56 protein-coding genes (2 of these 56 running past the window's edge) are annotated in these 57,260 nt (G+C 62.7%); 12 read left to right on the forward strand and 44 right to left on the reverse strand.

Annotation, left to right across the window (positions count from 1 at the left end):
• The 10 genes from hflX to ndk all read right to left on the reverse strand — a co-directional run.
• Positions 1-154 carry the 5' portion of a GTPase HflX gene (gene hflX / locus AC57B6_RS13450; RefSeq protein ID WP_028199535.1) on the reverse strand. Its footprint begins 1,034 nt before the window's first position, so 154 of the gene's 1,188 nt are visible here — the first part of the coding sequence; it begins with the start codon at positions 152-154; its stop codon lies off the left edge, out of view.
• 57 nt (positions 155-211) lie between these two features.
• Positions 212-448, reverse strand: a complete 237-nt coding sequence (gene hfq, locus AC57B6_RS13455) for an RNA chaperone Hfq (protein ID WP_006051315.1) — start codon at positions 446-448, stop codon at positions 212-214.
• Between the two features lie 155 nt (positions 449-603).
• Positions 604-1,941 (reverse strand): ribosome biogenesis GTPase Der, encoded by a 1,338-nt coding sequence (gene der, locus AC57B6_RS13460; RefSeq protein ID WP_028199534.1) that lies wholly within the window; start codon positions 1,939-1,941, stop codon positions 604-606.
• A gap of 413 nt (positions 1,942-2,354) precedes the next feature.
• Positions 2,355-3,500: an outer membrane protein assembly factor BamB gene (gene bamB / locus AC57B6_RS13465; protein WP_028199533.1), complete on the reverse strand. Its 1,146-nt coding sequence runs from the start codon at positions 3,498-3,500 to the stop codon at positions 2,355-2,357.
• A gap of 75 nt (positions 3,501-3,575) precedes the next feature.
• A complete protein-coding gene (locus AC57B6_RS13470; protein ID WP_012433528.1) occupies positions 3,576-4,205 on the reverse strand; it encodes a YfgM family protein in 630 nt (209 codons plus the stop codon).
• Positions 4,206-4,270: 65 nt separating this feature from the next.
• Entirely contained in the window at positions 4,271-5,611 is a 1,341-nt protein-coding gene (gene hisS / locus AC57B6_RS13475; protein WP_406867296.1) for a histidine--tRNA ligase, read from the reverse strand.
• A gap of 20 nt (positions 5,612-5,631) precedes the next feature.
• Positions 5,632-6,963: a flavodoxin-dependent (E)-4-hydroxy-3-methylbut-2-enyl-diphosphate synthase gene (gene ispG, locus AC57B6_RS13480; RefSeq protein ID WP_028199531.1), complete on the reverse strand. Its 1,332-nt coding sequence runs from the start codon at positions 6,961-6,963 to the stop codon at positions 5,632-5,634.
• Between the two features lie 87 nt (positions 6,964-7,050).
• Positions 7,051-8,184 (reverse strand): helix-turn-helix domain-containing protein, encoded by a 1,134-nt coding sequence (locus AC57B6_RS13485; protein WP_496421517.1) that lies wholly within the window; start codon positions 8,182-8,184, stop codon positions 7,051-7,053.
• 215 nt (positions 8,185-8,399) lie between these two features.
• Positions 8,400-9,551 carry a dual-specificity RNA methyltransferase RlmN gene (rlmN, locus tag AC57B6_RS13490; protein WP_028199529.1) on the reverse strand — a complete coding sequence of 384 codons (1,152 nt, stop codon included), beginning with the start codon at positions 9,549-9,551 and terminating at the stop codon, positions 8,400-8,402.
• A gap of 174 nt (positions 9,552-9,725) precedes the next feature.
• The gene (ndk, locus tag AC57B6_RS13495; RefSeq protein ID WP_028199528.1) at positions 9,726-10,151 is read right to left on the reverse strand and encodes a nucleoside-diphosphate kinase; all 426 of its coding nucleotides are present in this window, start codon (positions 10,149-10,151) and stop codon (positions 9,726-9,728) included.
• A 299-nt stretch (positions 10,152-10,450) separates the two neighbouring features.
• On the opposite strand from ndk, the gene AC57B6_RS13500 reads away from it, so the two are divergent.
• Positions 10,451-11,149, forward strand: coding sequence for a Bax inhibitor-1/YccA family protein (locus AC57B6_RS13500; RefSeq protein WP_028199527.1), 699 nt, complete (start codon positions 10,451-10,453; stop codon positions 11,147-11,149).
• A 157-nt stretch (positions 11,150-11,306) separates the two neighbouring features.
• Here AC57B6_RS13500 and AC57B6_RS13505 read toward each other — a convergent pair whose 3' ends face one another.
• The 10 genes from AC57B6_RS13505 to AC57B6_RS13550 form a co-directional block, all read right to left on the reverse strand.
• Positions 11,307-12,080 carry an MBL fold metallo-hydrolase gene (locus AC57B6_RS13505; protein ID WP_030101790.1) on the reverse strand — a complete coding sequence of 258 codons (774 nt, stop codon included), beginning with the start codon at positions 12,078-12,080 and terminating at the stop codon, positions 11,307-11,309.
• Between the two features lie 7 nt (positions 12,081-12,087).
• Complete coding sequence (bamC, locus tag AC57B6_RS13510; protein WP_046568558.1) at positions 12,088-13,227, reverse strand: NlpB/DapX family lipoprotein; 1,140 nt, start codon at positions 13,225-13,227, stop codon at positions 12,088-12,090.
• Between the two features lie 129 nt (positions 13,228-13,356).
• Entirely contained in the window at positions 13,357-14,271 is a 915-nt protein-coding gene (gene dapA / locus AC57B6_RS13515; RefSeq protein ID WP_028199524.1) for a 4-hydroxy-tetrahydrodipicolinate synthase, read from the reverse strand.
• Between the two features lie 43 nt (positions 14,272-14,314).
• Positions 14,315-14,926 carry a class I SAM-dependent methyltransferase gene (locus AC57B6_RS13520; RefSeq protein WP_046570240.1) on the reverse strand — a complete coding sequence of 204 codons (612 nt, stop codon included), beginning with the start codon at positions 14,924-14,926 and terminating at the stop codon, positions 14,315-14,317.
• A gap of 23 nt (positions 14,927-14,949) precedes the next feature.
• Entirely contained in the window at positions 14,950-16,152 is a 1,203-nt protein-coding gene (locus AC57B6_RS13525; RefSeq protein ID WP_028199522.1) for a tryptophan--tRNA ligase, read from the reverse strand.
• Positions 16,153-16,158: 6 nt separating this feature from the next.
• Entirely contained in the window at positions 16,159-16,821 is a 663-nt protein-coding gene (locus tag AC57B6_RS13530) for a site-2 protease family protein (protein WP_028199521.1), read from the reverse strand.
• A gap of 47 nt (positions 16,822-16,868) precedes the next feature.
• Positions 16,869-17,504: an L-threonylcarbamoyladenylate synthase gene (locus tag AC57B6_RS13535; RefSeq protein WP_496421518.1), complete on the reverse strand. Its 636-nt coding sequence runs from the start codon at positions 17,502-17,504 to the stop codon at positions 16,869-16,871.
• A 97-nt stretch (positions 17,505-17,601) separates the two neighbouring features.
• Positions 17,602-18,432, reverse strand: a complete 831-nt coding sequence (locus tag AC57B6_RS13540) for a 3',5'-nucleoside bisphosphate phosphatase (RefSeq protein WP_028199519.1) — start codon at positions 18,430-18,432, stop codon at positions 17,602-17,604.
• A gap of 103 nt (positions 18,433-18,535) precedes the next feature.
• Positions 18,536-19,420 (reverse strand): alpha/beta fold hydrolase, encoded by an 885-nt coding sequence (locus AC57B6_RS13545; protein ID WP_028199518.1) that lies wholly within the window; start codon positions 19,418-19,420, stop codon positions 18,536-18,538.
• An 85-nt stretch (positions 19,421-19,505) separates the two neighbouring features.
• Positions 19,506-20,417 (reverse strand): ferritin-like domain-containing protein, encoded by a 912-nt coding sequence (locus tag AC57B6_RS13550; protein WP_496421519.1) that lies wholly within the window; start codon positions 20,415-20,417, stop codon positions 19,506-19,508.
• A 318-nt stretch (positions 20,418-20,735) separates the two neighbouring features.
• Between AC57B6_RS13550 and AC57B6_RS13555 the strand changes: the two genes are divergently transcribed.
• The 3 genes from AC57B6_RS13555 to AC57B6_RS13565 all read left to right on the forward strand — a co-directional run bounded on the left by AC57B6_RS13555 (position 20,736) and on the right by AC57B6_RS13565 (position 22,824).
• The gene (locus AC57B6_RS13555) at positions 20,736-21,260 is read left to right on the forward strand and encodes a gamma carbonic anhydrase family protein (RefSeq protein ID WP_028199516.1); all 525 of its coding nucleotides are present in this window, start codon (positions 20,736-20,738) and stop codon (positions 21,258-21,260) included.
• A 64-nt stretch (positions 21,261-21,324) separates the two neighbouring features.
• Complete coding sequence (gene hslO, locus AC57B6_RS13560) at positions 21,325-22,275, forward strand: Hsp33 family molecular chaperone HslO (protein ID WP_028199515.1); 951 nt, start codon at positions 21,325-21,327, stop codon at positions 22,273-22,275.
• Positions 22,276-22,443: 168 nt separating this feature from the next.
• A complete protein-coding gene (locus tag AC57B6_RS13565) occupies positions 22,444-22,824 on the forward strand; it encodes a hypothetical protein (RefSeq protein WP_491564027.1) in 381 nt (126 codons plus the stop codon).
• Positions 22,825-22,881: 57 nt separating this feature from the next.
• Here the strand turns inward: AC57B6_RS13565 and ftsB are convergent, their stop codons facing one another.
• The 10 genes from ftsB to AC57B6_RS13615 form a co-directional block, all read right to left on the reverse strand.
• Positions 22,882-23,316 (reverse strand): cell division protein FtsB, encoded by a 435-nt coding sequence (gene ftsB / locus AC57B6_RS13570; RefSeq protein ID WP_030101783.1) that lies wholly within the window; start codon positions 23,314-23,316, stop codon positions 22,882-22,884.
• A 107-nt stretch (positions 23,317-23,423) separates the two neighbouring features.
• Entirely contained in the window at positions 23,424-24,707 is a 1,284-nt protein-coding gene (gene eno / locus AC57B6_RS13575; RefSeq protein WP_042322785.1) for a phosphopyruvate hydratase, read from the reverse strand.
• A gap of 164 nt (positions 24,708-24,871) precedes the next feature.
• Complete coding sequence (gene kdsA / locus AC57B6_RS13580) at positions 24,872-25,726, reverse strand: 3-deoxy-8-phosphooctulonate synthase (protein WP_028199511.1); 855 nt, start codon at positions 25,724-25,726, stop codon at positions 24,872-24,874.
• The gene (gene pyrG, locus AC57B6_RS13585) at positions 25,723-27,396 is read right to left on the reverse strand and encodes a CTP synthase (protein WP_030101781.1); all 1,674 of its coding nucleotides are present in this window, start codon (positions 27,394-27,396) and stop codon (positions 25,723-25,725) included. Before pyrG ends, kdsA begins: the two co-directional genes overlap by 4 nt.
• Before the next feature lie 254 nt (positions 27,397-27,650).
• The gene (locus tag AC57B6_RS13590) at positions 27,651-28,454 is read right to left on the reverse strand and encodes an alpha/beta fold hydrolase (protein ID WP_106351635.1); all 804 of its coding nucleotides are present in this window, start codon (positions 28,452-28,454) and stop codon (positions 27,651-27,653) included.
• Between the two features lie 106 nt (positions 28,455-28,560).
• Complete coding sequence (locus tag AC57B6_RS13595) at positions 28,561-31,281, reverse strand: DNA internalization-related competence protein ComEC/Rec2 (protein WP_496421520.1); 2,721 nt, start codon at positions 31,279-31,281, stop codon at positions 28,561-28,563.
• 121 nt (positions 31,282-31,402) lie between these two features.
• On the reverse strand, positions 31,403-32,191 hold the full coding sequence (locus AC57B6_RS13600) for a TatD family hydrolase (protein WP_028199507.1): 789 nt from the start codon (positions 32,189-32,191) through the stop codon (positions 31,403-31,405).
• A gap of 49 nt (positions 32,192-32,240) precedes the next feature.
• Positions 32,241-32,984 carry a lipoprotein-releasing ABC transporter ATP-binding protein LolD gene (gene lolD, locus AC57B6_RS13605; protein ID WP_106351386.1) on the reverse strand — a complete coding sequence of 248 codons (744 nt, stop codon included), beginning with the start codon at positions 32,982-32,984 and terminating at the stop codon, positions 32,241-32,243.
• On the reverse strand, positions 32,977-34,230 hold the full coding sequence (locus AC57B6_RS13610) for a lipoprotein-releasing ABC transporter permease subunit (protein ID WP_030101776.1): 1,254 nt from the start codon (positions 34,228-34,230) through the stop codon (positions 32,977-32,979). The genes lolD and AC57B6_RS13610 overlap by 8 nt, the downstream gene beginning before the upstream one ends.
• 298 nt (positions 34,231-34,528) lie before the next feature.
• Complete coding sequence (locus AC57B6_RS13615; RefSeq protein WP_030101775.1) at positions 34,529-34,825, reverse strand: hypothetical protein; 297 nt, start codon at positions 34,823-34,825, stop codon at positions 34,529-34,531.
• A 68-nt stretch (positions 34,826-34,893) separates the two neighbouring features.
• Between AC57B6_RS13615 and AC57B6_RS13620 the strand changes: the two genes are divergently transcribed.
• From AC57B6_RS13620 to AC57B6_RS13640, 5 genes are all read left to right on the forward strand, one after another.
• Positions 34,894-36,033 (forward strand): regulator, encoded by a 1,140-nt coding sequence (locus tag AC57B6_RS13620; protein ID WP_496421521.1) that lies wholly within the window; start codon positions 34,894-34,896, stop codon positions 36,031-36,033.
• A gap of 40 nt (positions 36,034-36,073) precedes the next feature.
• Entirely contained in the window at positions 36,074-37,780 is a 1,707-nt protein-coding gene (gene recJ / locus AC57B6_RS13625; protein ID WP_496421522.1) for a single-stranded-DNA-specific exonuclease RecJ, read from the forward strand.
• Positions 37,781-37,928: 148 nt separating this feature from the next.
• A protein-coding gene (prfB, locus tag AC57B6_RS13630; protein WP_096335780.1) for a peptide chain release factor 2 occupies positions 37,929-39,033 on the forward strand; the annotation gives its coding sequence in 2 pieces (ribosomal slippage) (positions 37,929-38,009 and positions 38,011-39,033; 1,104 coding nt in all).
• Positions 39,034-39,174: 141 nt separating this feature from the next.
• Positions 39,175-40,713, forward strand: coding sequence for a lysine--tRNA ligase (lysS, locus tag AC57B6_RS13635; RefSeq protein ID WP_046570233.1), 1,539 nt, complete (start codon positions 39,175-39,177; stop codon positions 40,711-40,713).
• A 329-nt stretch (positions 40,714-41,042) separates the two neighbouring features.
• Positions 41,043-41,750 carry a glycine zipper 2TM domain-containing protein gene (locus tag AC57B6_RS13640; RefSeq protein WP_028199499.1) on the forward strand — a complete coding sequence of 236 codons (708 nt, stop codon included), beginning with the start codon at positions 41,043-41,045 and terminating at the stop codon, positions 41,748-41,750.
• A gap of 126 nt (positions 41,751-41,876) precedes the next feature.
• Here the strand turns inward: AC57B6_RS13640 and iscX are convergent, their stop codons facing one another.
• The 10 genes from iscX to AC57B6_RS13690 form a co-directional block, all read right to left on the reverse strand.
• Positions 41,877-42,074 (reverse strand): Fe-S cluster assembly protein IscX, encoded by a 198-nt coding sequence (gene iscX, locus AC57B6_RS13645; RefSeq protein WP_028199498.1) that lies wholly within the window; start codon positions 42,072-42,074, stop codon positions 41,877-41,879.
• A 15-nt stretch (positions 42,075-42,089) separates the two neighbouring features.
• Complete coding sequence (gene fdx, locus AC57B6_RS13650; protein WP_028199497.1) at positions 42,090-42,431, reverse strand: ISC system 2Fe-2S type ferredoxin; 342 nt, start codon at positions 42,429-42,431, stop codon at positions 42,090-42,092.
• A 143-nt stretch (positions 42,432-42,574) separates the two neighbouring features.
• Positions 42,575-44,446 (reverse strand): Fe-S protein assembly chaperone HscA, encoded by a 1,872-nt coding sequence (hscA, locus tag AC57B6_RS13655; RefSeq protein WP_028199496.1) that lies wholly within the window; start codon positions 44,444-44,446, stop codon positions 42,575-42,577.
• 139 nt (positions 44,447-44,585) lie between these two features.
• Positions 44,586-45,113, reverse strand: coding sequence for a Fe-S protein assembly co-chaperone HscB (gene hscB, locus AC57B6_RS13660; protein WP_028199495.1), 528 nt, complete (start codon positions 45,111-45,113; stop codon positions 44,586-44,588).
• Between the two features lie 114 nt (positions 45,114-45,227).
• Positions 45,228-45,551 carry an iron-sulfur cluster assembly protein IscA gene (gene iscA / locus AC57B6_RS13665; protein WP_028199494.1) on the reverse strand — a complete coding sequence of 108 codons (324 nt, stop codon included), beginning with the start codon at positions 45,549-45,551 and terminating at the stop codon, positions 45,228-45,230.
• A 137-nt stretch (positions 45,552-45,688) separates the two neighbouring features.
• Positions 45,689-46,102, reverse strand: a complete 414-nt coding sequence (iscU, locus tag AC57B6_RS13670; RefSeq protein ID WP_028199493.1) for a Fe-S cluster assembly scaffold IscU — start codon at positions 46,100-46,102, stop codon at positions 45,689-45,691.
• Between the two features lie 72 nt (positions 46,103-46,174).
• Complete coding sequence (locus AC57B6_RS13675) at positions 46,175-47,398, reverse strand: IscS subfamily cysteine desulfurase (protein ID WP_028199492.1); 1,224 nt, start codon at positions 47,396-47,398, stop codon at positions 46,175-46,177.
• Positions 47,399-47,471: 73 nt separating this feature from the next.
• Positions 47,472-48,002 (reverse strand): Fe-S cluster assembly transcriptional regulator IscR, encoded by a 531-nt coding sequence (gene iscR, locus AC57B6_RS13680; protein ID WP_028199491.1) that lies wholly within the window; start codon positions 48,000-48,002, stop codon positions 47,472-47,474.
• A gap of 140 nt (positions 48,003-48,142) precedes the next feature.
• Entirely contained in the window at positions 48,143-48,640 is a 498-nt protein-coding gene (locus tag AC57B6_RS13685) for a low molecular weight protein-tyrosine-phosphatase (protein ID WP_028199490.1), read from the reverse strand.
• Positions 48,641-48,752: 112 nt separating this feature from the next.
• The gene (locus tag AC57B6_RS13690; protein WP_028199489.1) at positions 48,753-48,992 is read right to left on the reverse strand and encodes a hypothetical protein; all 240 of its coding nucleotides are present in this window, start codon (positions 48,990-48,992) and stop codon (positions 48,753-48,755) included.
• 268 nt (positions 48,993-49,260) lie between these two features.
• On the opposite strand from AC57B6_RS13690, the gene AC57B6_RS13695 reads away from it, so the two are divergent.
• A complete protein-coding gene (locus AC57B6_RS13695; RefSeq protein ID WP_081833214.1) occupies positions 49,261-49,839 on the forward strand; it encodes a hypothetical protein in 579 nt (192 codons plus the stop codon).
• Positions 49,840-49,893: 54 nt separating this feature from the next.
• On the opposite strand, the gene AC57B6_RS13700 is transcribed toward AC57B6_RS13695, so the two are convergent.
• The gene (locus AC57B6_RS13700) at positions 49,894-51,309 is read right to left on the reverse strand and encodes a lactate utilization protein B (RefSeq protein ID WP_496421523.1); all 1,416 of its coding nucleotides are present in this window, start codon (positions 51,307-51,309) and stop codon (positions 49,894-49,896) included.
• A gap of 94 nt (positions 51,310-51,403) precedes the next feature.
• On the reverse strand, positions 51,404-52,126 hold the full coding sequence (locus tag AC57B6_RS13705; RefSeq protein WP_496421524.1) for a (Fe-S)-binding protein: 723 nt from the start codon (positions 52,124-52,126) through the stop codon (positions 51,404-51,406).
• A 179-nt stretch (positions 52,127-52,305) separates the two neighbouring features.
• Between AC57B6_RS13705 and AC57B6_RS13710 the strand changes: the two genes are divergently transcribed.
• Positions 52,306-53,106, forward strand: coding sequence for an IclR family transcriptional regulator (locus AC57B6_RS13710; protein ID WP_028199486.1), 801 nt, complete (start codon positions 52,306-52,308; stop codon positions 53,104-53,106).
• A gap of 106 nt (positions 53,107-53,212) precedes the next feature.
• Here the strand turns inward: AC57B6_RS13710 and pbpG are convergent, their stop codons facing one another.
• Positions 53,213-54,406: a D-alanyl-D-alanine endopeptidase gene (gene pbpG / locus AC57B6_RS13715; protein WP_144192270.1), complete on the reverse strand. Its 1,194-nt coding sequence runs from the start codon at positions 54,404-54,406 to the stop codon at positions 53,213-53,215.
• 804 nt (positions 54,407-55,210) lie between these two features.
• Here pbpG and AC57B6_RS13720 point away from each other — a divergent pair.
• Entirely contained in the window at positions 55,211-55,783 is a 573-nt protein-coding gene (locus tag AC57B6_RS13720) for a phasin family protein (RefSeq protein ID WP_028199484.1), read from the forward strand.
• Between the two features lie 329 nt (positions 55,784-56,112).
• On the opposite strand, the gene lpdA is transcribed toward AC57B6_RS13720, so the two are convergent.
• A protein-coding gene (lpdA, locus tag AC57B6_RS13725; RefSeq protein ID WP_496421525.1) for a dihydrolipoyl dehydrogenase crosses the window boundary here: on the reverse strand, positions 56,113-57,260 show its 3' portion. The gene runs 640 nt beyond the window's last position; the window shows 1,148 of its 1,788 coding nt (coding positions 641-1,788); the start codon falls outside the window, past its right edge; the stop codon is at positions 56,113-56,115.

Below are 57,260 nucleotides of genomic sequence, written 5' to 3' on the forward strand. Positions count from 1 at the left end.
CGTCGGGACTGGACCGGCGCCCAGTGAGGGTGACTATGGGATTCGCGCCCGCGCTTTGCGCGAGCAGGCTGAGTTCTTCGAGACTGGCTTCGAAATCGATCTTACCGAAGTCGATGCCGACAAGCGCTGCATTGATCAAATTGGACGGTATCAAAATGAGGCGGCCGGGAGTAATCGCCAACGGGCGACGCTACGCCGGCCGCGACGGGGGTTAGGACTGTTCGGAATCCGGGTGGAAATTCACCGGACGGGCCGGCACGACAGTCGAAATGGCGTGCTTGTAGACCATCTGGGTGACCGTATTCCGGAGCAACACGACGTACTGGTCGAACGATTCGATGTTCCCTTGAAGCTTGATGCCGTTGACCAGGTAGATCGACACCGGCACATGCTCTTTACGCAGTGCGTTCAAAAACGGGTCTTGTAACAATTGCCCTTTGTTGCTCATAGCAAACTCCGTATTTTTTTGCAGGTTGACTGAATTGGCGACGAAGGAAAAAGGGATCCGCCGCCAACCGCTACACTATAGCCGATTTTCATTTTTGCGCGAGCAGGCGGCCCTGGCGGCCAAACCCAGCACGCACGCGGGTTTCAGCCTGCATTTCAGCCTTTGTCCGCGTAAGGGTTCGTCGACGATCTGAACTCTATGCGCAATGGAGTCCCTGTCAGCTTGAAAGTTTCCCTGAAGCGGTTTTCGAGGTAGCGTTTGTACGTGTCGGTAATCGCATCGAGCGCATTTCCGTGAATCACGATGATCGGCGGATTCTGGCCGCCCTGGTGCGCATAGCGCAGCTTCGGGCGCACCGGGCCGCGGCGGCGCGGCTGCTGGAATTCCACCGCATCGATCAGCGCACGCGTCAGTTTCGGCGTCGGCAGCTTGGTCATGGCGGCCTTGTAGGCGTCGTCGACCGAGCGCATCAGCGGGCCAATGCCGGTTTTTTCCGCAGCGGAAATGAAGTGAAATTTGGCGAAGTCGAGAAATTTTAATTTGCGCTCGAGGTCTGCCTTGGTGCGGTCGCGCACATGCGGATCGAGACCGTCCCATTTGTTCACGCCCACTACCAGCGCACGGCCCTGCTCCACCACGAAGCCGGCAATGTGCGCGTCCTGCTCCGAGATGTCCTGACGTGCATCGAGCAGCAGGATCACGACGTTCGCGTCCGAAATCGCCTGCAGCGTTTTCACCACCGAGAACTTCTCGATCGCTTCGAACACCTTGCCGCGGCGGCGCAGACCGGCCGTATCGATCAGCGTATACGGCTTGCCTTGACGTTCGAAGTCGACGTAGATCGAATCGCGCGTGGTGCCCGGCATGTCGAACGCAATCACGCGCTCTTCGCCCACCAGTGCATTGATCAAGGTCGACTTGCCGACATTCGGCCGGCCGACGATCGCGATCTTTACACCGTGCGCCGGCTTTCCCTCGTCGCTCTCTTCCGGCTGCCCGGCGTACGCGACGCCGAGTGCCTCGTTGATCATTTCGGTGACGCCGTCGCCATGCGCGGCCGAGATCGCGCGCGGGTCGCCGAGACCGAGTTCGTAGAAGTCGGCGGCCACCGCGCTGTACTTCATCCCCTCGGCCTTGTTGACGACGAGGAAAATCGGCCGGCCGACCTTGCGCAGGTAGTCGGCAATCGTCTTGTCTTGCGGCGCGAGACCATTGCGGCCGTCGACGATGAACACGACGATGTCCGATTCCTCGACCGCCTGACGGGTTTGACGCGCCATCTCATGCAGGATGCCGTCTTTCGCGACAGGCTCGAAACCGCCCGTATCGACGACCAGATACGGCCGGTCGCCGGCGCGACCCTCGCCATAATGGCGATCGCGGGTGAGACCGGGCAGGTCGGCAACCAGCGCATCACGCGTACGCGTGAGACGGTTGAATAGCGTGGATTTCCCCACATTGGGGCGCCCAACCAGGGCAATAACGGGTTTCATCAGATGTTGTTCACGGTGAAACGCGGGATCGAAATCGACCGCCTGCGTAGCGACGCCATGCGGCCGCTACACGGCAGCGTTTGACGAAAATTATCACGAATTCGGCCAGCCCCGGATGTGCTGCCAATATGCGCAACCGGGCGGACGAGAGTTTGGCTGTATGGGGCGGCGCCAATGGGCCGCCGGGTTCAGTCTTTCTTGCTCAACGGCTCGCACGCCAGTTCGGTACGATTTCCTGCGATGCCGTTAAAGGTGGCGCCGCAAGCAGCCACCGAGGCCCACATGGGCCGTTTCTGATCCGACTTGCCGGACCAGCCAGTCCGGCGGAATTCTTCTAGTTAGCTCTTGCAACACAAAAACGCGTGCGGCCGGCGAAGCCGGCCTGCACGCCTGACTACCTGTTGCCTGCGCGATTAGCGCGGGCGATAGCCGTACAGGTCGCCGTCGTGCGTCTGCACAACCAGCGTTTCGCCTGCCAGCACCGGCGCCGCGGTAATCGCGCTGCCGTCGGTCTTCATACGGGCCACGAGCGTGCCGTCGTCGCGCGACAGGAAGTGCACAAAGCCCTGGTAGTCGCCCAGCACGGCGGCGTGACCCAGGATGAACGGGACGCTGAGCTCACGGTTCTTCAGCTTGTCGTTCTTCCACAGTTGCGTGCCGGTGGTGGCGTCGAACGCCGACACCACCGACCAGTCGTCGGCCGCCACCACCGCGCGATCATCCTGCGCGAGGCCGCTCGTGCTCGAGAACGCCTTTTCCCACAGCGCGCGGCCCGAGTTCGCATCGAAGCAGCCAATCTGACCCTGGAACGTCACCGCGCAGGTTTCCGAACCGACCAGCGTAGGCGGACCCGTCACGTCATTAATACGCTCGACTTCGGTCACGCCCTTCGGATACGACACTGGCGTCTGCCAGTAGTTGTCTCCGGTCTGCAGGTTGATCGCGGCGAACGCGCCACCCGGGAAGCCTGCCAGCACGGCCGCGTCGCCAGCGAACGTCATGCCCGACGAGACGCGCAGATTGAGCGGCACGGCGCGATTGCGGTAGTTCCACTTCTGTTCGCCGGTCTGCGCATTGAACGCGACAATCTGACCGTCGACCGTGCGCACCACCACAAGACCGTTGCCGACCAGCGGCGGCGAGATGATTTCGCCGGGCGCCTTGGCGGTCCACAATTGCTTGCCGTCAGCGCCGAGCACGTAGACATCGCCCTTCAAGCCGCCGACCGCGGTGAGCGTGCCATCGCTGCCGACACCTGCCGAAAGGTCGTCATGCAGTTTGACGCGCCAGATGTCCTGGCCGGTCTGCGCGTCGATCTTCGCGACCGAGCCGTTCGCGCCGGCCGCGTACACCGCGTTGCCGACCGCGACCGGCGAGAACAGGTAACGACCCGCCTTGCCCACGCTGGCCTTCCACGCCTGCTGCACGTCGAGCACAGGTTTGAACTCGGTGAGCGGCGTCGGCACGCGGCGCTCGTCTTTCGTGGATGAGCAAGCCGCCATGGTGAGCACGGTCATCGCACAGGCAACGGGCACAGCGTAACGTTTCAGCAGATTCATCGGTGGACGAAGCATTCAGGAAATTGATTAAAGGAGACCGGTTGGTCGTGTCATGCGGCGCACTGCATACGGCGATTAGCCGCCCAGCGCGTCCAGCTTGAACTGAATCAACTGGCGCGCCGAGCTGTCATTTTTCGACAGCGAATCGAGCGCGAGCTTATAGGCCGCACGTGCATCGTCACGCTTGCCTTGCGCAGCGAGCAGGTCACCGCGGCCATTCGCCACAATGCCCTTGAACGCGTCGGACTGCGGTTCGGCGAGCAGTGCGAGGCCCTGGTCGTAGGCCTTGTCGTCGAGCAGCAGCGAAGCCAGACGCAGCTTCGCGATCTGCTTGAACTCGTCGTCTTTGGCGTGATCGATGGTCCATTGCAACTGGGCCTTCGCGGCGGCTTCGTCACCTGCGGCGTACAGCGCTTTGGCAGCACCGAGCGCGGTCATTTGCGCATACGCGGTGCGACTGAACTTGTCTTCCATGTCGGTGGCGACGCGCGTGATCTTCGCTTTGTCGCCCGATGCTACGGCTTGCTGCACCTGGTCATACAGCACCGCGGCTTCCGCCGCCTGGCGCCGTTGCCAGAAATTCCAGCCGTTCCAGCCTGCTGCAGCGACCAACGCCACCAGCACGATCCACGTGGTTGCATTACCCCACTGCGTCCACCATGCCTTCAGGCTTTCAATCGATTCTTGTTCGTCGTGGTAACTCATCGCCCGGCGATTTCCTCTTTTTGATACGTGTGCGTGTCGAGCCAGCAGGCTCGACGACATCGCGATCAGTCGTCGCCGTCTTCGGCGGTTGCAACCATCGCATTGATTAGAAATTCGGTCAAGTCTTCAGCGGGCACGTTATGTTGCTCGTTTTTACCGCCGTTAGAACTTGTATCACGGAGCGGTTTGACGCCGACCGTGCCGTTGGCGATTTCATCTTCGCCAAGCACCACCGCGAAGGCCGCACCACTTGCGTCGGCGCGCTTCATCTGCGACTTGAAGCTCGCCGTCTGGCCGTCTGCGCTGCAATGCAGGATCACGTCAAGGCCCGTATCGCGCAAACGCTCGGCAATGATAAAGGCCTGCTCACGTGCCGCGTCGCCCTGATGGACCACGTAGACATCGCAACCTTCCTCTTCCGGCACGAGTTGTTCTTCTTTCAGCAACTCGAGGATACGCTCGACACCCATTGCCCAGCCGCACGCGCCCGTCGGCTTGCCGCCCAGCTGTTCGATCAGCGGATCGTAACGGCCGCCGGCTGCCACTGTACCTTGCGCGCCAAGCTTGTCGGTCACCCATTCGAACACGGTCAGATTGTAATAATCGAGACCGCGCACGAGACGCGGATTGATCGTGAACGGAATGTTGTTCGCCTTCAGAATGCGTTGCAGGCCTTCGAAGTGCGCGCGCGATTCTTCGCCGAGAAAATCGATCAGCTTCGGCGCGTTCTGCGCGACTTCCTGCATCGCCGGATTCTTCGTGTCGAGCACGCGCAGCGGGTTCGTGTACAGGCGGCGCTTCGCCTCCTCGTCGAGCACGTCCATGTGCTTTTCGAGGTACGCGATCAACTCGACGCGATGTGCCGCGCGCTCTTCTGCGAGACCCAGCGAATTGAGTTCGAGCTTGATGCCCATCAGCCCAAGGTCGTCCCACAAGCGCTGGCACATCATGATGATTTCAGCGTCGGTGTCCGGGCCCGCGAAGCCTAATGCTTCCACGCCGACCTGATGGAACTGCCGGTAGCGGCCGCGCTGCGGGCGCTCGTGACGGAACATCGGGCCGATGTACCACAGACGTTTCGGACCGTCGTACAGCATGTTGTGCTCGATCGCCGCGCGCACGACAGCGGCCGTGTTTTCCGGACGCATCGTCAGATTTTCGCCGTTCAGCGCGTCGGTGAAGCTGTACATCTCTTTCTCGACGATGTCGGTCACCTCGCCGATCCCGCGCTTGAACAATTGCGTATGCTCGATGATCGGCGTACGAATATTCTGGTATCCGTACGAACGCAGCATCGACTTGACGGTTGCTTCAAAAAACTCCCACAGCCCGGCTTCCTGCGGAAGGATGTCGTTCATGCCCTTCACGCCGGACAACTTTTCGAGCTTTTTCTTCTGTTCAGTCATCTGTCTTCGATTGACGGTATTTAGTTGAGTGCTTCGGCGCGGCCGGCTTCGGCGCGGCCGTAGCGGCGCTCGACATAGTCACTCACGATTTGCTGGAATTCTTGCGCGATGTTCTCGCCGCGCAGTGTCTTGACCTTCTCGCCGTCGATGAACACCGGCGCGGCAGGATTCTCTCCCGACCCCGGCAAGCTGATGCCGATATTCGCCTGCTTCGACTCGCCCGGGCCGTTGACGATACAGCCCATCACCGCCACGTGCATCTTCTCGACGCCAGGATACTGATCGCGCCACACCGGCATCTGCGTACGCAGATAGGTCTGGATTTGCGACGCCAGTTCCTGGAACAGTGTGCTGGTGGTGCGGCCACAACCCGGGCACGCGATCACCATCGGCGTGAACGAGCGCAGACCCATGGTCTGCAGGATTTCCTGACCGACGACCACCTCGCCGGTGCGCGGGCCGCCCGGTTCCGGCGTCAGCGAGATGCGGATCGTGTCGCCGATGCCCTGCTGCAGCAATACGGACAACGCAGCGGTTGACGCCACGATGCCCTTGGAGCCCATGCCGGCTTCGGTCAAGCCAAGATGCAGCGCGAATTCGCAACGGCGCGCGAGTTCACGATACACCGCGATCAGATCCTGCACGCCACTAACCTTGCACGACAGAATGATCTTGTTGCGCGGCAGGCCGATTTCCACGGCGCGCTCAGCCGAGCCGATCGCCGACTGGATCAGCGCTTCGTACATCACGCTCTGCGCTTCCCACGGCGTGGAACGCGCGGCGTTTTCGTCCATCATCTTCGCGAGCAGGTCCTGGTCGAGGCTGCCCCAGTTGACGCCGATCCGCACCGGCTTGTCGTACTTCACCGCCGCTTCGATCATTTGCGCGAACTGCGTGTCGCGCTTCGCGCCGTGGCCGACGTTGCCCGGGTTGATCCGGTACTTCGACAGCGACTCCGCGCACGCGGGGTAATCGCGCAACAGCAAATGACCGTTGTAATGAAAATCGCCGACCAGCGGCACCGACACACCCATGCGGTCGAGTTGCTCGCGAACCGCCGGCACGGCCGCCGCCGCTTCCGGCGTATTGACCGTGATACGCACCAACTCAGAACCGGCTTGCGCAAGTTCCTTGATCTGGATTGCGGTGCCGATAGCGTCAGCGGTGTCGGTGTTCGTCATCGACTGGACGCGCACGGGCGCATCGCCGCCGATAGTGACGAGTTGACCGCCCCAACGGACATCGACCGCGTGCGACTTGCGCCGCGCAGCGTGGCCGCCGAACACCGGTTCGTTTGAAACAATCTTGCTACTGGATTGGGATTGAGCTTCGGATTGCATCGAAAAACCCATTTACGCCGCATGCGCTACACAAAAAACGTAGCGCCTGAATTGAAAAAGCGCCGCGACCGGTTGGCCGCGACGCATACCGTATCTATATCAAGGCAACGCGAAGCGCGCCACGTTGCCCTTGGCCGCCGAATATTTCGACGGATCGACTGGCTGGCCATCGAGCGTAAGCGATTCGAGACCCGCCTTGTTGCCCACCGTAACCTTGAACGGCGCCACGCCCGTCACTTCCTTCGTATCGCCTGCGTGCACGAGGCCGGAAAACACTTCCTTGCCGTCCTTGCCACGCACGCTGAACCAACTGTCTTGCGTCACCCGCAACGCGACGATCGCCTCACCCGCGGCCGGCACTGCCGTTGCCGCGTTCGATGCGCCTATCGCGGCGACTACCGGTGCATTCACGCCCGGCGCTACCGCCGGGACCTGCGAACCGGCCTTCGGCGCAACCGCTGCGGCCGCAACTGCCGGCGCGGAAGATGGTGCCGTATCGGCCGTACCCGTCGCCAGCGGCGCAGGCATCGGCGTGCCTGACGCTGCGTTATCGGCTGCGGCTGCCTGCGAGCCCGGGCTGGAAGCAGCCTCATCTACGCTTGCCTCAGAACCCGCCGGCTGCCCCTGTGCCACCGCGCCCGATGCTCCGGTCGCACCGCCCGCTGCGCCGTTGGCGCTCGCCTTCAACCTCGCGAGCCACGCCGACGAATCGCCGCCATTGGTATGCCACATGCCGAGCGCGATCACCGCGACGATCACCGCCGCGATGCCCCATAACCATGAGCGGCTCTTTTGCCCACTGCCGCCGAGCGACAGCGAAACGCGGCCGCGCGGCAAATCCTTACCGGACGAGGCCGGCATCGACAGATCCGGCGCAGGCACACCCTTCTCGCGACGCAGAGCCTGGGTGAACGGCGTGGGATCGGCGCCGAGCATCTTCGCGTAGCTGCGTACCACGCCAAGCGCAAAGGTCGTGTCCGGCAAGTGGCTGATGTCACCCGATTCGAGCGCACGCAATTTGGTGACGGATACCTTCAGGCGTGCCGACACGTCTTCGATCGTCCAGCCCTTCGATTCACGCAATTGGGTCAAGCGCGCGCCCACCGCTGCCAATGAATCGAAGCTCGCCGGACCCGACTGCGTAACAGGCTGCACCACCGCCCGAGCGACCGGCGCCGGATGGCCTTCATTTCCGTCTGTGTCCTGCGGCTGCGGGTGCTGCGGCTCACTCATCCCAAATCCTTTCGCGTCGTTTCTTTTTCACTTGTGCAACCCGGACGGGCCAAAGCGTCGCGCCCGAATCGCAGACCGTTTATAACAAAATGCGCGGCCTTGTGTGCCGCTTCCGATCGCTTCTGCAAACTTTCTTTTCAATCGCCGACGACATATCGGGTTTTTGCGCCCCGGTTGGCTTTCTTCCGGACACCGCGCCCCGCCGTCTCGCGCGATTACACGGCGCGCACCTCGATAATCTTCGCTGCCTTCCCGGTGCGCTCAGCGAGACGCGTGCGGTCTTTCACCGCACCGGCCAACTGACCGCAGGCAGCGTCGATATCATCGCCGCGTGTCTTACGCACCGTGGTGACGACGCCCGCGTCCATCAACACTTGTGCAAACCGCTTGATCTGCTCCGGCTTCGAGCGGATGAGACCCGACTCGGGAAACGGATTGAACGGAATCAGGTTGAACTTGCATGGTACGTCTCGCGTGACGGCCAGCAATTCGCGCGCTTGCGCTTCACTGTCATTCACGCCGTCGAGCATGCAATATTCGAAAGTAATGAAATCGCGCGGTGCAACCTTCAGATAGCGCTGACAGGCGGCCATCAGTTCGCGCAGCGGATACTTTTTGTTCAGCGGCACCAGCATATCGCGCAGCGGGTCGCTTGGCGCATGCAACGATACCGCCAGCGCCACCGGCAAATCGGCGCCGAGCCGGTCCATCATGGGCACCACGCCCGAAGTGGATAACGTGACGCGCCGGCGCGACAGGCCGTACGCGTTGTCGTCCAGCATCAGACGCATCGCGGGCACTACCGCGTCGTAATTGAGGAGCGGCTCGCCCATGCCCATCATCACCACGTTGGTGACGACGCGCTCGCCTTTGCCGTCGCCACCCGTGGCACGGCCACCATCCGTGCCGCGCGTTGCGCGCAGCGCGAACTCGGCCATGCGCAACTGGCCGATGATTTCGCCGGTGGTGAGGTTGCGCGAGAAACCCTGTTTGCCGGTCGAACAGAAACGGCAGTTGACCGCGCACCCGGCCTGCGACGACACGCACAGCGTGCCACGCGTTTCTTCGGGGATATAGACGGTTTCAACCGCGTTGCTGTTGCCGACGTCGATCAGCCACTTGCGTGTGCCGTCGGTCGAAATATTGTCGCTGACGATGCCGGGCATCGTGATCGTAGCGCGCCCCTTGAGCTTTTCGCGCAAGGACTTCGCCAGATCGGTCATGCCGTCGAAGTCGGCAGCGTTGTACTGGTGGATCCAGCGCTGCAATTGCTTGGCGCGAAACGGTTTCTCGCCCAGGCTGTCGCAGTAGGCGACAAGCCCTTGGGCGTCAAGGTCGAGAAGGTTGACGGTGGGACTGCTCGTCATATCGAATCCTGCCATTTCAGTGCGAGACTGTGTTCATGCAACAAGCTGCATGAACGCAATGCCGTTCGCGCCCATTCCTGCTGCTTTACCTTACTACTTTGCCGGGCTGTTCGCGCGGATTCGTGCGACAAATCCAACGGCTGCGCACGAATCACGCCGGCAGCTTAAACCCGCTTAACGCGAGTAAACGTTCACTTCCGGGAAGAAGAACGCGATTTCGACTGCTGCCGTTTCAGCGGCGTCCGAACCGTGCACCGCGTTAGCGTCGATGCTGTCGGCGAAATCGGCGCGGATCGTGCCCTTTTCTGCCTTCTTCGGGTCCGTTGCGCCCATCAGGTCGCGGTGCTTCAGGATCGCGTTTTCGCCTTCCAGCGCTTGCACGACCACCGGGCCCGAAATCATGAAATCAACCAGGTCCTTGAAGAACGGACGTGCTGCGTGCACAGCGTAGAACTTCTCTGCATCAGCGCGCGACAGCTGGACCATGCGCGAAGCCACGATCTTCAGGCCAGCGTTTTCGAAACGGCTGTAGATCTGACCGATCACGTTCTTTGCCACTGCGTCCGGCTTGATAATCGACAGGGTGCGTTCGATCGCCATAAAAACTCCAAAAAATTAAGAGGTTACAGATTCAAATGAATCCGCTATTGTAGCATGTTCCCGTGTATGATTGCGATTGAACCCTTACAGTGTTGAAAGAGTCCAAGCGGGAGTCGGAGAATACTGGTAGCGTAGGCCGTGTGGACATTTTCTAGGTATTGAAACTCCCCGCCGGCGCGCCAATCTTAGGAAAGAGAACCCTGCGACTGGCGGTAAAAATTCCGGCCGGCGCTGTACGACCTGCTGCCCAACCCGCGGCACAACCATTACGCAACACGCTTCTGAGGTAAGGAGAGACCATGAACGATCATCCGTATAGCTTTGGCCGCAATGGCGCGGTCAGCACGGTCGAGACCCGCAACCGCGTACTGCGGAACACCTACTGGCTGCTAGCGCTGTCCATGATTCCGACCGTGCTAGGCGCGTGGGTAGGCTTGGCCACCGGCTTTTCGCTGTTCGCCGCCACCAGTCCTGCCATGAGCATGCTGGCGTTCTTCGCGATCGCCTTCGGCTTCATGTTCGCGATCCAGAAGACCAAAGACAGCGCAGTCGGCGTGTTCGTGCTGCTCGGTTTCACGTTCTTCATGGGCCTGATGCTCTCCCGCATCCTGAGCTTCGTGCTCGGTTTTTCGAACGGCCCATCGCTGATCATGCTCGCGTTTGGTGGCACTGGTGTGATCTTCGCCTCCATGGCAACGATCGCCACCGTCAGCAAGCGTGACTTCTCGGGTCTCGGCAAGTGGCTGTTCATGGGCGTGATCGTGCTGCTGCTGGCTTCGGTCGCGAACGTGTTCCTGCACCTGCCGGCGTTGATGCTGACCGTCTCGGTGCTGGCCATCGTGATCTTCTCGGCCTACATGCTGTTCGACGTCCAGCGCGTCGTGAACGGCGGTGAAACGAACTACATCACCGCCACGCTCGCGATCTATCTGGACCTGTACAACGTGTTCGTCAACCTGCTCGCGCTGCTCGGCATCTTTGGCGGCAACCGCAACTAAGCCTGACGAGGGCCGGCGCCTGAAACGCCGGCCTTGAAGAAAAAGCCCATGGCGAGCAATCGTCATGGGCTTTTTCTTTTGCAACTGCCGGGCGCGCTAACAGCGTATCGCCGGACACGAGGTCGGCGCCGATAATCAGGAACAGATTACAAGCAGATCACAAGCTCAGCCACGCGAAGCCGTCGTCCTGAGAAGCAACGATTACTTCAGTCGGCGCAGTGCCCAACACGCCCGCCATGGCAGCCTGCGCCAGTTCCGGCGAATTGTTCTGCTGGCTCAGATGCGCGGCCACCAGATAGCGCAAGCGCGAGCGGTCGAGCGAGGCCAGGATTTCAGCCGCCGCCTCATTGTTCAGATGCCCATGATTGCCACCAATACGCGCCTTCAGCGATTGTGGATACCGGCTGCCCGCCAGCATCCGCACATCGTGATTGCACTCGAGGACCAGCGCGTCGCAACCGCTCAGCACCGCGCTGATGTGCGGCGTGGAGGTGCCGACGTCGGTCAGCACGCCAAGCCGGCTCGCGCCATTGGAGAGCACGTATTGCAGCGGCTCGCGGGCGTCGTGAGGAACGGTATAGGGGAGAACGCTGAGGTCGCCGATCGCCACCGCTTCGTCGCCCCACAACACCTGCAGATCGACATCGGCTTCGTCGGCACCCACCGCGCGGGCGGTGCCCCAGCTCATGTACAGCGGGATCGACCACTTGCGCGCCAGCGTCAGCGCGCTGCCAATGTGGTCGCTATGTTCATGGGTAATCAGAATGGCGTCGAGACCCTCGACGCCCGCGCCAAGCCGCGCCAACCGCCGCTCGACTTCTTTGGCTGAAAAGCCGCAATCGAGCAGAACCCGCGTGGTGGTCGCGCCGCTCTGCGCTTCCACCAGCAAGGCATTGCCTTCGCTGCCGCTGCCGAGACTGGCGAAGCGCACAGCCCGCTTAATTCAGTTGCGCGTGCAGCAGCGTCACGATGCGCTGCGCGTCCGACGAGTTATCCACCTGCCCGTTCGCATCCAGCACCGCCACCTGCGTCACGGCGTCGCCCTTCGCGCGGACATTGACGAGGAACTCCTGGCCCGGCTTCTTCGACGAATTGCCGCTGTAGAACAGCTTGCCGAAGAGCCCTTCCTTCTTCAGCTCCTGCATCGAGTCGGCGTACCGCACGTAGTAGATCCCTTTCGCGCGATCACGGTTGTCGACCGTAAAGTTGGTGCGGTCGAGCGCGAGGCCCACGCGCAGCCAGGCGCGATCGAACGATTCCTGCAGGTCGAGCGTCGATACGCCCGCGCTCTGGTCGATCGTGGCCGGTGCAGTGGCCGGGCGGGCGTCAGTCAGGAGCTGCTTCGACTGCGCTTCGGTCAGGCCGAACTTCTGCATCAGCTTGGTCAGGAACAGTGCTTCCAGCGCCGGATCGCGCGGACGCTCTTCCCAGCGCGACGACGTCTTGTCCTGGCCCGTCAGCACTTCTTCCATCGCGCTGTGCGTGATCGAGATGTCCGTCGTGTCAGCCGGACCGCGCGACACGAGCGTGCGGAAGCTGTCACGGGTACCCGAAGAGTAGGCGAAGTCAATCACCTTGCCGACCGTACGACGGAACCAGTCGTCCGGAATATTGGCGCGATTTTCGGCCCAGTCGGTCGTCATGATGCCGGTGGCCGGCGCATCGGTTTTCAGCGCGAAGCCATTCTCCTGCCAGAACTCCTGCAATTGCGGCCACAGTTGTTCAGGCGTGCGTCCGTCGACAACCAGCCAGCGGCGATCGCCGTCACGCTCGATGTGCATGCCCAACGGGTCTTGCGCATTCGGCTGGCCTTCCGTGGCATTGCCCGCTGCGGTGACCGCGCGTTGCGGCGAGCCGCCCAGCGCCAGATTGGCCGGCGGCGCCACGTAGCGCTGGTCGGTCGGCGTGGTGGTCAGATCGCCCGGAACGGCGAGCGGCGGCGCGCTGCCCGCGCCCTTGTAGTTGACGCGGTCGGAGGCGAACCAGTCGTTCAGCGTGTCACAGCCGGCGAGCGTGACGAGAGCAAGCGCCAGCGCCGCCATGCGGGTTGCGTGGAGGGAAAGTGCGGAACGTTTCATGAGGTCCTTCGTGATGCTGGAACGCGGTGCCTGGTTCTGTGTGCCGGGAACGTGGGCTGGATCGACGTCGGTTAAGGGAATGCCGGTGGCAGGCTTTGGTTAAGCTGGGAGTTGCCGGGACAAACCCGTTTAGCCCAGCAGACCCGCTTCGCGCAACGCGCCGCGCACCACTTCGTGGTATTGCGCGTCGAGCGGCGTGAGCGGCAGGCGGATTCCGCCCTGCACACGACCCAGTTGCTGCAATGCCCATTTCGCGGGAATCGGGTTCGATTCGATGAACAGGTTCTTATGCAGCGACAGGAGTTTCAGATGAATCTCGCGGGCAGTCTTGGCGTCCGCGGCCAGCGCGGCTTTGCACAGCTCGCTCATCGCGCGCGGCGCGACGTTCGCGGTGACCGAAATATTACCGTGGCCGCCAAGCAGCATCAGCGCGATTGCCGTGGGATCGTCACCGCTGTAGATGCCGAAATGGGCCGGCGCCGACTTGATCAGGTGCGCGGCGCGATCGATGTTGCCGGTCGCCTCCTTCACACCGATGATGCCCGGCACCTGCGCGCAACGCAGAATCGTTTCGTTGCTCATGTCCGCGACCGTGCGGCCCGGCACGTTGTACAGGATCACCGGCAGATCGACGGTTTCGGCAATCTTCGCGAAGTGGCGATAGATGCCTTCCTGGGTCGGTTTGTTGTAGTACGGCACGACCTGCAAGGTGGCGTCCGCGCCGACTTCCTTGGCCTGCTGCGTGAGTTCGATGGCTTCCGTGGTGGAGTTGCCGCCCGAGCCCGCGATCACCGGAATCCGGCCCGCCGTATGCTCGACTGCGGTTTTGACCATCAGCACGTGTTCCTCGACCGACAGCGTGGCCGACTCACCACTCGTGCCGACCACGACCAGTGCGTTCGTGCCCTCTTCGATATGCCAGTCGATCAGTTTGCGAAACGCCGGCAGATCGAGGCCGCCGTCTTCGAGCATCGGGGTAATGATGGCAGGAATGCTGCCGCGAATCTGAACGCCGCCAGTGCTGCTTTGATTGCCGTTAGTCATGAAACGCCATGAATTTGATCAGGTAAACCGCGATTGTAGCGGATTAGCCAGCCAGCTCGTAACAAGGCGGGGGCACCGCCTCTGCGCGGCCGGCTGAACGATCCGCCTCCATGATTGCGCATATCCGCTGGACGTAAGCCGGACGCGGCTGCGCGAGAAATCCGTCTTCAAATGCGACCACCCGGAGATGGCCTCGCACCGCGTCGAGCAACTCGCCGGGCGCGAGCAAAAACGCCGGATTAGACGGTTTGCCGACGCTTTCGTTGCCTTGCGCAAAGGTCTCGTAAACCAGCACGCCGCCGGGCGCGAGCGAACGCAATAGCTGCGGAAAGAGCGGCCGGTGCAAGTAGTTCGTGACCACGATCGCGGCAAACTTCGCGTCGGCGGGCAACGGCCACGCGGCACCTTCCAGGTCGGCAACGAGGGTGGTGACAAGCGCTTCATCGCGCATCAGGTCCAGGGCGGCCGCGTCCCGGTCGAGCGCGGTCACCGGATGGCCCAGCGCGGCAAAGAAGCGCGCATGCCGCCCTGCTCCCGACGCCACGTCGAGCACCGCGCCGCCCGGCGCGACCAGATGCGCCCAATGACGCACCCAGCGCGACGGTTCGCCGTTTCCGTGCGAAAAACCGTCCGGCATGGTCGCGGGCGTGCTCATCATGTCAGCGCGACGAAGTGGTGTCAGTTGTACGAGAGGCCCATTGCCTCGCGCACGTCGCGCATCGTTTCCGACGCGTACTTGCGAGCCTTGTCGCAGCCGTCGGCGACGATCGCGCGCAACAGCGACGGATCGTCCATGTACTTCTGCGCACGCTCCAGCATCGGCTGCTGTTCGCGCAGAATGCCTTCGATCACCGGCTGCTTGCACTCGAGGCAACCAATCCCAGCCGTCCGGCAACCCTTCTGCACCCACTCGTGCGTGGCTTCATCCGTGTAGACCTGGTGCAACTGCCACACCGGGCACTTGTCCGGATCGCCCGGATCGGTGCGGCGCACGCGAGCCGGATCGGTCGGCATGGTGCGCACTTTCTTGGCGATCGTTTCCGCGTCTTCGCGCAGGCCGATCGTGTTGCCGTACGACTTCGACATCTTCTGCCCGTCCAGACCCGGCATACGCGACGCCTCGGTCAGCATGGCTTGCGGCTCGACCAGAATGATCTTGCGCGAGCCTTCGAGATAGCCGAACAGACGTTCGCGATCGCTCATCGACAGGCTCTGCGATTCCTGCAGCATGGCTCGCGCCTGTTCGAGCGCTTCGTCGTCGCCTTCCTGCTGATAGGCGTTGCGCAGTTCGTGATAAAGCTTGGCGCGCTTGCCGCCCAGCTTCTTCGCGGCTTCATTGGCCTTCTCTTCGAAGCCCGGCTCGCGGCCGTACAGGTAGTTGAAACGGCGCGCAATTTCGCGCGTCATTTCGACGTGCGGCACCTGATCTTCGCCGACCGGCACGAGCGAGCCGCGATACAGCAGAATATCCGCCGCCATCAGCACCGGATAGCCGAGGAAGCCGTAGGTGGACAGATCCTTGTCCTTCAGCTTCTCCTGCTGCTCCTTGTAAGTCGGCACACGTTCGAGCCAGCCGAGCGGCGTGCTCATGCCGAGCAGCAATGCCAGCTCCGCATGCTCGGGCACCTTGCTCTGGATGAAGAGCGTGGCCTGCGCCGGATCGATGCCGGAGGCGAGCCAGTCGATCAGCACGTCCCAGACGTTCTTTTCGATCACTTCGGGCGTTTCGTAGTGCGTCGTCAGCGCGTGCCAATCGACCACACAAAAGAAACACGGGTATTCGGACTGCAGCCGCACCCAGTTTTTCAGCACGCCGTGATAGTGGCCGAGGTGCAGCGACCCGGTGGGCCGCATGCCGGAGAAGATACGGTCTGGGAACATGGTTATTTAGAAAAGCGAAACAAGTGGAGTCAGAATTGCGGTGATCGCACCATAGCCGAGCGTGACGAGCGGGCTGAGCCAATAACGCGTGAGCGTGCCCGTCATGACCAGCGCCATGACGATGAAAAAACCGTACGGCTCGAGGCGCGACAGCGTGATCGACTGCCGCGGCGGCAACAGCGCCATCAGCACGCGGCCGCCGTCGAGCGGGGGCAACGGGAACAGATTGAGTACGCCAAGCACAAGGTTCACGCCGACGCCGGCGGCCGCCATACGTGTGAAGAAAGGTTCGTCGACGCCCATTACAGCAAGCGCGACGCCGACGAGGCCCCACACCAGCGCCTGCACGAAATTGCAGGCCGGCCCGGCGGCCGCGACCCACAGACTGCCCCAACGCGGATTGCGCAGATTGCCGAAGGCGACCGGCACGGGCTTCGCGTAACCGAACATGAACGCGCCGCTGGTGGCGAAGTACAGCAGCAAGGGAATCGCGATCGTGCCGAGTGGATCGATATGGCGCATCGGATTGAGGGAGACGCGGCCGAGCACGTACGCGGTATTGTCGCCGAGCCAGCGCGCGACGTAGCCATGCGCGGCTTCATGCAGCGTGATCGCGAAAATCACCGGCAACGCGTAAACCGCAATGGTCTGTATCAGGGAAGAATCCATAACTCGCTATTGTAACAACGCGACTGCGTGCGTCTGTCCGCTTTCGCTCATGCCGTCTCTTCGAGACCGAACGGCGCGAGCGAACCGCGCCCCGCCCGCACCAGCACTGGCTCGGCGCCGCTCAGATCGATCACGGTAGATGGCTCGCACACGCACGGGCCGCCGTCGATCACGAGATCCAGCTGTTTCTCGAGCCGCTCGCGAATCTCTTCCGGATCGTTCAGCGGCTGCGTTTCGCCCGGCATGATCAGCGTGGAACCGATCAACGGCTGCCCCAGCTCTTCGAGAATCGCCAGTGTGATGGCGTGCTCAGGCACCCGCAGGCCGATCGTCTTGCGCGACGGATGCGACAGGCGCCGTGGCACCTCCTTGGTGGCCTGCAAGACGAACACATAGGGGCCCGGCGTGACCGATTTGATCAAACGATACCGACGGTTATCGACCATCGCGAAGTTCGCCAGCTCCGACAGATCGCGCACCAGCAGCGACAGCAGCGCCTTCTCGTCGAGCCCGCGAATCCGCCGCAAACGCTCGACCGCGTCCTTGTCGTCGAGATGACAGGCGAGCGCGTAGCTCGAATCGGTCGGCAATGCGACGACGCCGCCATCGTTGATGATCTGCACGGCCTGCTTGACGAGGCGCGGCTGCGGGTTATCCGGATGAAGCCGAAAGTATTGGGACATTTTGGCTAACGGTGACTACGGAAGGAAAATCGGGTGAACGCAAGCCCGTCGAACAAGGGCTTTCGCGCGTATCGTGCCGCCGTGGCGCGGCGCGCGATCACAACCAGCGTTCCCAAACAGGCTTGAGATCGGAAGGCAGTTGCGGCAGCGTGCCGAGCTCGATGCGGCCTTCACCGGGTGCATGGAAGTCGGAACCGCGCGAGGCTTCGAAGCCATAACGGCGCGCGACATCCGCATATTCGCGGTACTGATCCGGCGTGTGACTGCCCGTCACCACTTCGATGGCTTTACCGCCCAGGTCGATGAATTCAGCGAAAAACGCGTCGAACTCCAGCGGCGAGTAGGCGTAGCGACCCGGGTGCGCGACGATCGCCTCGCCGCCGGCCGCCTGAATCCAGCCGACCGCATCCGCCAGTTTCGCCCACCGATGGGACACATAGCCGGGCTTGCCGTCGCCGAGATAGCGATTGAACACGTCCTGCGTCGAGCTGGCGTAGCCGCTTTCGACCATGAAACGCGCGAAGTGCGTGCGCGAAATCATGTCCGGATTCGATACGTATTTGAGCGCGCCCTGATAGGCATCGGGAATGCCGAGCGTGGCCAGTTGTTCGCCGATTGCTTCGGCGCGCGCCGCGCGGCCGTTGCGGGTGCGCGCGAGGCCGTCGATCAGGATCGAACTGGTTGGATCGATGCCGAGCCCGACAATGTGCACCGTGCGCGAAGCCCATGTCACCGAGATTTCCACGCCACTCACGTAAGCCATGCCGAGCGCCTCCGCGGCGCTGCGCGCTTCGTGCTGGCCGCCCAGTTCGTCGTGATCGGTCAGCGCCCACAGCGTCACGCCGCCCGCGTGCGCGCGGCGCGCGACATCGGCCGGGGCGAACTGGCCATCGGAAACGGTGGAGTGACAGTGGAGGTCGGCGTTCATCTTTGTCTTGAGAAGGTTCTGTGCTCATTTTACTGCAACGCAGTAAGTGACCGCAGCGCTATCTCGCGAAAGCGGATCTCGCACCGAAACTTTTTTGCAAGCTTCAGGCGCAAAAACCCTCGATCAATGCGGCCACCTGCTCCGGCTGATCGTGATGCACCATGTGTCCGGCTTCGTCGATGATCTTTTCGCGCCAGTTCGGAAACGCCTGGAAACGCGCCTTGAATTCATCGAGTGGAATCTCGCCGGCGATCTGGGCAAGCGTGGGCGAATTCGCGGCCTCGACGTGCAGCACCTTGGCGGCGACCTTGCGCCACACCGCCATCACTTCGTCGAGCCGGTACAGCGTCGGTCCGCGCAGTTTGTGCGCCGGATCGGCGAGCAGCATGAAGCGCCCTTCTCCGTCCGGCCTGGACCAATGCTGCGCGAGGAACTGCGCACGCGGCAAAGGGAGGCGCGGATTGGTCTTGATCAGGCGCCCGGCGACCTCGTCCAGCGACGCGTAGCGCTTCAGTTGCGGCGGATCGCGCAATTCGTCGAGCCAGTTGCGCAGACGTTTGGGCGCCTGCGCCGAGTGCGACGGCGCCAGACCGAAGCCCTCCAGATCGACCACGCGCCGCACCCGTTCCGGCCGCACGCCGGCATACAGGCAGACGATGTTCGCGCCCATGCTGTGGCCGACCAGATTCACTTCGCCGGTCGGTGCATAGTGGTCGAGCAGCGCGTCGAGATCGGCCAGGTAGTCCTGAATCCAGTAGTTGCCGCCGCCGCGCTCGGCGACCGGCCAGTCCGACAGGCCGAAGCCGCGCATATCGGGCGCGATCACCTGCCAGTCGCCGCCCAATGCGTCGACGACGAACTGGAACGACGCCGCCACGTCCATCCAGCCGTGCAGCATGAACAGCATCGGCGCGTCGGGGTTGCCCCAGCGCCGCACGTGCAGACGGATGCCGCGCACGGCGACGAATTCAGACCTGGAGGTATTCATGAACGGCGCGCCCGAAAAAAGAATGATCGTTCGATTATAACGAGATAGCCCGACGATGCGCGGGAGCTGAGTGTGGAAAAAGGCTTCAGTCCGGCGCGGCCGGCGGGACGGAGGGTTCCGAATCGAGGCCCGCCAGAGCGACCAGCGCAGCCAGTTCCGTCTCATCGAAACCGGCGTCGCGGCGTGCCTCGAAATTGAACGGACCGCGTAATTTCGGTGCGTGATACTGCTCGGCGAGGCGCGTGTAGGTGGTATGCGGATCGACACCGCTCTCGTCGCACAGATGCCGAAACCAGCGGTTGCCGATCAGCACGTGGCCAATTTCGTCGCGCAGGATCACGTCGAGAATCGCCGCCGACGCGTGATCGCCCGCCTGTTGCAGACGGGCGCGGATGGGCGGCGAGGCATCGAGGCCACGCGCCTCGAGGGTGCGCGGCACCAGCGCCATGCGCGCCAGCACGTCGGCACGGGTGCGCTCGCACATATCCCAGAGGCCGTCGTGGGCGGGAAAATCACCGTAGGCATGGCCGAATTCCGCCAGCCGCGCGACCAGCAGCGAGAAATGATGAGCCTCTTCCGCGGCAACCTTGAGCCAGTCTGTATAGAACGCGGCGGGCATGCCGGCAAAGCGCCAGACGGCGTCGAGCGCGAGGTTGATGGCATTGAATTCGATATGCGCCAGCGCGTGCAGCAGGACGGCCCGTCCTTCGGGCGATTGCATGCTGCGGCGCTTCAGCTTGCGCGGGTCGACCAGTTCGGGGCGCGCGGGACGACCGGGCAAGTCCGGCGGCTCGGCGAGTTCGAGGTCGGCGGGACAGGCGAGGCGGCCCTCGAGCACTGCGGCGTATAGCGCACGGGCCGCGTCCGCCTTGGTTGCCGGATCGATTTCGCGCAATGTCGCCAGTGCCGCCGTACGCGCGCAATTCGCAAGATTCAAAGTACTTTCAGGATTCGATACTGGCGCAGCGGGCGAACGAGACGGAATAGCGGAATTCATGGCGACAGGTTGGCAAAGAGCACGGCAAAAGGCGCGGCGAAAGGCAAAACCAGGCGGCACGGCGTTCGCCAAAGCTGGGCGCAGGACCGCTTGCAGCACCGCCAAGCGGCCTAAGCACACAACCGTTTACAATACTCGATTCGACCATCTCGCGTGCCTGTTGCGCAGGTCCGGCAGGGCAACCCGCTCCATCGCGACCTTTCGGGCATTCTCGAGCGTTTTGCAGCCCAGTTTTGCAGCCCCGAGGCAGCCCGTTCGTGGCCCGTTCGCCCCGAGCCAACCCGTGCAGCACCTGGCGACCGATCAAGAGGAGACACCGTGACAATTTACAAGCTTGGCGAAGCAGCCCCGACCATCCATGAAAGCGTGTTCGTCGCCGATTCGGCGAACATCATCGGCAAGGTAACGCTTGAAGAAAATTCGAGCGTCTGGTTCGGCGCGACGATTCGCGGCGACAACGAACCGATTACCGTTGGCGCGGGCAGCAACGTCCAGGAAAACGCGGTGCTCCATACCGATCCGGGCTTCCCGCTGACGATCGAGCCGAATGTAACGATCGGCCACCAGGTCATGTTGCACGGCTGCACGATCAAGGAAGGCTCGCTGATCGGAATTCAGGCGGTGGTCTTGAATGGTGCGGTAATCGGCCGCAACTGTCTGGTTGGAGCGGGCGCCATCGTCACGGAAGGCAAGGTGTTTCCCGACAATTCGCTGATTCTCGGCGCGCCCGCCAAAGTGGTGCGCGAACTGACCGAGACGGATATCGCCAATATGCAGCGCGGCACGGCAAGCTATGCCGAGCGCCGCGAATATTTCAAGGCGCAGCTCGTGCGCATCGGCTAACCAGCCGGAGCGCGCGGCGCGCACGGCGCAGCATCAGGCTGCGTCATTCGACCGAGGAAAAGTTGTGAGCGACCAGTTGCAAAAATTCATGTTCAGCGCGGCGCCGGTGCGCGGCGAGATCGTTTCGCTGCGCAATACGTGGCAGGAAGTGCTGACGCGCCGGGACTATCCGGCGCCCGTGCGGACGATTCTGGGCGAGATGATGGCTGCGTGCGCGCTGCTTTCGGCGAACCTCAAGTTTGACGGCACGCTCGTCATGCAGATTTTCGGCGACGGGCCGGCGAAGATGCTGGTGGTGCAATGCAGCTCCGACCTGTCGATGCGCGCCACCGCCAAGCTCTCCGGCGAAGCGGGCAGTACGATCGACGACACCACTTCCATGATCGATCTCGTCAACGCGAGCGGCCACGGCCGCTGTGTGATCACGCTCGACCCGCGCGAGAAGCAGCCCGGCCAGCAGCCGTATCAAAGTATCGTGCCGCTGTCGGGCGTGGACGGCCCGCTCAAGTCGATGTCCGAAGTGCTCGAACACTACATGCATCACTCCGAGCAGCTCGACACGCGCCTGTGGCTCGCGGCGAACACCGAACGCGCGGTCGGCATGCTGTTGCAGAAGCTGCCCGGCGACGGCGGCATCGTCCCGCATCCGGGCGAGCTGGATGCGGATACGTGGGAGCGCGTTTGCACGCTCGGCGGCACGATGTCGCAAGACGAACTGCTGAAAGAAGAGCCGGCTACGATTTTCCGCCGCCTGTTCTGGCAGGAAAACGTCCAGCATTTCGAGCCGGCCACGGCGCGCTTCGAGTGCAGCTGTTCGCGCGAGAAAGTCGGCGCCATGCTGAAAATGCTGGGCCGCGAAGAAGTGGACGGCGTAATCGAAGAGCGTGGCCACGTCGAGATTCATTGCGAATTCTGCAACCAGCGCTATGAGTTCGACCCGGTCGACGTGGCGCAACTTTTTGTCGCCGACGCGCTCTCACAAGGTGTGACGCCGGCCGCCAGCCAGCGGCACTGAAACGGCCCGGCGGCGGCTTATTACGCCCCTGATTACCGCAGTAAAATGACACGTCGCCAGGTGCCTTTTCGAGGCGCCGGCGGCGCGTTATCGTTGAGCGTTGCGTTGGATCGTCGGCGGTGCGCGTTGCGCATGTTTTGCTTAGGCATCCGACCGATGGAGATCAAAATGAACATCAATACATCGCTAAAGCACTGCATGCGCACATTCGCCGTGCTGGCAGCCATTGCCGGCGGCGCCGCGCTGACGGGCTGCGTGATGGACCCGCCGGGACCGTCGCCGATTTATAGCCGGTTGCCGGCCGACCAGTCGGGCATGGCCAGCACCGCGCAGCCGCTCACGCCCGAAGAACGTGAGCGCTACGACGCGATCGACCGTCAGGTGATGGCCGAGCAGAATCAGGCGATTGCCGCCGACAACGCGGCTCAGGCGTATGCGCGTTACTACTCGCCGCCCGTCAACGTGTACGGCGGTTATTACGGCGGCGGTTGGGGGCACGGCTGGGGTACGGGCGTCGGATTTGGTTATTCGCCGTACTGGGGCTGGTAAGCCGAAGCGGATACCCCCGAACAGGAGCGCCGCGAGCGATAAGGCCTGGCGCCACGCTCAGTGCGTGGCCTTCTTATCTTTGACCGCGGCCTTACCGGCATGCTTTCGATCCGGTTTCGCGCGCGACTCCGGATTGGGCACCACATGCAGCGGCGCCGCCGACACCTCACCACGCGTAGAGGTGGTCGCTGAAGAAGTATTGGTATTTGGCAAAGGGGCGTTCGGCGAAACGAACTGCACGAATACCTCGCCGTCTTTCACCATGCCCATTTCGTAGCGCGCCCGCTCTTCCACCGCGGCCGTGCCGTTCTGCAGATCCTGCACTTCGCCCTGAATGCGCTCGTTGCGCAGCTTCGAATCGGCGTTCTTCTGCAGTTGCTGCGCCAGTTGCTGCTGCAACTCATGCACGCGCAACCAACCGCCGTGCCCCCACCAGAGCGGGTACTGGATCAGCGCCAGTAGAACGATCAGGACAGCAGTGACAAGCCGCATGAAGTAAGCACAATAAATACACGCCGCCCTGCGCTATACGCAGGGCGGCGGGGTCAATCAGAAACGAAGGATAACCGGCTCATTGGTCGGCGCTAGCAGCAGGACCATTAGCGCAGATTGTAGAACGCCGACTTGCCCGGATAGCTAGCGATATCGCCGAGGTCTTCCTCGATGCGCAGCAACTGGTTGTATTTCGAGATACGATCCGAGCGCGACAGCGAACCCGTCTTGATCTGACCGGCGTTCAGGCCGACTGCGATGTCCGCAATCGTCGAATCTTCGGTTTCGCCCGAGCGGTGCGAGATCACAGCCGTGTAGCCGGCGCGCTTCGCCATTTCGATCGCCGCGAAGGTTTCCGTCAGCGTACCGATCTGGTTGATCTTGATCAGGATCGAGTTGGCGATGCCCTTCTCAATGCCTTCCTTCAGGATGCGCGTGTTGGTGACGAACAAGTCGTCGCCCACCAGTTGCACCTTCTTGCCGAGCTTGTCGGTCAGTGTCTTCCAGCCTGCCCAGTCGCTTTCGTGCATGCCGTCTTCGATCGAGACGATTGGGAACTTGTCGGCCAGGTTCGCCAGGTAGTCGGCGAATTCCGTGGACGACAGTTGCAGGCCTTCGCCCGCCAACTGGTACTTGCCGTCGTGATAGAACTCGCTGGCCGCGCAGTCGAGCGCGAGCAGCACGTCTTCGCCCGCGCGGTAGCCGGCCTTTTCAATGGCTTGCAGAATGGTCGACAGGCATTCGTCGTTGCTGCCGAAGTTCGGTGCGAAGCCGCCTTCGTCGCCCACCGCCGTGCTCATGCCGCGGTCCGACAGGATCTTCTTCAGCGCGTGGAACACTTCGGCGCCGCAGCGCAGTGCTTCGCGGAAGGTCGGCTGGCTGACCGGCACGATCATGAATTCCTGGATGTCCAGGCTGTTGTTCGCGTGCGCGCCACCGTTGACGATGTTCATCATCGGCACCGGCAGTTGCATCGCGCCCGAACCGCCGAAGTAGCGATACAGCGGCAGGCCGGCTTCTTCAGCCGCAGCCTTCGCGACGGCCATCGAAACAGCCAGCATCGCGTTCGCACCGAGGCGCGACTTGTTGTCGGTGCCGTCGAGTTCCAGCAGGGTCTTGTCGAGGAAAGCCTGCTCGGAAGCGTCGAGGCCCATGATCGCTTCGGAGATTTCGGTGTTGATGTGCTCGACGGCCTTCAGCACGCCCTTGCCGCCGTAACGGCCGGCTTCGCCGTCGCGCAGCTCGATCGCTTCACGCGAACCCGTCGACGCGCCCGACGGCACCGCAGCGCGGCCCATCGTGCCCGATTCGAGCAGCACGTCGCATTCGACGGTGGGGTTGCCTCGCGAATCGAGAATCTCTCGACCGATGATATCTACGATAGCACTCATGGTTTCCTCAAGAAATGACGTTGAATTCTTTACTGTGAAACTGCACCGGACACCGCCGGTCTCCCCGGCAAACTACTGGCGCCCTGATGCTTTCGACGACCATTGCGTGCATTCGCCGCGCACCGATTATGCAAGCCCATCGTGACACGCGGTGAATGCCTGAATCAGTTGAAATCGCTTTCGAGGAACGGCGCGCGCTTGACCGCCCGATCGAGCGTAACAAGCGTTTCGAGCAGCTCGGCCATGCGATGCAACGGTACCGCGTTCGGGCCGTCCGACTTGGCTTCCGAAGGCTTCGGATGGGTTTCCATGAAGAGACCCGACACGCCGACGGCTACCGCGGCACGCGCCAGCACCGGCACGAATTCGCGCTGGCCGCCCGAACTCGTGCCCTGCCCGCCCGGCAACTGCACCGAGTGGGTAGCGTCGAACACGACCGGCGCCTTGGTTTCGCGCATGATCGCAAGCGATCGCATGTCCGAAACCAGGTTGTTATAACCGAACGACACGCCGCGCTCGCACGCCATGAAGCGGTCTTCCGAAAGCCCCGCTTCACGCGCCGCATCGCGCGCCTTGTCGATCACATTCGTCATGTCGTGCGGTGCGAGAAACTGGCCTTTCTTGATGTTGACCGGTTTGCCCGAACGCGCACAAGCCTGAATGAAGTCAGTTTGACGGCACAGGAAAGCAGGCGTTTGCAGAACGTCGACCACCGACGCAACCTGCTCGATCTCATGCTCCGCGTGCACATCCGTCAGCACCGGCAGACCAAGCTGACGCTTCACTTCCGACAGAATGCGCAAACCTTCGTCCATGCCCAGACCGCGAAACGACTTGCCGCTGCTGCGGTTGGCTTTGTCGTATGACGATTTGTAGATGAACGGAATGTTCAGTTTCGCGCAGATTTCTTTCAGCTGGCCTGCCGTATCGATCGTCATCTGCTCCGATTCGACAACACAGGTGCCTGCGATCAGGAAAAACGGCTTGTCGAGCCCGATTTCGAAATCGCCCAGCTTCATGCTTTCTCCCCGACTTCCGCCGTCGTGCGCGGCTGCTGGTGCGCGAGCGCCGCTTCGACAAACGACTTGAACAACGGATGGCCGTCGCGCGGCGTGGACGTGAATTCCGGGTGGAACTGCACGCCGACAAACCACGGGTGCATGCTGCGCGGCAATTCCATCATTTCCGGCAGATCTTCACTCGGGGTACGGGCGCTGATGATAAGGCCACCGGCTTCGAGCTGGGGCACGAAACGGTTATTGACCTCATAACGGTGACGATGGCGTTCGTTCACATCCTTGCCGTAGATCTCTTCGGCCATCGTGCCGGGCTTGATCGGGCAACGTTGTGAACCCAGGCGCATCGTGCCGCCCAGATCCGATTCTTCGGTACGCTTCTCGACCCGGCCTTCACGGTCGTACCACTCGGTGATCAGCGCAACCACGCGGTTCTCGGTTTCCGGATCGAACTCGGTGCTGTTCGCGTCTTTCAGGCCGACCACGTCGCGGGCGAATTCGATCACGGCCAGCTGCATGCCGAGGCAGATGCCGAGATACGGCACCTTCGCTTCGCGTGCATAGCGGATCGCGGCAATCTTGCCTTCAGTGCCGCGGCGACCGAAGCCACCCGGCACGAGCACGGCATCCAGATGCTTGAGGCTCTCGACGCCTTGCGTCTCGATCTCTTCCGAATCGATGTACTCGATGTTGACCTTGGTCGACGTATGCATCGACGCATGGCGCAGCGCTTCGATCAGCGACTTGTACGACTCGGTCAGATCGACATACTTGCCGACCATGCCGATCGTGACTTCGTGCTTCGGATGCTCGAGTTTTTCGACGAGATTCGCCCACATCGACAGATCGGCGGGCTTCGGCGTGAGCTTGAGCTCTTCGCAGATGATCGCGTCAAGACCCTGGTCGTGCAGCATCTGCGGAATCTTGTAGATGCTGTCGGCGTCCCACACGGAAATCACCGCGTCTTCCGGCACGTTAGAGAACATCGAGATCTTCGCGCGCTCGTCGTCCGGAATGCGGCGGTCGGCGCGGCACAGCAGCACGTGCGGCGAGATACCGATTTCACGCAGTTTCTGCACGCTGTGCTGGGTCGGCTTGGTTTTCAGCTCGCCCGCGGTCGCGACCCAGGGCACCAGCGTGAGGTGCACGAAGCACGCGCTGTTGCGGCCCATGCGAAGACTCATCTGACGCGCGGCCTCGAGGAACGGCAGCGATTCGATGTCGCCCACGGTGCCGCCCACTTCGACGATGGCGACGTCCGGCTCACCGCACGTAGCGGAAGCCGCGCCGCGTTCGATGAACGCCTGGATTTCGTTGGTGATGTGCGGAATGACCTGCACCGTCTTGCCGAGATAATCGCCACGGCGTTCCTTGCGGATCACCGATTCGTAAATCTGGCCTGTGGTGAAGTTATTGGCCTTGCGCATCTTCGTGCTGATGAAGCGCTCATAGTGGCCAAGATCGAGGTCAGTCTCCGCTCCGTCTTCCGTCACGAACACTTCGCCGTGTTGAAACGGGCTCATCGTGCCGGGGTCGACATTGATGTAGGGATCGAGCTTGAGGAGGGTGACTTTAAGACCGCGCGATTCGAGGATCGCGGCGAGGGAAGCGGCGGCAATACCCTTGCCGAGGGAAGATACTACGCCGCCGGTGACGAAAACATATTTGGTCATCGCTGGATGCTCGCGGGAAAAACGGATTATACCGTAAAGCAGGGTCTCAACCCAGCGAATTCCTGGCGACATCCGCACGAAAGTATGCCGCGGCGATGGCAATCGCCGTCCATCGATCATGCACCGTTTTCGCGGCGCCGGTGAAGCGCGTTAGTGGGTCGCACCGCGCTAGCGTCTGCCGTCACGCCTCTTATGGTCAGGCCGCCACGCCGGTGAACGCCGACGCCGCCTCGCGCGCGGCGCCCGTCACGGCCTTAAGCGCGCCGCTCCAGTTCGCGCAACATCCGCTGCACCGCACGTGCGGTTTCGAGCGGTTTTTCCATTGGATACAAATGGCTGCCTTCGATCCATTCCACATGCCCGCCGGTTGCGCGGCGGGTGGCGTCCAGCCCCGCCTGGCGCACTTCCTTTGACCGCGTGCCGGCGATGAACCCAACCGGCACCGGTGCGCCACGCGCGAGGCGGGGCCCAAGCGTATGCGGCAAGGTCTTGTAGATCTGATATTCGGTGCGCCGGTCGAATGCGAGCGAGCGCCCGCCGTCGGGCGAGCTCTGCGGAATGCCGAAGTCGATGTAGTCCGACAGCATGCGCTCGTCCCAACGCGCGAACGCCGGTTTCGAATGAAAGTGCCGCCACGCCTCCTCGCGGCTTGCCCACTGCGTACGGCGCGTGCGGGTGGCCGCCGCGGGCGACAGGCGTTCGTCGAGTCCCGTCCATTGCGACACTCGCAGCATGCTGCTGCGCCAACCGGCGATCACGGGCGAATCGAGCATGATCACGCCTCTCACCCACTGCGGCTTTTTCAGCGCCGCCATCAGCGACAGATAGCCGCCCAGCGAATGGCCGACCAGCCACACCGGCTGCTCGTAAGACCGGCCCACGTCGTCGAGCAACTGCTCGACCAGATGCGGCCAGTCCTGCGTGACCGGATAACGCGCGTCGTGACCGATGCGCTCGATCGAGCGCAGTTCGTAGTCGTCGGCGAGCTCGGCGAAGATCGTTCGGTAAGTCGACGCCGGGAACCCGTTCGCATGCGAGAAGTGGATGATGTTTTTCAACTGCGGCACTCTCCGTTCTGTTTCGGCGCCTGGGCCCCGCGCCTGACTCTTGGTTCAGACTCCGGCCCGGCGGCGCATTTATTCTCTTCGTGCGGCCGGCAATCCATCAGCGATCCATCCAGTAGCGGTGTTGCGTGTCGCGATAGCGCTCGAGCGTCAGGGTGGCGGCGCCAAGGCCCGGATCGACTCCTTCGGCGACTGCGGAATCAAGTCCCTCGCTGGCCTTCGGCCCGGCGCCTGGTTCGATGGTCGGGTCGATGTCGGGGTTGATGTTCGGATTGACGTCAACCCGCACCGCACCGTCCGCATCGCTGCGTGCAAGCTCGATATGCCGAGCCTTGTAACGCTCGAACACACCTGCATTCGGATGATGAAACCGGTTGCGATAGCCTACCTGAAATAGTGCGATGAGCGGATCGATAGAGTCGAGGAACGGCTCAGTCGACGAGGTCTTGCTCCCGTGATGCGGCACGACCAGCACCTGGGCGCGCAACGCATCGCGATCGCGGGCGAGCAGCACGCGTTCGACCGGCGCTTCGATATCAGCCGCCAGCAAGGCGGCCATACGCGGCGCCACGGTTTGAACATTAGCGGCCGGCGGGCTCGCCGCGGTCGGCAGATTCGTGCGGGCCGGCGCCGTACTCACCCGCAACACGCAGCAATGGGCATTCGGCTTGCCTTGCAGCGGTCCGGCATCCGGCCACAGTATCGCGAACTCCACGCCGTCCCATTGCCAACGCTGGCCAGCAGCACAGGGCAACGTAGCCGCGCCGCGCTCCCTCGCGTTCGACCACAACGGATTAGCGGGCGCCAATGCCGCCATCATTTGACGTACCTCGATCGCCTCCAGTACCGCCGGCGCGCCGCCCGAATGGTCGGAATCGGCATGGCTGATTAGCAGCGTATCGAGCGCCGTGACGCCGTGTGCCTGCAAAAACGGCACGACTACCCGTTCACCCGCATGCGTCGATTCCGGTCCCGGTCCGGCGTCGAATAACAGCGTGTGATGCGCGGTTTCGACCAGCACCGAGGTGCCTTGACCGATATCCAGCGCCGTCAGGCGAAAGCTGCCGTGCGGCGGCCCGGCCGGCGCCGGCATCAGCAGCGGCAGCCACGTGATCGGTGCGGCCCAGCGCAGCGGCCAGCCACGCGGCGCCAGACACCAGCAAACGCCAAGCGCCGCCGCGGTGAGCGTCCACGGGTCCGGCTGGGGCAGCCGCCAGAGCGTCCACGCCGGACCGGACAGCATTTGCAGGCCTGTCGCCAGCAGGTCGAGCAAGCTGTGCGCGGCGCGAAAAGCGTAGGCGTCGAACGGCGCGGGCAACACGACGCCTGCCAATACGGCCGGCGTCACCAGCAGACTCACCCACGGAATCGCGAAGGCATTCGCGAGCGGGCCGATCAACGGAATCTGGGCGAACCAATAGACGGTGAGCGGTGCAAGCGCGACGGTCACCGCGAACTGCACATGCGCGGCACCGCGCGCCCGTTCGCCGAAAGCCCGGGCGCGGCGGCATACGACAGACCACAGGCGCGCAAATCTCGTTGGCGTCACGCTGCCTTCACCCTTTTCGTCGCGGCGCTGCTCGTGGTCCTGCACCCGCGGCCGTCCCGACATCGCGAACAGAATCGCCGCCACCGCGCAGAACGACAGCCAGAATCCCGCCGCCACCACGGCCCACGGATCGATCAGCAGCACGAGGCCCAATGCCCACGCCAGCACCACCGATCGCGCGAGGTTGCGCCCGCTGATAAACGCCAGCGCCACCACCCCCGCCATCCACAGCGCGCGCTGGGCCGGCACGTTGAAACCCGCCAACGCCGCATGCAGCCCGGCGAACAACGCGCCACCCATCACCGCGACGACCTGCGCCGGCAGCAGCAGCGGCCAGTTGCGGCCGACGAATCCCGAGCGCCGCCACACCGCCCCGGCGAGCCACGCCGCGAGGCCGGCGGCAAAGCCGATGTGCAAACCCGAAATCGCCACCAGATGACTGGTGCCCGTGCCGCGCATCAATAGCCAGTCGGCCGCGCTGACTTCGTCCTGCGCGCCGATGGCGAGCGCCACCACGATCCCACGATGCGCCGCGTCGGCGAGCACGCTGTCAATGCGCGCCCGCAGCGCGGCGCGCCAGCGATCGACCGTCACGCTTATGCCACGCGAAATGCCAGGCAGGCGCACAGCTTGAGCCGGCGCGCTCACATAGCCGGTGGCGCGCACATTGCGCGCCAGCAAACTGGCTTCCACATCGCGCACGCCGAAGTTCGCATTGCCATGCGGGCGTTTGAGCCGCACCGTCAGACGCCAGCGCGTGCCCGGTTCGAGCGGCGGCGCAGGCGCATCAGCGGCAATCCACGAGAGTTGAATCACGCGCGGAAAAGCGACGATCGGCGCACCCGCGGACTCGACTTCAAAAAGGAAGCGCGCACCCTTATCGTCGCGTGACGGCAGTCCCTTGATACTGCCGACAACCTCAATGTCGCGCCCTTCCCAGGCGTTCGGCAAGCTCACCGCGAGCCGGACTTCCGCACGCCAGGCGGTATAGCCGAAACCCACACAAAGAGCCGCGATCCACAGCGCGCCCCAGCCGGCGCAAGAACGCGCGCGCGTGCCGGACAAGGCACGGCCAATGGATGATTTCGCGGCAGCGGCAGCCGCATGCGCATCGGCGGCTACTGAAACCGGCCAGCGCAAGCCCCACACCGCGACCAGAATCGCAACGCACCCAAGGGAAAGCAGCGCACACCACCCACGCCAATCCGGCAATGCCGCCTGCCGCTGCAGCCCAATCACCCCCAACGCAAACCCGCACCACCATGCCCGCATCCGACCTCCGCGCCCTCCGTTCAGCCTTCGCCGGACGACGCGACGCTCAGTGAGCAGACGTCAGCGAACCCGCCGGGCATGTGTTCCGCCCGACGCGAACCACTCAGACCATCGCGTTCAATTATGCAGAGGAAAGTGCCAGCCGCGGCAGCGCGGCGAGCGCGTTAGCCGTTGTGCCTAGGGCGGCTTCGTCGGCGCTCATGCCGCGCAGTTGCGCGAGTCCCGCGCCGATAGCCGGAATCTGATCCGGCGAGTTGCGCTGTTTGTAGATCCACGAAGGGGCGATGTCCGGCGCGTCGGTCTCGACGACCAGTGCCTCGAACGGCAATTGCTCCGCGAGGCGCCGGATTTGCCGCGCCCGCTCGAAGGTCAGATTGCCGCCAAAACCGAGATGCATGCCCTGGTCTATATACGCCTCGGCCTGCTGAAAACTACCGTTGAAGGCGTGCGCGATGCCGCGATGAATCTGATGCCGCCGCAGCCCTTTGATCACCTGATCCTGCGATTTGCGCACGTGGCAAATCACCGGCAGATCGAATTCGCGCGCCAGTTGAAGTTGACCGTTGTAGAAGAACTGCTGGCGCGCATCGTCGAGACCCTCGACGAAATAGTCGAGGCCGATTTCGCCTATGCCGACAAACCGTGGATCGTCGAGACTCGCCTCGATTTCCATGCGCAGCAGTTCGAGATCGCTCTCCTGCGCGCCCGGCGTGAAGAGCGGATGAATGCCGAGCGCATACGCGCCGCCGTCGATGCGGTGCGCGAGCTCACGCACTGCCGTGAAGTTCTCGCGGCCGATCGCCGGAATCACGATACGCCCGACACCGGCCTGACGCGCCGCATCGGCGACCGCCTCGCGGTCGGCGTTGAATTCGGAAGCGTCGAGATGGCAGTGCGTATCGATCCACATGGCGCGCTCCTCGTTAGCGGCAGAGCCTCGCTCGCGTTGTGCGCGGCGCTTAAACCGGCACGGGTGGCTCTTCGTGCAAGACGCCGTCGCGCAGCCGCATGATCCGGTCGCAACGTCCGGCCAGCTCCGGATCGTGCGTGACGATCACGAAGCTGGTGTCGAGTGTTTGCGAAAGTTCGAGCATCAGGTTGAACACGGTGTCGGCCGTGCCGCCGTCCAGATTGCCCGTGGGTTCGTCGGCGAGCACGCAAGCAGGCTTGGTCACCAGCGCCCGGGCAATGGCCACGCGCTGACGCTCGCCGCCCGACAGCTCACCCGGACGATGCTTCGCGCGATGCCCCATGCCGACCCGTTCCAGCACCGCGAGCGCCTCGCGCCGCGCGGCTTCGGTGGTCATGCGGCGAATCCGCAGCGGCATCGCGACATTGTCGAGCGCGGTGAATTCCGGCAACAGATGGTGAAACTGGTACACGAAACCGAGCGCGCGATTGCGCAGGTCGTTACGTTCGCGCTCGGAGAGTTTCGTAAACGGCTTGCCCATCACCGAGACATGACCCGCGCTCGGATCGTCGAGCCCGCCGAGCACATGCAGCAGCGTGCTCTTGCCGGAACCCGACGCGCCGACGATCGCCAGCTTTTCACCGCGCCGCACGCTCAATTGCGCGTTGTTGAGCACCTGCACATTGAGACCGCCCTGCACGAACGACTTCGAAATGCCGGTTGCTTCCAGCACATAGGGATGCAGCGTGTTGTCGTCAGAAACCATGGATACGCTAGTGGAACGGTCATTCATAGCGCAGTGCCTCCGCAGGACGGACTTTCGCACCACGCCAGCTCGGATAAAGGGTCGCCAGCGCCGACATCAGGAACGCAATGATGCCGATCCGCGCCACGTCGGCGGGAATCAGTTCGGACGGCAGTTCGCTGATGAAATACACCGACGGCGGCAGGAACTGCACACCGAGCAGATGCTCGATCATCGGCACGAGCCACGGAATGCTCCACGCAATCAGGCAGCCGAGCGCCACGCCGGTCGCCGTGCCGATAAAGCCGATCGTCACGCCCTGCACGACGAAAATCTTCATGATCGAGCCGGGCTGCGCACCGAGCGTGCGCAGAATCGCGATGTCAGCCTGTTTGTTGGTCACCGTCATTACCAGCGACGACACCAGATTGAACGCCGCCACCGCGATGATCAGCGTGAGGATGATGAACATCATGCGTTTTTCGATCTGCACCGCCGAGAACCACGTCTTGTTCTGCTGGGTCCAGTCGCGGATATACAGATCGCCCGACAAGGTGCGCGCCAACTGATGCGCGACCTCGGGCGCCCGCTGCATGTCGGTGACGCGCAGTCGCACGCCGGTCGGCGCGGATAGCCGGAACAGCGCCTCGGCGTCCTTGATGTTGATCAGTGCGAGCGTGCTGTCGTATTCGTAGTGCCCGGACTCGAAGATGCCCACCACCGTGAACTGTTTCAGCCGCGGCAGCATGCCGGCGGGCGTGATGGTGCCTTCGGGCGCGACCAGCGTGATCTTGTCGTTGACCGTCACGCCGAGATTGGCGGCGAGGTCCGCCCCCAGCACGATACCGAAGTCGCCCGGCACGAGGTCGGTCAGCTTGCCGCCCTTCATTTCCTTGCCGATATCGGACACTTCAGGTTCCAGCGACGGTTCGACGCCGCGCAGTGCCACGCCGCTCACGGCGTCCTGGCGCGTGAGCAGCGCCTGCGCGTCGACGTACGGCGCCGCGCCGATCACTTCCTTGTTCTGGCGCGCTTCCTGGGCGGTCAGTTGCCAGTTGGGCATCGAACCGGTCGGCGAAAAGATCTCGACGTGCGCCAGCACCGACAGCATCCGGTCGCGCACCTCTTTCTGGAAACCGTTCATCACGGACAACACGACGATCAGCGCCGCGACGCCGAGCGCGATGCCCGACATCGACACGAGTGCGATGAAGGAAATGAAGCCGTTACCGGTCGTGCGTTTGCCGGCGCGGGTGTAGCGCCAGCCAATCTGCCATTCGTAGGGAAATTTCAAGCGAATCCTTTTCTGCGTTCTTCGTCTGCTTCCGGCCTTCTGCTGCACACGACGGCGCCAACCTGCCACCGTCGCGCCTGTCATGCGGCCTGAGCGTCGTGATCTATTGGTGTCGCGGCAACCCGGATGGTTCCGGTAAAACGTTCCGGTGCCGTCCGGCGCGCCCCTCGCAAACCCCCGCGCCGCCGAAGCCGGCGCCCCGTCGCTGCTGCTACCGCCGTCAATCAAGCGCGAAGTTTGCCATACAATGCCGCGCATTCGCGCAATGACCCGGTGCGCGAGGCGCGCGGCCCCGCCCCTAACGCAGGTTGTAGCGGCTCCTCAGCCCATTGATGATCCCGGCCGCCTGGCTGGCCGCCATGTCGCGCAGTTCCGCGTCCTTGCGGTCGCGATGCAGATGGGTGATATCCCAGTTGCAGCCGTCTTCGTCGTCCACGGTCTCGTGGAACCCGGTTGGAATCCAGCCGGCCGTGGCCGGATTGGCGTCGAGCGCTTTCACGACCAGTTCCAGCAACTCCTGCTCGGTTTTCAGTTCACGCGACATGTCGGTCTCCGGCGTCATGGGCGCGGTGCCGCCGCGCTCGGCTGCTGCCATCGGCGGGATCCGGGCGCGCTGCCCGAATCCGCCGATATGGTCTGAATACTCGCACTCTTTGCCCTACAATGCGCAGCATCATGCACGCCAACCGTCTTCATCTTCTCCTGCCCTTCGCGCTGCCCGCCGCAGCGGACGCCTCCACCGCTCTACACGACATCCGAAGTCCGGCCCTCGACCGGCTGATCGCGCGCGCGACGCTGGTCGAACGGGTGATCGGCGAAGATTTTCAGCGCACGCTGCCGCATGAGCGCTGGGTGGCGCGCCAGTTCGGCGCACTGCCGGGCGGCGCGGCGGCCGCCGATGAAGCACCGCTCGCGCCGTATATGCTGCGTGCCGACGGCGGCGACCCGGGCAGCGCCACGTGGGCCTGCGTGCAACCGGTGCACGTGCGCATCGCGCATGACCATCTGGTGCTGATCGATCCGGCCTCGCTCGAGCTGTCCGACGAGGAAGCCAGCGTCCTGCTGGCGGTCGCGCGGCCCTTGATCGAAGAACTCGGCGTGCGGATCGAAGCGCCCAGGCCCGCGCGCTGGTACTTGTCGGGAGACGGTTTCGGCACGCTGGCGGGGGCGTCGCCGTTGCGCGCGAGCGGTCGCAACATCGAAATCTGGCTGCCGCACGAAGCGCATTCCGGCGAGCGCTCGCGCGCCTGGATGAAATTGCAGAACGAAGTGCAAATGGCGTGGTTCGAGCATCCGGTCAACGAAGCGCGCGAGGCGCGTGGCCTGCCGGCCGTCAACTCGATCTGGTTTCACGCCCAGGGAACGGCGCAGGCAGTGACGAGCCCGTTCGCACGGGTGTTGTCCGACGCGGCAGCCACGCGCGGTCTCGCCATGACCGCAGGCGTCGAGACCGGCGCACCGCCGGCGTCCTTCGCCGCACTGACAGCGCGTGGCGCTGCGGGCGGCACGCAAGCCGGCGCGTCTGACGGCACGAATGCCCATGCCAACGGCACTACGCTGGTCGAACTCGATCCGTTCTCCGCACCCTACATCGAGCAGGACTGGGCACGCTGGAACGACGCCTTCGCCGCGTTGCAAACCGACTGGTTCGAACCGGCGTTGGCCGCGCTGCAAGCGGGCCGGCTCGATGAACTCGGCATGACGCTATGCGGTGACACCGGCTCGGTGACGCTCACGGTGACACGCGGCGACCTGCGCAAATTCTGGCGGCGGCGCGTGTTCGCCTCGCTGTTTATCGAATGACACACCGAATGAAACATCGAATGACCCACGGCCTTTCCGAATGACTCGAATCGTTACGCGCGCCGCGTCACCTGTCGACGCCGAAATCCTCACCCGCCACGGCCTGCATCCGGTGCTCGCGCGCCTGTATGCCGCGCGCGGCGTGTGCATGCCCGACGAAATCGAAACCGGCCTCGCGCGGCTCGTGCCGCCTGCGGCGCTCAAGGGCTGCGAAGACGCGGCGGTGCTGCTCGCCGATGCGATCCAGAACCAGCGCCGCATGCTGGTCGTCGCCGACTACGACTGCGACGGCGCTACCGCCTGCGCGGTCGCGGTGCGCGGCCTGCGCATGTTCGGCGGCCGGATCGAGTATCTGGTGCCGAACCGCTTCGAGTATGGCTATGGCCTCACGCCCGAGATCGTGGCGCTGGCCGCCCGCAGCGCGTCGGGCAAGCCGGAACTGCTGATTACCGTCGATAACGGCATCGCCAGCGTCGACGGCGTGGAAGCGGCCAATGCGCTCGGCATCGACGTGCTGGTCACCGACCATCACCTCCCCGGCGACGAACTGCCGGCTGCCCGCGCCATCGTCAATCCGAACCAGCCGGGCTGCACGTTTCCGAGCAAGTGCATCGCCGGGGTCGGCGTGATGTTTTATGTGCTGCTGGCGTTGCGCGCGGAATTGCGCCGCCGCGGCGCTTTCAACGACGATTTCCCCGAACCGCGTCTGGACGGCCTGCTCGATCTGGTCGCGCTCGGCACGGTCGCCGACGTGGTCAAGCTCGACGGCAATAACCGCGTGCTGGTCGCCCAGGGTCTGCAGCGGATTCGCAAAGGCAAGATGCAACCGGGCATTGCCGCCCTGTTCCGCGCTGCCGCGCGCGACGCTCGCAGCGCATCGGGTTTCGATCTCGGTTTCGCGCTCGGCCCGCGCCTGAATGCGGCCGGCCGCCTGTCGGATATGTCGCTCGGCATCGAGTGCCTGACCACCGACGACATCGGCCGTGCATGGGATCTCGCGCAACAACTCGACACGATGAACCGCGAGCGCCGCGAAATCGAAGCCGGCATGCAGCAGCAGGCGCTCGAAGACCTGTCGGCAATCGATCCGGAGGGCGCGAGCACCATCACGCTGTTCAACACGAGCTGGCATCAAGGTGTGATCGGTATCGTCGCCGGACGGCTGAAGGAGAAATTCCACCGGCCGTCGTTCACCTTCGCGCTCGCCGACGACAGCGGCCAGCTCGTCAAAGGCTCGGGCCGTTCGATCCCGGGCTTCCACCTGCGTGACGCGCTCGATCTGATCTCGAAGCGCGAGCCGGGCCTGATCGTCAAATTCGGCGGCCACGCGATGGCCGCGGGCCTGACGATCGCCGCAGCCGACGTGCCGCGCTTCACCGCCGCGTTCGAGGCGGTGGGCCGCGAATGGCTCTCCGAAGAGGCGTTGTCGCGCACGGTCGAAACCGACGGCGAACTCGAAGACGCCTACTTCACGCCGCAATTCGTCGAAATGCTCGATGCCGCCGTGTGGGGCCAGGGCTTCCCGGCGCCGGTATTTTCCGGCGAATTCGACATCGCATCGCAGGCGCTGGTCAAAGACAAACATCTGAAGCTGCAGCTGGTGCGCGGCCGTCAGCGGTTCAACGCGATCTGGTTCAATCACACCGACACGCTGCCCGCGCGGACCACCGTCGCCTACCGTCTGGCGAGCGACACGTGGAATGGCGTGTCGCGGGTGCAATTGATCGTCGAGCACGCGGCGAGCTGAAACGGCCCGCGGATCGCGAAGCGCGCGACAAGCGCCAAAAATCACCGCAAAATCAATCCCAAACCCGCGCCGGATCGCTCACAAGCCTCCGGCGCGGGGCGCCGATCGGCTATAATTTCTCCTTTTTACGAAGCTATAAAAGATCGACATGGAAGCGGAACGTCTCAACGCGATCGAAGCCTCACTGGCGGACCTGCGCACGCGCGCGGACTCGCTACGGGGGTATCTTTGACTACGACGACAAAGCACTGCGTCTAATCGAAGTCAACCGGGAACTCGAAGACCCGGACGTCTGGAACGACTCGAAGCACGCCCAGGCCCTCGGCCGGGAAAAGAAGCTGCTCGACGACACCGTCGGCAAACTCACGTCGCTCGATAACGACCTGCGCGACGCGCAGGATCTGTTCGACATGGCCCGCGAAGAAGGCGACGAGGAAACCCTCATCGCCTGCGAAGCAGACGCGCAAGGCATCGAACAACGCGTGGCGGACATGGAATTCCGCCGTATGTTCGCGAATCCAGCCGATCCGAACAACGCCTTCCTGGACATCCAGGCCGGCGCCGGCGGCACCGAGGCGTGCGACTGGGCGTCCATGCTGCTGCGCCAGTACCTGCGCTACTGCGAGCGCAAGGGCTTCAAGACCGAAGTGCTGGAACAGACCGACGGCGACGTCGCGGGCATCAAGAACGCCACGATCAAGATCGAAGGCGAATACGCGTACGGCTTTCTGCGTACCGAAACCGGCGTGCACCGCCTCGTGCGCAAGTCGCCGTTCGATTCGTCGGGCGGCCGCCATACGTCGTTCTCGTCGGTGTTCGTGTACCCGGAAATCGACGATTCGATCGAAGTCGACATCAACCCGGCCGATCTGCGTATCGACACCTACCGCGCGTCCGGCGCGGGCGGTCAGCACATCAACAAGACCGATTCGGCCGTGCGGATTACGCACATTCCGTCGGGCATCGTCGTGCAGTGCCAGAACGACCGTTCGCAGCACCGTAACCGCGCCGAAGCCATGGCCATGCTGAAATCGCGCCTGTACGAAGCGGAAATCCGCAAGCGTCAGGAAGAGCAGGACAAGCTCGAAGCCGGCAAGACCGATGTGGGCTGGGGTCATCAGATCCGCTCGTACGTGCTGGACAACAGCCGTATCAAGGATCTGCGCACCAACGTCGAAATCAGCAATACCAAGAGCGTGCTCGACGGCGACCTCGACCCGTTCATCAGCGCGAGCCTGAAACAGGGCGTCTAAGCGCAACCGGCGCGGCATGCCTGACAGCGCCGCGCCGTATCTTTGCATCTTGTGCATCTTTGTTATAGCGCCTGAGGTTTTTACTGACTGGCCACCCGCATGCGGACCATCCTGGTGCGGGCCACCGAATACCAAACCATCATGACCGAACCGACCCAGCCTAATGCGGCCCAGAATGTCGCGCCCGAGGTAGACGACAACAAGATCATGGCCGAACGCCGCGAAAAGCTGCGCGAGCTGCGTGAGCAGGGCGTCGCCTATCCGAACGATTTCCGCCCCACGCATCACGCCGAAGATCTGCAAACGCAGTACGCCGGGACCGACAAGGAAGCACTCGAAGCCAATCCGCTTGAAGTCGCGATCGCCGGCCGCATGATGCTCAAGCGCGTGATGGGCAAGGCAAGCTTTGCGACCGTGCGCGACGGGTCGGGTCAGATCCAGTTCTTCATCACGCCCGCAGACGTCGGCCAGGAAACGTACGACGCCTTCAAGAAGTGGGACATGGGCGACATCGTCGCCGCGCGCGGCGTGCTGTTCCGTACCAACAAGGGTGAACTCTCGGTGCGCTGTACCGAGCTGCGTTTGCTGTCGAAGTCGCTGCGCCCGCTGCCGGACAAGTTCCATGGTCTCGCCGATCAGGAAATGAAGTACCGCCAGCGCTACGTCGACCTGATCGTCACGCCGGAAACGCGCAAGACGTTCGTCGCGCGCACCAAGGCGATGTCGTCGATCCGCAAGTTCATGGCGGACGCCGATTTCATGGAAGTCGAAACGCCGATGCTGCACCCGATTCCGGGCGGCGCGGCGGCCAAGCCGTTCACCACGCATCACAACGCACTCGACATGCAGATGTTCCTGCGCATCGCGCCGGAACTGTATCTGAAGCGCCTCGTGGTCGGCGGCTTCGAGCGCGTGTTCGAGATCAACCGTAACTTCCGCAATGAGGGCGTGTCGGTACGCCACAATCCGGAATTCACGATGATCGAGTTCTACGCGGCGTACACCGATTACAAGTGGATCATGGACTTCACCGAGCAGTTGATCCGCCAGGCGGCGGTCGACGCGCTCGGCAGCGCCACGATCACCTATCAGGGCCGTGAACTCGATCTGGCCAAGCCGTTCCATCGTCTGACGATCAGCCAGGCGATCCAGAAATACGCACCGCAATACACGGACGCACAACTCAGCGACGACGCATTCCTGCGCACGGAACTGAAGAAGTTCGGCGTGGACGCATCGCAGCCGCAGTTCCTGAACGCGGGCGTGGGCGCACTGCAACTGGCGCTGTTCGAAGAGACCGCCGAATCGCAACTGTGGGAGCCGACTTTCATCATCGATTACCCGATCGAAGTGTCGCCGCTGGCGCGCGCGTCGGACAAGTTCGATGGCATCACCGAGCGCTTCGAGTTGTTCATCACGGGCCGTGAAATCGCCAACGGCTTCTCCGAGCTGAACGATCCGGAAGACCAGGCTGCCCGCTTCAAGAAGCAGGTCGATCAGAAAGACGCCGGCGACGAAGAAGCGATGTTCTACGACGCCGACTACATCCGCGCGCTGGAATACGGCATGCCGCCGGCCGGCGGTTGCGGCATCGGCATCGACCGGCTGGTGATGATGCTGACCGACAGCCCGAGCATTCGCGACGTGATCCTGTTCCCGCATCTGCGCCGCGAAGACTGATCGCCGCGTCGTTCGCGGTAACGGCTCGCAAAAGAGAAACGCCCGGCTCGATACCGGGCGTTTTTTATTGCAGCTGCGAAAAAACGTAGGGCCGTAACCTGACAGTTTGTAACCGTCGGTAAAAGGTGCGTATGCTCTACCAGTCCGCCGCTTTTCCAGCCTCCCGCGGACCCGCAAGAAATCAGGCACGCCGCCGTACTGGGCGGACTTTGACGCGTACGGGACGCGATGATTGCCCGGAAATCGTTACAAATTGAAACCCTCCGGGGATCGATTTGCCCGACACTAAGTCTCAATAACAGTCGACTCTGCTCCAGACGGAGGCCAATATGGATAATCCAGATACCAAATCCACGCAACAACGTCGTCTTCACCCGCTCGTCGCCACCGCTGCCGGTGCGGTGATCATCGCCAGTCTGGCCGCGACCGCGGCCGTCACGGGCTTGTTCCCGAAGGCGTCGAGCACCAGCGCGCAAACGGATCAAACCCAGGCGGCGCAAGTGGCCACCCAGCCGGGCGTGGTCGATTCGGCTGCGCCGGCAAACACGGCCGCTCAACAGGTGGCCGCGCAGGCCGCAGCACAACAGGCAGCGCAGCAGGCGCCGCAACGCGCCCCGGCGCCGACGCAGCAACAGTACGCTCAGCAACAACAAGCTCAGCCGGCACCGCAGTACGCCCAGCAACAGCCGTCGCAACCGGCCTACTGCTCGACCTGCGGCACGGTCGAGGGCATCTCGGCGGTACGTCAGGAAGGCCATGGCACGGGTATCGGCGCAGTCGGCGGCGCGGTGGCCGGCGGCGTAGTCGGCAACCAGTTCGGCAGTGGCAACGGCCGTACCGCGATGACGGTGCTGGGCGCCCTCGGCGGTGGCCTGGCCGGTAACTCGGTTGAAAAACACATCCGCAGCACGACGTCCTATTCAGTGCGAGTGCGGATGGAAAACGGCAAGACGCGCTACTTCACGTATCACGAAGCGCCGCCGTTCCAGCAAGGCCAGCGTGTGCGGGTCGAAAACGGCACGCTCGTAGCAAGCTGACCGCTGACAGCCTGAAGATTCTCCAGGCGTTAAAAAAGGCGATTCCAATGGAATCGCCTTTTTCTTTGCCGCAGCCGGAGCAGAATCAATCGCGCCCCGCCGCCCGCGGAAAACCCAGCCCCGTGCTCAGTAATCCGCGTCTTCAATCCATGCAGCCTGAATCGCTTCCAGGATCTTTTCGTTCGACCGGTTAGGGTCGTCGTCGAAACCCTCCAGCTCGGTAACCCAGCGGTGCAAATCAGTGAAGCGCACCTGTTGCGGGTCTATGCCCTGGTGCTTGTCAGTCAGGGCCATCGCGATGTCTTGCGTATCGGTCCACTTCATGGCTGCATCCTCCAGTTAGTGATTTTCCTTCGCGTGATTGATCGAGTAACGCGGGATTTCGACGACCAGATCCTGCTCAGCCGGCACCATGGCCTGGCACGACAGGCGTGACGCCGGTTCGAGCCCCCACGCCTTGTCCAGCAGATCGTCCTCGTCTTCCTCGGATGGCGTCAAGGCGGCGAAACCCTCACGCACGATCACGTGGCAAGTCGTGCACGCGCAGGACTTCTCGCAGGCGTGCTCGATTTCGATGCCGTTATCGAGCAGATTGTCGCAGATGCTCTTGCCGGGCACGGCATCGATCACCGCGCCTTCCGGGCACAGTTCGACGTGGGGCAGCACAACGATTTGAGGCATACATTTTCCGTTTGGGTCTGCGGCACGGCGGCCGCAAACAAGGCTCCGTACCATTTTACTGACGCTGCACGGACTTTTTAAGTCCACGCGGCGCGGTTCATTGCCGGCGGGCCGCGCATCGCGCGACACACGCCGCAAGGCGCTCAGATCTCGTCGAGCTTGCGGCCGGCCAGCGCGCGGCGAATGCCCTTGTTCATGCGGCGGGCAGCGAATTCGTCGGTGCCTTCGGCGAGCGTTTTTGTCGCGGTTTCGATCGCGTCGGCGTCGTCGCTTTCAGCGATGTTGCGCAACGCGGTGAGCAGCGCGTCGAGTTCGGCGCGTTCGCTGTCGTCGAGCAATTCGGCGTCGGCGGCGAGCGCCGCGTCGGTTGCTTCCACCAGACGGCGCGCTTCGACTTGCGCTTCACGCAAGGCGCGCGCGCGCATGTCGACTTCAGCGGTCGAAAAGCTTTCCTCGAGCATCCTCGCGACGTCGTCGTCGGCCAGACCGTAGGACGGCTTGACCACCACGGACGCTTCCACGCCGGAGCCCTGCTCGCGCGCGAATACCGACAGCAAACCGTCCGCGTCGACCTGATACGTGACGCGAATCCGCGCCGCGCCGGCCGCCATCGGCGGAATGCCGCGCAGCTCGAAACGCGCGAGCGAACGGCAATCGCTGACGAGCTCGCGCTCGCCTTGCACGACATGGATCGCCATCGCCGTCTGGCCGTCCTTGAAGGTCGTGAAATCCTGCGCGCGGGCGACCGGAATGGTCGAATTGCGCGGGATGATTTTCTCCGTCAAACCGCCCATGGTTTCGACGCCGAGCGACAGCGGAATCACGTCGAGCAACAGCCAGTCGTCGCCATCGGCGCCGCGATTGCCCGCGAGCAGATCGGCCTGGATCGCCGCGCCGAGCGCGACGACCTGATCCGGGTCCAGATTGACGAGCGGCGGCTGGCCGAAGAACGACTCGACCGCGCGGCGAATCACCGGCATGCGCGTCGCACCGCCCACCAGCACCACGCCCTTGACCTCTTGGGTCGTCACCTTGGCATCGCGCAGCGCTTTCTTCGTGGGTCCCAGCGTGCGTTGAACCAGCGCCTGAGTAATCGCCTCGAAAGTGGCCTCGTCGACCGTCAGATCGATCTGGGTGCCGTTCGAGAGCGTGGCCTGTACCTTTGCATCCGGCGCATCCGACAAAGCCTCCTTGGTCACGCGTACTGTGTCGAGCAACAGGCGGACGTCTTCAGGCGCGAGCGTTTGCGGCGCAATGCCCGCCTGTTCCAGCACGTGGCGATACAGGGCGTGGTCGAAATCGTCGCCGCCGAGCGCGGAATCGCCGCCCGCCGCGAGCACTTCGAAGACACCCTTGGTGAGCTTCAGGATCGACAGATCGAAGGTGCCGCCGCCGAGGTCGTAGACCGCGTAGAGGCCTTCGGAGCCGTTATCGAGGCCGTAGGCGATCGCGGCCGCGGTCGGCTCGTTCAACAGACGCAGCACGTTCAGGCCGGCCAGACGCGCGGCATCTTTGGTCGCCTGGCGCTGAGCTTCGTCGAAATACGCGGGCACGGTGATCACCGCGCCGACCAGTTCGTCGCCCAGCGTGTCTTCGGCACGCTGGCGCAGCGTCGCGAGAATTTCCGCCGACACTTCGACCGGGCTCTTCACGCCGTCGACGGTGCGGATCTGCACCATGCCGGGCGCGTCGACGAAATCGTAGGGCGCATTTTCGGCGCCCTCCACTTCCGCCTTGCCGCGGCCCATGAAGCGCTTGACCGACACGATCGTGTTGCGCGGATCGGTGGCGGCTTCAGCCTTGGCCTTGCGGCCGATACGGCGGCCGCCCTTTTCCAGGTAACGCACCACCGAGGGCAGCAGTACGTGGCCGTCTTCGTCGGGCAGCACGTCGGGCACGCCGCTGCGCACGGCGGCGACGAGGGAATTGGTGGTGCCGAGATCGATGCCGACCGCGAGGCGCCGCTGATGGGGCGCCGGCGCCATGCCGGGTTCGGAGATTTGCAGTAAGGCCATCTGGATCTTCTCGGAGCTGCTTGGCCCCGTCCTGAATTTTCGCGTTGCTGGATGCGTTGCTTGAAGCGTTGCTTGATGCGTTGCTAAATGCGTTTGCTACGTCTGCTTTGGCTGCGTATTCATGCGCGACGCTGCAGCGCTAATTTTCGAGCCGCTCGATCTGCGTACCGATTTCCGACGCCACCCGCTCGATGAACATCAACTGCCGCACCGCCTCGCCCGCCGCCTGATTCGCACCGCTGTCGAGCAGCGCGCCGAGCTTGTCAAAGCGCATGCGCTCTTCGTCGCGCAGTTCGGTCAGCAACGCATCGAGCGCGTCGACGTTTTTCGCCGCGGCCGCGTCTTCGATACCTTCGCGCCACTCCATCTGCTGCATCAGGAACGCCGGCTCCATCGCCGTGTTGTTCTCCGCGCCGACGTCGATGCCGCGCAGGTGCAGCAGATAGGTCGCGCGCTTCAACGGATCGCGCAGCGTCTGATAGGCCTCGTTGGTGCGCGTCGCCCATTGCATTGCGATCCGCTTCTGGGCGTCGCCGGCCGCCGCGAAGCGGTCCGGATGCACCTGTGCCTGCACCGTGCGGTAGGCGTGATCGAGTGCCGCTGCGTCGAGCGCGAATTGCGCCGGCAGATCGAACAGGTCGAAGTGGCTGTCGTTCAGCGATGCCATCAGATAAAAGGAGTCCGTTCAGGAAAGCGCACCGGAGTGCAGGCTAAACACGCGGATAAAACTAAAAAGGCGGCACGCGCCGCCTTTGATCCGCTGCACGCGGAGTGAACCGATCTACACGCGGAACGATTCGCCGCAGCCGCACTCGTCCTTCACGTTCGGGTTGTTGAACTTGAAGCCTTCGTTCAACCCTTCGCGTGCGAAGTCGAGTTCGGTGCCGTCGATGTAAGCGAGGCTCTTCGGGTCGACAATGATCTTCACGCCGTTGCAGTCGAATACTTCGTCTTCGGGCGCGAGTTCATCCACGTACTCGAGCTTGTAGGCCAAACCCGAGCAACCGGTCGTGCGCACGCCTACGCGCAGCCCGACACCCTTGCCGCGGCGAGTCAGATACTTCTGGACGTGCTGTGCTGCCTTTTCGGTCAACGTAATTGCCATAGCGTTTCTCATTGCGCGGCGCGTGTTCGTCACTCTTGTGACTACTTCCGCGCTGCTACCCTGCCTGCATCAAATATCGCTCATGCCGGGCCGTGCACTGCTAGCCGCACCGCCCGCTTCGATTCACTCCAACACGCTTACGCGTGTTGCTTGTCGCCTTCGACGACCGCTTCGCCGTGACGCTGCTTGTAATCGGCGACCGCTGCCTTGATCGCGTCTTCCGCGAGGATCGAACAGTGGATCTTCACCGGCGGCAGCGCCAGTTCTTCGGCGATCTGCGTGTTCTTGATCGACATGGCCTGATCGAGCGTCTTGCCCTTCACCCATTCGGTGACGAGCGAGCTCGACGCGATTGCCGAACCGCAGCCGTACGTCTTGAACTTCGCGTCTTCGATGATGCCGTCCGCACCCACGCGGATCTGCAGCTTCATCACGTCGCCGCATGCCGGCGCGCCGACCATGCCGGTACCGACCGCATCGTCGTCCTTCGCGAAGGAACCGACGTTGCGCGGGTTTTCGTAGTGGTCCAGAACCTTGTCGCTATAAGCCATGATTACACTCCTTGATCCGTTTCAACCTGCAAATTGCAATTCGATAAATTCGACGTTGTCCAAACTGGCGCGTCAGTGCGCTGCCCATTGGATCGTCGAAATATCGATCCCGTCCTTGTGCATTTCCCACAGCGGCGACAAATCGCGCAGCTTCGAAATCTTGGTCTTCAGCAGGTTAATCACGTAATCGACGTCCTGCTCGGTCGTGAAGCGGCCCACCGTGAAACGGATCGAGCTATGCGCAAGCTCGTCGTTGCGGCCGAGTGCGCGCAGCACGTACGACGGCTCCAGCGAAGCCGACGTGCAAGCCGAACCCGACGACACCGCCACGTCCTTCACCGCCATGATCAGCGATTCGCCTTCGACGAAATTGAAGCTGATGTTCAGGTTGTGCGGGACACGCTTTTCCATGTCGCCGTTCACATACGTTTCTTCCATCTCCGACAGGCCGCGCAGCAGACGGTCGCGCAGCATGCGGATACGCTCGTTTTCCGTCGCCATTTCTTCACGTGCGATACGGAACGCTTCGCCCATGCCGACGATCTGGTGCGTAGCCAGCGTGCCCGAACGCATGCCGCGCTCGTGACCGCCGCCGTGCATTTGCGCTTCGATGCGGATACGCGGCTTGCGACGCACGTACAGCGCGCCGATGCCCTTCGGACCATACGTCTTGTGCGCCGAGAACGACATCAGGTCGACCTTCAGCTTTTGCAGATCGATCTCGATCTTGCCGGTGGCTTGCGCCGCGTCGACGTGGAAAACAATGCCCTTTTCACGGGTAATCTCGCCGATTGCCTCGATGTCCTGGATCACGCCGATCTCGTTGTTGACCGACATGACCGACACCAGAATCGTATCCGGGCGCAGCGCGGCCTTGAACTTCTCGAGGTCGATCAGACCGTCTTCCTTGACATCCAGATACGTAACTTCGAAGCCTTCGCGCTCGAGTTCGCGGCAGGTATCGAGCACGGCCTTGTGCTCGGTCTTCACCGTGATGATGTGCTTGCCCTTGCTCTTGTAGAAGTGCGCCGCACCCTTGATCGCGAGGTTGTCCGACTCCGTTGCGCCCGAGGTCCAGATAATTTCGCGCGGGTCGGCATTCACCAGTGCGGCGACGTTCTCGCGCGCTTCCTCGACCGCACGTTCCGCGTCCCACCCATATTGGTGGCTGCGCGACGCGGGGTTGCCGAACTGCTCGCGCAGGTACGGAATCATCTTGTCCACCACGCGCGGATCGATCGGCGTCGTCGCGCTGTAGTCCATGTAAATGGGCAGGTGGAGAGTGTCGTTATTCATCAATTGCTCCGGGGACGTCATTGCTCTGGCTTCTGGGTTTCTGATCAGGCTGCGGTGTGCTTAGCTGCCGCGCCTAGGAACCGGCCATGTTGAAAACTGAATTAGGCCCTTTCGGCACGACGCGAGCAGGTTCGACCGCCGGCGCCTCATTGCGGCGATCACGCAACACCGCCGGCGCACCTTCGCGCGAACGCTGCTGATCGACCAGATCTTTCAGGGAAACCGAATCCAGGTACTCGACCATTTTCTGGTTCAGCGTCGACCACAATTCGTGCGTCATGCAATGGCCGTCGTGCTGCTTGGTACCCTCGCACGAGCCCTTGCCGCCGCACTGGGTGGCATCGAGCGGCTCATCGACAGCGATGATGATGTCGGCGACGGTCACGTCTTCAGCGCGGCGGGCCAGATTGTAGCCGCCGCCGGGTCCGCGCACGGATTCGACGATTTCGTGACGACGCAGCTTGCCAAACAGCTGCTCGAGATAAGACAGGGAGATATGTTGGCGCTGGCTGATACCCGCAAGCGTCACCGGGCCCTGCTCCTGGCGCAGTGCCAGGTCAATCATCGCCGTGACGGCGAAACGGCCTTTCGTGGTGAGTCTCATATGGTGTGGGAACCGCAATTCTCGACAAGTTTGGTCAAGTATAAATACATGAGTGAATTAGTCAAGTATCCCTATCGCAAATTGGGTCATTTGCTTAATTGCTGGATTGCGCAGCCGACGCTTGCCGGCCACCAGCAGACTTATGCAATCAGTTGGGGCCGCAACGCTGCGATCAACCCACGGCAGGCCGCTTCGCATTGATCCAGCACCTGCTCGAAGCCCTCGGCGCCACCGAAATAGGGGTCGGCCACTTCTCGCGCGCCGGACCAGCGGCCGTCCGCTTCAGGCACGAACTCCATCAGCAGGCGGATTTTGTCGCGCTGCTGCGCCGGACAAACCTGGCGCAGCGCGGCGACGTTTTTGTCATCCATCGCGATCAGCAGATCGAAGCGCTCGAAGTCGGCTGCCGCAATCTGACGCCCGCGCAACGCAGCAAGCTGATAACCGCGCCGGCCGGCGGCGGCTTGCGCGCGCTCGTCCGGCGGCTGGCCGATGTGCCAGTCACCCGTGCCGGCGGAATCGATCAGAATCTGCTCCGCAAGCTTCGCCTCCTCGACCAAACGGCGCATCACGCCTTCCGCGGTTGGCGAACGGCAAATGTTCCCCAGGCAGACAAAGCAGATGGACACGGTTTTCATCAGAGGCTTTCGGACGCTGAACGCCCGCGGATCGACGGTTAAGAAACGGTGGCGCGATTATACAAAGCCGCGCCGAATCGCGCCGGAAGGCGGCCGCCTGGTTACTTGAGACTTAAGACGCTTCAGCTAGCGGCATTGCCGTGACGGCGCGCATGGGTTTGGCCGGCAGCGTCGCCGTGCTGTCGACCATGCCGTACGAGACGGCACGAGCCAGTTCCGCGGTCAGTTGATCGGCCGCGAGCGGCGCTTGCGACGAACGCATAGCCTCATTGCCGCAAATGTGCAGATAGGCTGCCGCAGCAAGCGGCACAACGATGGCGAGGGGCCAGTACACCGATATTATCTTTTTCATGATGTTTGTTTCTCCGATTGGGGCTCGTACGCTCGTGACGCACTATGCCCAGTCGAAATGCTATAGGAATTCACAATCGGGAAAAACCCATAGGGACGAGATACAGCGTTGCGCTGGATGGAACAGTCCGTTGACCGGCTTGCCGTGCACAACGTTGACGTACGTCGTGGCGTAAAAGAGAAGTCCTTACAAACGCATACAAAGCTAGTGCGACGGTTGGCGATAATAGCTGTCTTACGGAAATGAAAACTTCGCACTGGTCGTCCAAATGAAACCTATTGCTCCACTCGCAGGTCTGGCCGTCGCTGCCGCATTGCTAGGCGGCTGTGCCGTCTATCCTGACGGCACAGCCATGAACGGCAACGGCTATGGCGGCGGCTACAACGACTATGGCAGTTACGACGGCTACGCCACGGGTGTGCCGGTTGTGCCGCAAACCAGTGTCTACATGGGCTACGGCAATTACTCAGGGCCGGGTTACTACGACGGACCGGGCCGCTATTACGGACCGGGGCCAGGACCCGGATATCGGGGCTACCCGGGTTATCCGGATCGGGGCCGGCCGAATAACGGCAACTATGGAAACAGCGGAAATCGCGGCGATAACGGCGGCTGGCATGGTCAGCCAAATGGCGCCGGTCCACGCGGGGGGCCGCCGCCTCAAGGCGCCGTGGGTGGTCCGAGAGGACCGAGCGGGTCGAATGCGCCACGCCCCGGCGCAGGCAGTCCGCCGTCGCCTCCACCCCAGCAGGCAGGTAACGGAGGTAATGGCGGCGGGCGCGGCAACGGCGGCAATGCCTCGGCTAGAGGTTCTTACGGCCGCCAGCCCGGCATGTCGGACCACTGACCCGGCAACGCGGCGGGCAGGCGTTGGCGCAATCCAGCCGCACGCCTTGCCCGCTCAGCCAATATGGCTGCGTTGTGCGGCGTAAAGTTCTCTGAAGGTACGGCCAACCGGCGCCGGCATGTCGCGCGTATTGGTCCAACCCGCACCACCCAACGGCAGTTTGGCGATCGAACGATTCCGGCCGCCCATTTGTTCCAGCACACGAACCGCCAGCCTGGTGAGAAGCGCATAAGCATCCGGGTGCAGCGCGAGGAAACCCCACACGGCAAACCCTAGCCGCTCGCGCCACGGTCGCAGCCGGCGCTCGACCTGCTTCTCGCGCAGCTTGCGCAGCAAATCGGACAAGGGAATGCCCACCGGACATACGCTGTTGCATTCACCGCACAACGTTGCCGCCTGAGGCAGATCCAGCGCCTTGTCGATCCCGACGTAGCTCGGCGTCAACACCGAGCCCATCGGCCCCGGATAAACCCAACCGTAGGCATGACCACCCACCTTCTGATACACCGGGCAGTGGTTCATGCAAGCGCCGCAGCGGATACAGCGGAGCATGTCCTGGAAATCGCCGCCGATCAGCCCCGTGCGGCCTCCGTCGACCAGCACCACGTACATATGCTCGGGACCGTCCTGATCGCCCGCGCCACGCGGCCCAGTCAGCAATGAAAAATAATTCGAGCTTGCCTGGCCGGTGGCCGAACGCGGCAAGAGGCGCATCGCCGTCGCCAGATCTTCCAGCGTTGGCAACACTTTCTCGATGCCGGTCACGGCCACATGCACGCGCGGCATCACTGTGCACATGCCTTCGTTGCCCTCGTTCGTGACCAGCACAACCGAACCCGTCTCGGCCACTACGAAGTTGCCACCTGTTACGCCCATATCCGCGCTCATGAAGTGCGGGCGCAGCATCTCGCGCGCTTCGCGGGTCATGTCCGTGATCTCGGTCAGGCGCGGCCGGTCGTGCGTTTTCGCGAAAAGATCGGCGATCTCGTCCTTATCTTTATGGACGACCGGCGCAATGATGTGGCTGGGCGGCTCGTTGTCGTTGATCTGCAGAATGTATTCGCCCAGATCGGTTTCGATCGACTGCACGCCCATCTGCCCCAACACCTCGTTCAGGCGCATTTCCTCGGTGACCATCGACTTGGTCTTGATCACCTTCTTCACCTCGTGCCGGCGCGCAATATCGCCGACGAGGCGCGCGGCCTCCTGCGTCGTCTCGGCGAACAACACCGTTACGCCGCGCCGGGCCGCTTCGCGTTCGAAGGTCTCGAGCCAGACATCGAGATTTTCCAGCGCGCGATTGCGGCGCTCCTTGAGCGCGGCACGGGTGGCGGAAAAATCGATCGCGGTCATGGACGCGGCGCGCGCCGACACGAACTTGGTCGACAGCTTGCTGAGGTTCTGCTGCAAACGCTGGTCGGCGAGTTTTTGGCCCGCGCGGGCCTTGAAATGCATCGATTGGACTTGCATGGCAGCCTTGAGCGAATTCGACTGGGGTGCGCGAATGACGCGCCTGAAATGGCGTGTCTCGAATCAAGCGCGTACTGGGGCGCCGCGACGCTTCTTACGCGTCGCCCGCCAGCACCTGGGCGATGTGCAGCACGCGGGTGGTGGTGTCGCCCGTGCGCCGCAGGCGGCCTTCAATATTGAGCATGCAGCCGAGGTCGCCGAGCACCACCGTGCCGGCGCCGCTCGCACCGATATTCGCGCATTTCTCGTCGACGATCGCGGTCGAGATGTCGCCGTACTTGATTGCGAAGGTGCCACCAAAGCCGCAACAGTGCTCGCAATCCTTCATTTCGGTCACCGCCACGCCCACCTGCGCCAGCAACGCGCGCGGCTGCGCCTTGACGCCGAGTTCGCGCAGCCCCGAACAGGAATCGTGATAAGTCACATGACCCGAGAACTCGCCAGGCTGCAATTGCACCCTGGCCACATTGACGAGGAAATCGGTCAGCTCTAACACCTTGGCCCGCAAGCGGCCAAAGCGGTTCATCAGTTCTGGATCGCTCGCGAACAGGTCGCCGTAGTGCGCACGGATCATGCCGCCGCAGGAACCGGAGGGCACCACGATGTAGTCGAATTGTTCGAACTCGCGCATGGTCTTCTCGGCCAGATCGCGTGCGATGCGCCGCTCACCCGAGTTGTATGCAGGCTGCCCACAGCAGGTTTGCGCAGGCGGCACCATCACCTCGAAACCGGCGCCTTCGATCAGCTTGATGACCGAAAAACCGATCTCCGGACGCATCAGGTCAATCAGGCAGGTGACGAACAATCCGACTCGCATGAGCCCTCCTTCGGGAAAACGTCCCTGATTATCCGCTGTTTAGCGCACAATACCAACGGCCGGAAGGCATAGGACGAATGCCACGTTAAATTGGAATAGCGCTTCCAACCGCTTTCCTTCTTTTCACAATACGGGATACAATCAATTTCCGCTGTTTGACGCGTCAACCGATTCCTCCCATGAGCGATACGAACCCGGATCCCAAAACGTCGATCCAGGTGATCGAACGCATGATGCGCTTGCTCGATGCTCTTGCTGCGCATAGCGACCCGGTCAGCCTGAAAGAACTTGCCATCCGCACGGAGCTGCATCCGTCCACCGCGCACCGCATCCTGAACGACATGGTGATGTGCCGGCTGGTCGACCGGTCGGACCCCGGCACCTACCGCCTCGGCATGCGCCTGCTCGAACTGGGCAACCTGGTGAAGGCGCGGCTCTCGGTACGCGACGCGGCGCTCACGCCGATGCGCGAACTGCACCGCCAAACCGGGCAGACGGTGAACCTGTCGGTGCGCCAGGGCGACGAAATCGTCTATATAGAACGGGCCTACTCCGAGCGCTCCGGCATGCAGGTGGTACGGGCGATCGGCGGTCGCGCGCCGCTGCATCTGACCTCGGTGGGCAAGCTGTTCCTCGCTGCGGACGAATCGACCCGCGTGCGGGCTTATGCCACGCGTACCGGCCTGTCCGGCCATACGCAGAACAGCATCACCGATCTGACCAAACTCGAACGCGAACTGTCGCACGTGCGTCAACAGGCGTGTGCGCGCGATAACGAAGAACTGGAGCTGGGCGTGCGCTGTATCGCAGCGGGGATTTACGACGATACCGGCAAGCTGGTTGCCGGCCTGTCGCTGTCCGCCCCGGCGGATCGCTTACAGGATTCGTGGCTGGCACAACTCAGCCAGACGGCGTTGCTGATTTCCGCGTCGCTCGGTTATCGCCCGCAGATACAGCAGGAGCGTCCACAGCACGCATAAGCGTGCGGTTGTGGCGCTCCTGCGGTTCAATAAAAAAGCCTCGCGTTTGCGAGGCTTTTTTTCTGGCCGATTCGAAAACCGGCTGCCAGAAGATGCAAGCGCGGCTTCAGGTACCCGCACCGCCGGCATCCGCACTGGTGATGCGCGGCTGATCGCCACCGTTGTCGAGCCACGTGCGCAGACGCGTTGCGTCCGCAAAGCGCGAATACTTACCCGACGAGTCGAGCAACACCATGATCATCGGACGGCCGTGAATGGTCGCCTGCATCACCAGGCACTCGCCCGCTTCGTTGATGAAACCGGTCTTTTGCAGGCCGATGTCCCACGTCGGGTTGCGCACCAATGCATTGGTGCTGTTGTACGCCAGCGAACGCTTGCCCGTGTAGACCTCGTAGCTATGATCGGTCGAGAACTTGCGGATCAGCGGATATTGATACGCCGCGTTGACCATCTTCACGAGGTCGCGTGCGCTCGACACGTTCTGGCTCGTCAAACCCGTGGGGTTCTCGAAGTGCGTGTCGGTCATGCCGAGTTGCTTGGCCTTCGCATTCATTGCCGCGAGGAAGGCCGGACGGCCGCCCGGGAAATAACGCGACAGCGCAGCGGCCGCGCGGTTTTCCGAAGCCATCAGCGCGATGTGCAGCATGTCTTCACGCGAGAGTACCGAACCCACTGACAGACGCGAGCCGGTGTTCTTCTCGTAGTCGCGGTCTTCGTCGGTGACTTCGATCTGATCGGTCATCGGCTCTTTCGAATCGAGCACCACCATCGCGGTCATCAGCTTGGTGATCGACGCGATCGGCACCACAGCGCGCGAATTCTTGTCGAACAGCGACTCGCCGCTATTCTGGTCCACCACGTAGGCAACGCTTGAGCGCAGCATCAGCGCGTCCGGCGTTTCGTGCAGACCGAAAGCCTGGCCGACGGTAGGCGGACGCGGTTCGTACGCGACGCGGCGCACCACTGAATGGTGGCGGCCGTTCGACGTGTACGTCACGCGCTTGCGCTTGACACTCGCGCGCGGAGCATCGTCGCCCGCGGCGGCCACGGTCTTCGCGGCAGCGCCGTTCACGGCCTTCTTGCCTGACACCTTGCTGGCAGTGGCCGCGGCAGGCTTTTTGGCTGCTTTCGCGTGTTTGGAAGTTTTCGCCTTGGTGGCGGGTGTAGCGGGCGTGGCGGCAAAAGTGCTGACGGGCGTGGCGAACGCCGCCGCGATGACCATGGAGGCGGCCACCGACAGAGCGGTGCTACGGGCCGCGCCGTGGATCACTTTTAGCGACGAAAACATGTCGGTTTTCATGGGTGTTCGGTAGGGAGCGGCAAGAGGTTTCCGCAAGTGTAGTAAAACAACGAAAAATTAGCAATTTGAAGCACTTATACGCGCTCCTTAAACCGGCTTGTAAGGTCCGATCACAAAAACACAAATAAGTGCCGCGTCTCGATCGAAAAAAACGATCGTCAACGCGTCGCGCCTCGCCTTTGCCGCCAGACGCTGGAATCGAGACGATCCTTTCAGCATAACGGCAATTTCGAGACAACCTTGATCAGGGGAAATACGGTCCGAGCGCCAGCGTACACAGCTTTGCCGGCGCCACGTGCCGGCACAGTGTGCCGGTCCACCGGACATCGCAGGAGCCTCGCTGACGGCTGTTAAACGCCTGCTGCAGACCGCCAACGCGCATTCGACCAGCATAGAGCATTAACGTTCCGTGACACTTTCCGGTTTACATCGAGATGGTCGGTTGATGGATTTTTTGTCAAACGCCCGCGTTGCGTTCTCGCCAATGCAGCGCGTCATCAAGGGTCAAAAACTCTCCTGGAATCGGTAACAAATGCGGATTCTTCCCGCACCAGCATGGTGCGGCGGACAAATCAACCCGCACCATATGAATGTCATGCCTACTGCATAACGCATTGTTTTATCAGCAATTTATTAACATTGTGCAACGCACAAAAAACGCTTGACATTCGTTGCGACCATCCTAAAATGGGAACCATTGCTGCGATGCACAATACATCGTAGTCCGGGGAGACGATCTTAAAGCGTCTTGCCACTAACCCAATGCGGTCCGCACAGACAGGCCGCGACCCAGGAGCGTAAACCATGACTCTGCTGACCCCTGAGCAATTTGCTGCAGCCCAGAAAGCCAACTTTGAAACGTTGTTCGGCCTGACGACCAAAGCATTCGAAGGCGTCGAGAAGCTGGTTGAACTGAACCTGCAAGTCGTGAAATCGACGCTCGCAGAAAGCCAGGAAAATGCCCAACGCGCGCTGTCGGTGAAAGACGCGCAGGAACTGCTGGCACTGCAGGCAAGCCTTGCACAGCCGGTGGCTGAAAAGGCGCTGTCGTACGGCCGTCACGTGTATGAGATCGTTTCGGCAACGCAAGGTGAATTCACCCGCGTCGCGGAAGCTCAATTCGAAGAGCAAAACCGCAAGGTCCAGTCGCTCGTCGAAAACGTTGCGAAGAATGCACCGGCCGGTTCGGAAACCGCTGTCGCCGTGATCAAGTCGGCTATCACCGCCGCCAACACCACGTACGAAACGGTCCACAAGGCAACCAAGCAAGCTGTCGAAATCGCCGAAAGCAACTTCAATGCAGCCGCAACGGCCGCATCGAAGGCAGCATCGCAAGCCGCTGCGCAAGCATCGCGCTCGGCAAAGAAGGCAGTCTAAGTTTCACGCATCACTTCCAGGCATCACATTGCGCCGGCTCAGCCTCAGGGTTGAGCCGGCGTTACCGCAAGCAACAGCGTCGTGCCGTTGCCGCTCACACGGTTTTATCTGGCCGAACGCTCCGATACGTTGAATGACGTATCGTTTGCCCGGCGCCAAGCCGGGATTTTTTTGCCCGTTGTCTGAGATGCACGACGCATGTTTCATGCGTCGCTTCACGGCAAACGCTGCTTGCTGCAAAAGAAAACGGCGCGCCCCGCAAAGGGCGCGCCGTTTTCTTTTGCCTCCGCCTTATCGGGTCCGCCCGCATGCAGACGGACCCCATAGCATTACTTCTTTTTCTGCGGCGGCAGGTCGGTACAAACACCTTCGTACAACTCGGCGGCCATGCCGATCGATTCGCCAAGTGTCGGATGCGGATGAATCGTCTTGCCGATATCCGTTGCGTCCGCACCCATTTCGACTGCCAGACAGACTTCGCTGATCAGATCGCCGGCATTCAGACCGACAATACCGCCGCCGATCACGCGATGCGTCTCTTCGTCGAACAGCAGCTTGGTGAAGCCTTCATCGCGACCGTTGGCGATTGCGCGGCCCGAAGCGGCCCACGGGAACACCGCCTTGCCGTACTTGATGCCCGCGGCTTTCAACTGGTCTTCCGTCTTGCCGGCCCATGCGACTTCCGGATCGGTGTAGGCCACCGACGGAATCTGCAGCGCGTCGAAGTAGGCCTTTTCGCCATGAGCGGCTTCAGCGGCGACGTGACCTTCATGCACGGCTTTGTGCGCGAGCATCGGCTGGCCGACGATATCGCCGATCGCGAAGATGTGCGGCACATTGGTGCGCATCTGCTTGTCGACGTCGATAAAGCCGCGATCCGTGACCGCCACACCCGCCTTGTCCGCACCGATCTTCTTGCCATTCGGCGTACGGCCGACGGCAACCAGCACGAGGTCGTAGCGCTGCGCTTCGGCCGGGGCCTTTTCGCCTTCGAACGACACGTAGATGCCGTCGTCTTTCGCTTCTGCTCCGGTGGTCTTGGTCTTCAGCATGACGTTCGCAAAACGCTTGCTGTTGTACTTTTCCCAGACCTTGACCAGATCCCGATCCGCGCCGGCCATCAGACCGTCGAGCATTTCGACCACGTCGATCTGCGCGCCGAGCGTCGCGTACACCGTCGCCATTTCGAGACCGATAATGCCGCCGCCGATCACCAGCATGCGCTGCGGAATCTGACGCAGTTCGAGCGCGCCGGTCGAATCGACCACACGCGGATCTTCCGGAATGAACGGCAGCTTCACCGCTTCGGAGCCCGCGGCGATGATCGCCTGCTTGAACTTGACGACCTTCTTGCCGCCTTCGGTCTGCACTTCCATGTGATACGGATCGACGAACGAACCGGTGCCCGTCACGACTTCGACCTTGCGCATCTTGGCCATGCCGGCGAGACCGCCGGTGAGCTTCTTGACGACGCCCG

Source organism: Paraburkholderia sp. BGA-UO-ETr-F12 (assembly GCF_059567945.1).

Coding starts and splice junctions, on each gene's coding strand:
- AC57B6_RS13540 (WP_028199519.1), bottom strand. CDS start 18,432: ATGAACGCCGACCTCCACTGTCACTCCACCGTTTCCGATGGCCAGTTC.
- lysS (WP_046570233.1), top strand. CDS start 39,175: ATGACCGAACCGACCCAGCCTAATGCGGCCCAGAATGTCGCGCCCGAG.
- AC57B6_RS13600 (WP_028199507.1), bottom strand. CDS start 32,191: ATGTGGATCGATACGCACTGCCATCTCGACGCTTCCGAATTCAACGCC.
- AC57B6_RS13535 (WP_496421518.1), bottom strand. CDS start 17,504: ATGTCCCAATACTTTCGGCTTCATCCGGATAACCCGCAGCCGCGCCTC.
- pbpG (WP_144192270.1), bottom strand. CDS start 54,406: ATGAAAACCGACATGTTTTCGTCGCTAAAAGTGATCCACGGCGCGGCC.
- bamC (WP_046568558.1), bottom strand. CDS start 13,227: ATGAAACGTTCCGCACTTTCCCTCCACGCAACCCGCATGGCGGCGCTG.
- ispG (WP_028199531.1), bottom strand. CDS start 6,963: ATGGGTTTTTCGATGCAATCCGAAGCTCAATCCCAATCCAGTAGCAAG.
- ndk (WP_028199528.1), bottom strand. CDS start 10,151: ATGGCGATCGAACGCACCCTGTCGATTATCAAGCCGGACGCAGTGGCA.
- kdsA (WP_028199511.1), bottom strand. CDS start 25,726: ATGAAGCTGGGCGATTTCGAAATCGGGCTCGACAAGCCGTTTTTCCTG.
- rlmN (WP_028199529.1), bottom strand. CDS start 9,551: ATGACGAGCAGTCCCACCGTCAACCTTCTCGACCTTGACGCCCAAGGG.
- AC57B6_RS13545 (WP_028199518.1), bottom strand. CDS start 19,420: ATGAATACCTCCAGGTCTGAATTCGTCGCCGTGCGCGGCATCCGTCTG.
- hscA (WP_028199496.1), bottom strand. CDS start 44,446: ATGGCCTTACTGCAAATCTCCGAACCCGGCATGGCGCCGGCGCCCCAT.
- AC57B6_RS13615 (WP_030101775.1), bottom strand. CDS start 34,825: ATGGCAGCAGCCGAGCGCGGCGGCACCGCGCCCATGACGCCGGAGACC.
- hisS (WP_406867296.1), bottom strand. CDS start 5,611: ATGACTGAACAGAAGAAAAAGCTCGAAAAGTTGTCCGGCGTGAAGGGC.
- AC57B6_RS13550 (WP_496421519.1), bottom strand. CDS start 20,417: ATGAATTCCGCTATTCCGTCTCGTTCGCCCGCTGCGCCAGTATCGAAT.
- AC57B6_RS13485 (WP_496421517.1), bottom strand. CDS start 8,184: ATGAGTGAGCCGCAGCACCCGCAGCCGCAGGACACAGACGGAAATGAA.
- bamB (WP_028199533.1), bottom strand. CDS start 3,500: ATGAATCTGCTGAAACGTTACGCTGTGCCCGTTGCCTGTGCGATGACC.
- AC57B6_RS13685 (WP_028199490.1), bottom strand. CDS start 48,640: ATGAAAACCGTGTCCATCTGCTTTGTCTGCCTGGGGAACATTTGCCGT.
- AC57B6_RS13720 (WP_028199484.1), top strand. CDS start 55,211: ATGACTCTGCTGACCCCTGAGCAATTTGCTGCAGCCCAGAAAGCCAAC.
- iscA (WP_028199494.1), bottom strand. CDS start 45,551: ATGGCAATTACGTTGACCGAAAAGGCAGCACAGCACGTCCAGAAGTAT.
- eno (WP_042322785.1), bottom strand. CDS start 24,707: ATGAGTGCTATCGTAGATATCATCGGTCGAGAGATTCTCGATTCGCGA.
- AC57B6_RS13520 (WP_046570240.1), bottom strand. CDS start 14,926: ATGAGCACGCCCGCGACCATGCCGGACGGTTTTTCGCACGGAAACGGC.
- fdx (WP_028199497.1), bottom strand. CDS start 42,431: ATGCCTCAAATCGTTGTGCTGCCCCACGTCGAACTGTGCCCGGAAGGC.
- AC57B6_RS13470 (WP_012433528.1), bottom strand. CDS start 4,205: ATGAGTTACCACGACGAACAAGAATCGATTGAAAGCCTGAAGGCATGG.
- ftsB (WP_030101783.1), bottom strand. CDS start 23,316: ATGCGGCTTGTCACTGCTGTCCTGATCGTTCTACTGGCGCTGATCCAG.
- pyrG (WP_030101781.1), bottom strand. CDS start 27,396: ATGACCAAATATGTTTTCGTCACCGGCGGCGTAGTATCTTCCCTCGGC.
- der (WP_028199534.1), bottom strand. CDS start 1,941: ATGAAACCCGTTATTGCCCTGGTTGGGCGCCCCAATGTGGGGAAATCC.
- AC57B6_RS13620 (WP_496421521.1), top strand. CDS start 34,894: ATGCGCAGCATCATGCACGCCAACCGTCTTCATCTTCTCCTGCCCTTC.
- AC57B6_RS13595 (WP_496421520.1), bottom strand. CDS start 31,281: ATGCGGGCATGGTGGTGCGGGTTTGCGTTGGGGGTGATTGGGCTGCAG.
- AC57B6_RS13675 (WP_028199492.1), bottom strand. CDS start 47,398: ATGAATAACGACACTCTCCACCTGCCCATTTACATGGACTACAGCGCG.
- AC57B6_RS13525 (WP_028199522.1), bottom strand. CDS start 16,152: ATGTTCCCAGACCGTATCTTCTCCGGCATGCGGCCCACCGGGTCGCTG.
- AC57B6_RS13700 (WP_496421523.1), bottom strand. CDS start 51,309: ATGCAAGTCCAATCGATGCATTTCAAGGCCCGCGCGGGCCAAAAACTC.
- iscU (WP_028199493.1), bottom strand. CDS start 46,102: ATGGCTTATAGCGACAAGGTTCTGGACCACTACGAAAACCCGCGCAAC.
- lolD (WP_106351386.1), bottom strand. CDS start 32,984: ATGAATGACCGTTCCACTAGCGTATCCATGGTTTCTGACGACAACACG.
- dapA (WP_028199524.1), bottom strand. CDS start 14,271: ATGACTAACGGCAATCAAAGCAGCACTGGCGGCGTTCAGATTCGCGGC.
- AC57B6_RS13530 (WP_028199521.1), bottom strand. CDS start 16,821: ATGGATTCTTCCCTGATACAGACCATTGCGGTTTACGCGTTGCCGGTG.
- recJ (WP_496421522.1), top strand. CDS start 36,074: ATGACTCGAATCGTTACGCGCGCCGCGTCACCTGTCGACGCCGAAATC.
- AC57B6_RS13695 (WP_081833214.1), top strand. CDS start 49,261: ATGAAACCTATTGCTCCACTCGCAGGTCTGGCCGTCGCTGCCGCATTG.
- AC57B6_RS13705 (WP_496421524.1), bottom strand. CDS start 52,126: ATGCGAGTCGGATTGTTCGTCACCTGCCTGATTGACCTGATGCGTCCG.
- AC57B6_RS13500 (WP_028199527.1), top strand. CDS start 10,451: ATGAACGATCATCCGTATAGCTTTGGCCGCAATGGCGCGGTCAGCACG.
- iscX (WP_028199498.1), bottom strand. CDS start 42,074: ATGAAGTGGACCGATACGCAAGACATCGCGATGGCCCTGACTGACAAG.
- AC57B6_RS13710 (WP_028199486.1), top strand. CDS start 52,306: ATGAGCGATACGAACCCGGATCCCAAAACGTCGATCCAGGTGATCGAA.
- AC57B6_RS13565 (WP_491564027.1), top strand. CDS start 22,444: ATGAACATCAATACATCGCTAAAGCACTGCATGCGCACATTCGCCGTG.
- AC57B6_RS13690 (WP_028199489.1), bottom strand. CDS start 48,992: ATGAAAAAGATAATATCGGTGTACTGGCCCCTCGCCATCGTTGTGCCG.
- hscB (WP_028199495.1), bottom strand. CDS start 45,113: ATGGCATCGCTGAACGACAGCCACTTCGACCTGTTCGATCTGCCGGCG.
- hfq (WP_006051315.1), bottom strand. CDS start 448: ATGAGCAACAAAGGGCAATTGTTACAAGACCCGTTTTTGAACGCACTG.
- iscR (WP_028199491.1), bottom strand. CDS start 48,002: ATGAGACTCACCACGAAAGGCCGTTTCGCCGTCACGGCGATGATTGAC.
- AC57B6_RS13640 (WP_028199499.1), top strand. CDS start 41,043: ATGGATAATCCAGATACCAAATCCACGCAACAACGTCGTCTTCACCCG.